48 protein-coding genes and 4 tRNA genes (2 of these 52 cut by a window edge) are annotated in these 57,671 nt (G+C 71.0%); 14 read left to right on the plus strand and 38 right to left on the minus strand.

The window, feature by feature from the left end:
* From ACLJWH_RS12250 to ACLJWH_RS12300, 11 genes are all read right to left on the minus strand, one after another.
* Positions 1–427, minus strand: partial view of a DUF1707 and DUF4190 domain-containing protein gene (locus ACLJWH_RS12250; protein ID WP_411141811.1) — the 5' portion only. The gene continues 50 nt to the left of window position 1, outside the view; 427 of the gene's 477 nt are visible here — the first part of the coding sequence; it begins with the start codon at positions 425–427; its stop codon lies beyond the left edge, outside the window.
* 306 nt (positions 428–733) lie between these two features.
* A complete protein-coding gene (locus ACLJWH_RS12255) occupies positions 734–4,633 on the minus strand; it encodes a DNA-directed RNA polymerase subunit beta' (protein ID WP_411141812.1) in 3,900 nt (1,299 codons plus the stop codon).
* A gap of 122 nt (positions 4,634–4,755) precedes the next feature.
* Complete coding sequence (rpoB, locus tag ACLJWH_RS12260; RefSeq protein ID WP_411141654.1) at positions 4,756–8,241, minus strand: DNA-directed RNA polymerase subunit beta; 3,486 nt, start codon at positions 8,239–8,241, stop codon at positions 4,756–4,758.
* Positions 8,242–8,867: 626 nt separating this feature from the next.
* On the minus strand, positions 8,868–9,251 hold the full coding sequence (rplL, locus tag ACLJWH_RS12265; RefSeq protein ID WP_411141655.1) for a 50S ribosomal protein L7/L12: 384 nt from the start codon (positions 9,249–9,251) through the stop codon (positions 8,868–8,870).
* Between the two features lie 81 nt (positions 9,252–9,332).
* The gene (gene rplJ / locus ACLJWH_RS12270) at positions 9,333–9,884 is read right to left on the minus strand and encodes a 50S ribosomal protein L10 (protein ID WP_411141656.1); all 552 of its coding nucleotides are present in this window, start codon (positions 9,882–9,884) and stop codon (positions 9,333–9,335) included.
* A gap of 293 nt (positions 9,885–10,177) precedes the next feature.
* Positions 10,178–11,032 (minus strand): hypothetical protein, encoded by an 855-nt coding sequence (locus tag ACLJWH_RS12275; RefSeq protein WP_411141657.1) that lies wholly within the window; start codon positions 11,030–11,032, stop codon positions 10,178–10,180.
* Positions 11,033–11,179: 147 nt separating this feature from the next.
* Positions 11,180–11,896 (minus strand): 50S ribosomal protein L1, encoded by a 717-nt coding sequence (gene rplA, locus ACLJWH_RS12280; protein ID WP_131122375.1) that lies wholly within the window; start codon positions 11,894–11,896, stop codon positions 11,180–11,182.
* Between the two features lie 106 nt (positions 11,897–12,002).
* Positions 12,003–12,437 carry a 50S ribosomal protein L11 gene (rplK, locus tag ACLJWH_RS12285; protein ID WP_411141658.1) on the minus strand — a complete coding sequence of 145 codons (435 nt, stop codon included), beginning with the start codon at positions 12,435–12,437 and terminating at the stop codon, positions 12,003–12,005.
* Positions 12,438–12,605: 168 nt separating this feature from the next.
* The gene (nusG, locus tag ACLJWH_RS12290; protein WP_411141659.1) at positions 12,606–13,505 is read right to left on the minus strand and encodes a transcription termination/antitermination protein NusG; all 900 of its coding nucleotides are present in this window, start codon (positions 13,503–13,505) and stop codon (positions 12,606–12,608) included.
* 71 nt (positions 13,506–13,576) lie between these two features.
* Positions 13,577–13,873, minus strand: a complete 297-nt coding sequence (gene secE / locus ACLJWH_RS12295; RefSeq protein WP_052856253.1) for a preprotein translocase subunit SecE — start codon at positions 13,871–13,873, stop codon at positions 13,577–13,579.
* 109 nt (positions 13,874–13,982) lie between these two features.
* Positions 13,983–14,055 (minus strand) — tRNA-Trp (locus ACLJWH_RS12300).
* Between the two features lie 181 nt (positions 14,056–14,236).
* Here ACLJWH_RS12300 and ACLJWH_RS12305 point away from each other — a divergent pair.
* Both ACLJWH_RS12305 and ACLJWH_RS12310 read left to right on the plus strand, forming a co-directional pair.
* Entirely contained in the window at positions 14,237–15,475 is a 1,239-nt protein-coding gene (locus ACLJWH_RS12305; RefSeq protein WP_411141660.1) for a pyridoxal phosphate-dependent aminotransferase, read from the plus strand.
* A gap of 178 nt (positions 15,476–15,653) precedes the next feature.
* The gene (locus tag ACLJWH_RS12310; protein ID WP_411141661.1) at positions 15,654–16,673 is read left to right on the plus strand and encodes an adenosine deaminase; all 1,020 of its coding nucleotides are present in this window, start codon (positions 15,654–15,656) and stop codon (positions 16,671–16,673) included.
* Positions 16,674–16,697: 24 nt separating this feature from the next.
* On the opposite strand, the gene ACLJWH_RS12315 is transcribed toward ACLJWH_RS12310, so the two are convergent.
* The 6 genes from ACLJWH_RS12315 to ACLJWH_RS12340 form a co-directional block, all read right to left on the minus strand.
* The gene (locus tag ACLJWH_RS12315; protein ID WP_411141662.1) at positions 16,698–17,753 is read right to left on the minus strand and encodes a UDP-N-acetylmuramate dehydrogenase; all 1,056 of its coding nucleotides are present in this window, start codon (positions 17,751–17,753) and stop codon (positions 16,698–16,700) included.
* 62 nt (positions 17,754–17,815) lie between these two features.
* Positions 17,816–18,250: a MaoC family dehydratase gene (locus ACLJWH_RS12320; protein WP_411141663.1), complete on the minus strand. Its 435-nt coding sequence runs from the start codon at positions 18,248–18,250 to the stop codon at positions 17,816–17,818.
* Position 18,251: 1 nt separating this feature from the next.
* The gene (locus tag ACLJWH_RS12325; RefSeq protein ID WP_411141664.1) at positions 18,252–18,704 is read right to left on the minus strand and encodes a MaoC family dehydratase N-terminal domain-containing protein; all 453 of its coding nucleotides are present in this window, start codon (positions 18,702–18,704) and stop codon (positions 18,252–18,254) included.
* A gap of 87 nt (positions 18,705–18,791) precedes the next feature.
* Positions 18,792–18,956 carry a 50S ribosomal protein L33 gene (rpmG, locus tag ACLJWH_RS12330; protein WP_006604855.1) on the minus strand — a complete coding sequence of 55 codons (165 nt, stop codon included), beginning with the start codon at positions 18,954–18,956 and terminating at the stop codon, positions 18,792–18,794.
* An 88-nt stretch (positions 18,957–19,044) separates the two neighbouring features.
* A tRNA-Met gene (locus ACLJWH_RS12335) sits at positions 19,045–19,117 on the minus strand.
* A gap of 47 nt (positions 19,118–19,164) precedes the next feature.
* Positions 19,165–19,237, minus strand: a tRNA-Thr gene (locus tag ACLJWH_RS12340).
* Positions 19,238–19,419: 182 nt separating this feature from the next.
* Here ACLJWH_RS12340 and ACLJWH_RS12345 point away from each other — a divergent pair.
* Both ACLJWH_RS12345 and ACLJWH_RS12350 read left to right on the plus strand, forming a co-directional pair.
* A complete protein-coding gene (locus ACLJWH_RS12345; RefSeq protein WP_411141665.1) occupies positions 19,420–20,700 on the plus strand; it encodes an amidohydrolase family protein in 1,281 nt (426 codons plus the stop codon).
* 94 nt (positions 20,701–20,794) lie between these two features.
* A complete protein-coding gene (locus ACLJWH_RS12350; protein WP_411141666.1) occupies positions 20,795–21,457 on the plus strand; it encodes an NAD(P)H-binding protein in 663 nt (220 codons plus the stop codon).
* Between the two features lie 159 nt (positions 21,458–21,616).
* Here the strand turns inward: ACLJWH_RS12350 and ACLJWH_RS12355 are convergent, their stop codons facing one another.
* Together ACLJWH_RS12355 and ACLJWH_RS12360 are read right to left on the minus strand one after the other, a co-directional pair.
* Positions 21,617–24,214 carry a SpoIIE family protein phosphatase gene (locus tag ACLJWH_RS12355; RefSeq protein ID WP_411141667.1) on the minus strand — a complete coding sequence of 866 codons (2,598 nt, stop codon included), beginning with the start codon at positions 24,212–24,214 and terminating at the stop codon, positions 21,617–21,619.
* Positions 24,215–24,655: 441 nt separating this feature from the next.
* Positions 24,656–24,737, minus strand: a tRNA-Tyr gene (locus tag ACLJWH_RS12360).
* A gap of 188 nt (positions 24,738–24,925) precedes the next feature.
* Between ACLJWH_RS12360 and ACLJWH_RS12365 the strand changes: the two genes are divergently transcribed.
* Both ACLJWH_RS12365 and ACLJWH_RS12370 read left to right on the plus strand, forming a co-directional pair.
* Positions 24,926–25,414 (plus strand): YajQ family cyclic di-GMP-binding protein, encoded by a 489-nt coding sequence (locus ACLJWH_RS12365; protein WP_411141668.1) that lies wholly within the window; start codon positions 24,926–24,928, stop codon positions 25,412–25,414.
* 143 nt (positions 25,415–25,557) lie between these two features.
* On the plus strand, positions 25,558–26,304 hold the full coding sequence (locus ACLJWH_RS12370) for an antibiotic biosynthesis monooxygenase (protein WP_411141669.1): 747 nt from the start codon (positions 25,558–25,560) through the stop codon (positions 26,302–26,304).
* A 52-nt stretch (positions 26,305–26,356) separates the two neighbouring features.
* On the opposite strand, the gene ACLJWH_RS12375 is transcribed toward ACLJWH_RS12370, so the two are convergent.
* The 14 genes from ACLJWH_RS12375 to eccD form a co-directional block, all read right to left on the minus strand.
* Positions 26,357–26,749, minus strand: a complete 393-nt coding sequence (locus ACLJWH_RS12375; RefSeq protein ID WP_411141670.1) for a YccF domain-containing protein — start codon at positions 26,747–26,749, stop codon at positions 26,357–26,359.
* Between the two features lie 124 nt (positions 26,750–26,873).
* On the minus strand, positions 26,874–27,737 hold the full coding sequence (gene htpX, locus ACLJWH_RS12380) for a zinc metalloprotease HtpX (protein WP_411141671.1): 864 nt from the start codon (positions 27,735–27,737) through the stop codon (positions 26,874–26,876).
* 189 nt (positions 27,738–27,926) lie between these two features.
* A complete protein-coding gene (locus ACLJWH_RS12385; protein WP_411141672.1) occupies positions 27,927–29,510 on the minus strand; it encodes an NADH-quinone oxidoreductase subunit N in 1,584 nt (527 codons plus the stop codon).
* Positions 29,510–31,144: a complex I subunit 4 family protein gene (locus ACLJWH_RS12390; protein WP_411141673.1), complete on the minus strand. Its 1,635-nt coding sequence runs from the start codon at positions 31,142–31,144 to the stop codon at positions 29,510–29,512. Before ACLJWH_RS12390 ends, ACLJWH_RS12385 begins: the two co-directional genes overlap by 1 nt.
* 99 nt (positions 31,145–31,243) lie before the next feature.
* Complete coding sequence (locus ACLJWH_RS12395) at positions 31,244–33,241, minus strand: NADH-quinone oxidoreductase subunit L (protein ID WP_411141674.1); 1,998 nt, start codon at positions 33,239–33,241, stop codon at positions 31,244–31,246.
* Complete coding sequence (gene nuoK, locus ACLJWH_RS12400) at positions 33,238–33,612, minus strand: NADH-quinone oxidoreductase subunit NuoK (protein WP_411141675.1); 375 nt, start codon at positions 33,610–33,612, stop codon at positions 33,238–33,240. Before nuoK ends, ACLJWH_RS12395 begins: the two co-directional genes overlap by 4 nt.
* Positions 33,612–34,310: an NADH-quinone oxidoreductase subunit J gene (locus ACLJWH_RS12405; RefSeq protein WP_411141676.1), complete on the minus strand. Its 699-nt coding sequence runs from the start codon at positions 34,308–34,310 to the stop codon at positions 33,612–33,614. Before ACLJWH_RS12405 ends, nuoK begins: the two co-directional genes overlap by 1 nt.
* Positions 34,310–34,906: a 4Fe-4S binding protein gene (locus ACLJWH_RS12410; RefSeq protein WP_411141813.1), complete on the minus strand. Its 597-nt coding sequence runs from the start codon at positions 34,904–34,906 to the stop codon at positions 34,310–34,312. Before ACLJWH_RS12410 ends, ACLJWH_RS12405 begins: the two co-directional genes overlap by 1 nt.
* Before the next feature lie 143 nt (positions 34,907–35,049).
* The gene (locus tag ACLJWH_RS12415) at positions 35,050–36,015 is read right to left on the minus strand and encodes a complex I subunit 1/NuoH family protein (protein ID WP_411141677.1); all 966 of its coding nucleotides are present in this window, start codon (positions 36,013–36,015) and stop codon (positions 35,050–35,052) included.
* A complete protein-coding gene (locus tag ACLJWH_RS12420) occupies positions 36,012–37,373 on the minus strand; it encodes an NADH-quinone oxidoreductase subunit C (RefSeq protein WP_411141678.1) in 1,362 nt (453 codons plus the stop codon). The genes ACLJWH_RS12415 and ACLJWH_RS12420 overlap by 4 nt, the downstream gene beginning before the upstream one ends.
* On the minus strand, positions 37,370–38,032 hold the full coding sequence (locus ACLJWH_RS12425) for an NADH-quinone oxidoreductase subunit B (RefSeq protein WP_411141679.1): 663 nt from the start codon (positions 38,030–38,032) through the stop codon (positions 37,370–37,372). Before ACLJWH_RS12425 ends, ACLJWH_RS12420 begins: the two co-directional genes overlap by 4 nt.
* Positions 38,023–38,424: an NADH-quinone oxidoreductase subunit A gene (locus ACLJWH_RS12430; protein ID WP_411141680.1), complete on the minus strand. Its 402-nt coding sequence runs from the start codon at positions 38,422–38,424 to the stop codon at positions 38,023–38,025. The genes ACLJWH_RS12425 and ACLJWH_RS12430 overlap by 10 nt, the downstream gene beginning before the upstream one ends.
* A 149-nt stretch (positions 38,425–38,573) precedes the next feature.
* Positions 38,574–39,773: a hypothetical protein gene (locus ACLJWH_RS12435; RefSeq protein ID WP_411141681.1), complete on the minus strand. Its 1,200-nt coding sequence runs from the start codon at positions 39,771–39,773 to the stop codon at positions 38,574–38,576.
* A gap of 368 nt (positions 39,774–40,141) precedes the next feature.
* A complete protein-coding gene (gene eccD, locus ACLJWH_RS12440; RefSeq protein WP_411141682.1) occupies positions 40,142–41,479 on the minus strand; it encodes a type VII secretion integral membrane protein EccD in 1,338 nt (445 codons plus the stop codon).
* A gap of 248 nt (positions 41,480–41,727) precedes the next feature.
* Here eccD and ACLJWH_RS12445 point away from each other — a divergent pair, with 248 nt between their 5' ends.
* The 6 genes from ACLJWH_RS12445 to rarD all read left to right on the plus strand — a co-directional run bounded on the left by ACLJWH_RS12445 (position 41,728) and on the right by rarD (position 50,294).
* Positions 41,728–42,942 (plus strand): sensor histidine kinase, encoded by a 1,215-nt coding sequence (locus tag ACLJWH_RS12445; RefSeq protein WP_411141683.1) that lies wholly within the window; start codon positions 41,728–41,730, stop codon positions 42,940–42,942.
* A gap of 301 nt (positions 42,943–43,243) precedes the next feature.
* Positions 43,244–44,557 carry a sensor histidine kinase gene (locus ACLJWH_RS12450; protein ID WP_411141684.1) on the plus strand — a complete coding sequence of 438 codons (1,314 nt, stop codon included), beginning with the start codon at positions 43,244–43,246 and terminating at the stop codon, positions 44,555–44,557.
* Positions 44,558–45,000: 443 nt separating this feature from the next.
* Positions 45,001–45,660, plus strand: coding sequence for a LuxR C-terminal-related transcriptional regulator (locus tag ACLJWH_RS12455; protein ID WP_411141814.1), 660 nt, complete (start codon positions 45,001–45,003; stop codon positions 45,658–45,660).
* Between the two features lie 309 nt (positions 45,661–45,969).
* Complete coding sequence (locus tag ACLJWH_RS12460; RefSeq protein ID WP_411141685.1) at positions 45,970–47,922, plus strand: 2-oxoacid:acceptor oxidoreductase subunit alpha; 1,953 nt, start codon at positions 45,970–45,972, stop codon at positions 47,920–47,922.
* Positions 47,915–49,009: a 2-oxoacid:ferredoxin oxidoreductase subunit beta gene (locus ACLJWH_RS12465; protein ID WP_411141686.1), complete on the plus strand. Its 1,095-nt coding sequence runs from the start codon at positions 47,915–47,917 to the stop codon at positions 49,007–49,009. Before ACLJWH_RS12460 ends, ACLJWH_RS12465 begins: the two co-directional genes overlap by 8 nt.
* Positions 49,010–49,247: 238 nt before the next feature.
* Entirely contained in the window at positions 49,248–50,294 is a 1,047-nt protein-coding gene (gene rarD / locus ACLJWH_RS12470; RefSeq protein ID WP_411141687.1) for an EamA family transporter RarD, read from the plus strand.
* Positions 50,295–50,545: 251 nt separating this feature from the next.
* Here rarD and ACLJWH_RS12475 read toward each other — a convergent pair whose 3' ends face one another.
* Positions 50,546–51,010, minus strand: a complete 465-nt coding sequence (locus tag ACLJWH_RS12475) for a hypothetical protein (RefSeq protein ID WP_411141688.1) — start codon at positions 51,008–51,010, stop codon at positions 50,546–50,548.
* Between the two features lie 348 nt (positions 51,011–51,358).
* Here ACLJWH_RS12475 and ACLJWH_RS12480 point away from each other — a divergent pair, with 348 nt between their 5' ends.
* Positions 51,359–51,601, plus strand: coding sequence for a DUF6296 family protein (locus tag ACLJWH_RS12480; RefSeq protein ID WP_052856212.1), 243 nt, complete (start codon positions 51,359–51,361; stop codon positions 51,599–51,601).
* Positions 51,602–51,630: 29 nt separating this feature from the next.
* Here ACLJWH_RS12480 and ACLJWH_RS12485 read toward each other — a convergent pair whose 3' ends face one another.
* From ACLJWH_RS12485 to ACLJWH_RS12500, 4 genes are all read right to left on the minus strand, one after another.
* The gene (locus ACLJWH_RS12485) at positions 51,631–52,497 is read right to left on the minus strand and encodes an ABC transporter permease (protein ID WP_411141689.1); all 867 of its coding nucleotides are present in this window, start codon (positions 52,495–52,497) and stop codon (positions 51,631–51,633) included.
* Positions 52,484–53,542, minus strand: a complete 1,059-nt coding sequence (locus tag ACLJWH_RS12490; RefSeq protein WP_411141690.1) for an ABC transporter ATP-binding protein — start codon at positions 53,540–53,542, stop codon at positions 52,484–52,486. Before ACLJWH_RS12490 ends, ACLJWH_RS12485 begins: the two co-directional genes overlap by 14 nt.
* 237 nt (positions 53,543–53,779) lie before the next feature.
* Complete coding sequence (locus tag ACLJWH_RS12495; protein ID WP_411141691.1) at positions 53,780–55,048, minus strand: LolA family protein; 1,269 nt, start codon at positions 55,046–55,048, stop codon at positions 53,780–53,782.
* Positions 55,049–55,548: 500 nt separating this feature from the next.
* Entirely contained in the window at positions 55,549–56,562 is a 1,014-nt protein-coding gene (locus ACLJWH_RS12500; RefSeq protein WP_411141692.1) for a polyprenyl synthetase family protein, read from the minus strand.
* A 238-nt stretch (positions 56,563–56,800) separates the two neighbouring features.
* On the opposite strand from ACLJWH_RS12500, the gene ACLJWH_RS12505 reads away from it, so the two are divergent.
* A protein-coding gene (locus tag ACLJWH_RS12505; protein ID WP_411141693.1) for a peptide MFS transporter crosses the window boundary here: on the plus strand, positions 56,801–57,671 show its 5' portion. It continues 602 nt past the right edge of the window; 871 of the gene's 1,473 nt are visible here — the first part of the coding sequence; the start codon lies at positions 56,801–56,803; its stop codon lies beyond the right edge, outside the window.

Consider the following 57,671-nt stretch of genomic DNA (forward strand, 5'->3'; position numbering starts at 1 on the left):
AGCCGCCGATGCCCAGCCAGCCCATCACCAGGCCGGCGAGCGCCTGGCCGTCCCCGCGCTCACCGGTCCGGCGGATCTCCGCACGCGCCTTGTGGCCCAGGATCACGGCCGGGATCGAGGTCAGCCCCCAGGTCGGCAGCGAGAGGATCCCGCAGACCAGCGCACCGGTCGCAGTGCTGTTGGTACGCACCGGCGGCGGCATCTGCATCGGCATGAACGTCGCCGGCACCGGCCGCGGCTCGAACTGCGCCTGCGGAGCAGGACCCTGCGGCAGGTCCGAGACCAGCATCTGGAGCTCGGAGTGGGTCTTCGCCTCATAGGCGCGACCGATCCGCTGCTCGTACTCGGCCTGCGGCAGCCGCCCCTCGGCGAAGCCCGCCTTCAGTACATCGACCGCCCGCTCGCGATCGGCGTGCGAGGCACGCATGGCCGGCACCTGATTCGACGGCTGAGCGGGCTGCCCGCCCTGCCAGGGCTGAAACGCCACGCGACCTCCCCCGCTCGATAGTGAGCCCTCATCATGAGCCTTCATCCTCTCATCACAGACGCAGTGGAGGGAGGCCAAGTTCCCTCAGGGCGCGAAACCGCCCGACACCGCGGCGCGGGGCACCGGTACGGACCCGCGGCGCCCCGGCGGAAGCGGGCCGGCGGCGCCCCGCAACGCCGCAGGGCGGCCACCCCCATCGGGGTGACCGCCCTGCGTACCACGCGCAACCGGACGTACCGGCAACGCTTACTGGTTGTACGGACCGTAGTCGTAGTCCTCCAGCGGGACCGCCTGGCCGGAGCCGGTGCCGAAGGGCGAGTAGTCGATGTCGTCGTAACCGACGGCCGAGTACATCGCGGCCTTGGCCTCCTCGGTGGGCTCGACCCGGATGTTGCGGTAACGGGACAGACCCGTACCGGCCGGGATGAGCTTACCGATGATGACGTTCTCCTTGAGGCCGATCAGGGAGTCCGACTTGGCGTTGATCGCCGCGTCGGTCAGCACCCGGGTCGTCTCCTGGAAGGACGCCGCCGACAGCCAGGACTCGGTGGCCAGCGAAGCCTTGGTGATACCCATCAGCTGCGGACGGCCGGAGGCCGGGTGGCCGCCTTCCGCCACCACACGACGGTTCTCGCCCTCGAACTTCGTACGCTCCACCAGCTCGCCCGGCAGCAGCTCCGCGTCGCCGGACTCGATGATCGTCACGCGGCGCAGCATCTGCCGGATGATGATCTCGATGTGCTTGTCGTGGATCGCCACGCCCTGGTTGTTGTAGACCTTCTGGACCTCGCCGACCAGGTGGACCTGGACGGCCCGCTGGCCGAGGATCCGCAGCACGTCGTGCGGGTTGATCGCACCCACGGTCAGCGGCTGGCCGACCTGGACGTGGTCACCCTCGCCCACCAGGAGACGGGCACGCTTGGAGACGCCGTAGGCGGTCTCGTCGCTGCCGTCGTCCGGGGTGACGACGAGCTTCTTGGTCTTCTCGGTCTCCTCGATACGGACGCGGCCGGCCGCCTCCGAGATCGGGGCGACACCCTTGGGCGTACGGGCCTCGAAGAGCTCGACGACACGCGGCAGACCCAGGGTGATGTCGTCACCGGCCACACCACCGGTGTGGAAGGTACGCATCGTCAGCTGGGTGCCGGGCTCACCGATGGACTGGGCGGCGATGATGCCGACCGCCTCACCGATGTCGACCAGCTTGCCGGTGGCCAGCGAACGGCCGTAGCAGAAGGCACAGGTGCCCACCGCGGACTCACAGGTCAGGACCGAACGGGTCTTGACCTCCTCGACACCGTGCGCGACGAGCTGGTCGATGAGGACATCGCCCAGGTCGACGTTGGCGGGGCCGATGACCTTGCCGTCGACGACGACGTCCTCGGCCAGCATCCGCGCGTACACGCTGGACTCGACGTCGTCCGCCTTGCGCAGGACGCCGTCGGCACCCTTCGAGGCGATCCGCAGCTTCAGACCGCGCTCGGTGCCGCAGTCCTCCTCGCGGATGATGACGTCCTGCGAGACGTCCACCAGACGACGGGTGAGGTAACCCGAGTCGGCGGTACGCAGAGCGGTGTCCGCCAGACCCTTACGGGCACCGTGCGTGGAGATGAAGTACTCCAGCACGGACAGACCCTCACGGAACGACGCCTTGATGGGCCGCGGGATGGTCTCGTTCTTGGCGTTGGACACCAGACCACGCATACCCGCGATCTGACGCATCTGCATCATGTTTCCGCGAGCACCGGAGTCCACCATCATGAAGATGGGGTTGGTCTTCGGGAAGTTCTCATTCATCGCCTCGGCAACCTCGTTGGTCGCCTTGGTCCAGATGTTGATGAGCTCCTGCGTGCGCTCGTCCTTGGTGATCAGACCGCGCTCGTACTGCTTCTGAACCTTCTCGTCCTGCGCCTCGTAGCCGCGGACGATGGCCTTCTTGGCCTCCGGGACGACGATGTCCGAGACGGCGACGGTGACGCCGGAACGGGTCGCCCAGTGGAAACCGGCCGCCTTCAGGTTGTCGAGCGTCGCCGCCACGATGACCTTGGGGTAGCGCTCGGCCAGGTCGTTGACGATCGCGGAGAGCTGCTTCTTGCCCACCGAGTAGTCGACGAACGGGTAGTCCTCGGGCAGCAGCTCGTTGAAGAGCGCACGGCCCAGGGTCGTCCGCAGCCGGAAGCTGTCACCCTGCTGCCACTCGGGCTCACCCTCCTCCTGCACCGGCGGAGTCCAGCCACGGGGCGGGACGGTGCCGATCGGGAAGCGGATGTCGACCTTGGCCTGGAGCGAGAGCTCCCGGTTGTCGAAGGCCATGATGGCCTCGGCGACCGAGCCGAAGGACCGGCCCTCACCGATGACCTCGCGCTCCTCTTCATCCGTGGTGAGGAAGAAGAGACCGAGCACCATGTCCTGGGTCGGCATGGTGACCGGACGGCCGTCGGCCGGCTTGAGGATGTTGTTCGAGGACAGCATCAGGATGCGGGCCTCGGCCTGGGCCTCCGCGGACAGCGGGAGGTGGACGGCCATCTGGTCACCGTCGAAGTCCGCGTTGAACGCGGTGCAGACGAGCGGGTGGATCTGGATGGCCTTGCCCTCGACCAGCTGCGGCTCGAACGCCTGGATACCCAGACGGTGCAGGGTCGGCGCACGGTTCAGCAGCACCGGGTGCTCGGCGATGACCTCTTCGAGCACGTCGTAGACGACCGTGCGGCCGCGCTCGACCATGCGCTTGGCCGACTTGATGTTCTGCGCGTGGTTCAGGTCGACCAGGCGCTTCATCACGAACGGCTTGAAGAGCTCCAGCGCCATGGCCTTCGGCAGACCGCACTGGTGCAGCTTGAGCTGCGGGCCGACGACGATGACGGAACGCGCCGAGTAGTCGACTCGCTTACCGAGCAGGTTCTGACGGAAACGGCCCTGCTTGCCCTTGAGCATGTCGCTCAGGGACTTCAGCGGACGGTTACCGGGACCGGTCACCGGGCGACCACGACGACCGTTGTCGAAGAGGGCGTCCACGGCCTCCTGGAGCATGCGCTTCTCGTTGTTCACGATGATCTCGGGCGCACCGAGGTCGAGAAGCCGCTTCAGGCGGTTGTTGCGGTTGATCACGCGGCGGTACAGGTCGTTCAGGTCGGAGGTCGCGAAGCGGCCACCGTCCAGCTGCACCATCGGACGCAGGTCCGGCGGGATCACCGGGATGCAGTCCAGCACCATGCCCTTGGGGCTGTTGCGGGTCTGGAGGAAGGCGGAGACGACCTTGAGACGCTTGAGCGCCCGGGTCTTCTTCTGGCCCTTGCCGGTCCGGATGATCTCGCGGAGGCGCTCGGCCTCCTCCTCCAGGTCGAAGGTCTCCAGACGCTTCTGGAGCGCGGCGGCACCCATGGAGCCGTCGAAGTACGTGCCGAAGCGGTCACGCAGCTCGCGGTAGAGCAGCTCGTCGCCCTCCAGGTCCTGGACCTTGAGGTTCTTGAAGCGGTTCCAGACCTCGTCGAGGCGGTCGATCTCGCGCTGCGCACGGTCACGCAGCTGCTTCATCTCACGCTCGGCACCCTCGCGCACCTTGCGGCGCACATCGGCCTTGGCGCCCTCGGCCTCCAGCTCGGCCAGGTCGGTCTCGAGCTTCTTGGCGCGGGCCTCCAGGTCGGCGTCGCGGCGCTGCTCGATCTGCTGACGCTCGACGGAGACGTGCGCCTCCAGCGAGGGCAGGTCGCGCGTACGGCGCTCCTCGTCCACCCACGTGATCATGTAGGCGGCGAAGTAGATGACCTTTTCGAGGTCCTTGGGCGCGAGGTCCAGCAGGTAGCCCAGCCGGCTCGGCACGCCCTTGAAGTACCAGATGTGGGTAACGGGAGCGGCCAGCTCGATGTGACCCATCCGCTCACGACGCACCTTGGCGCGAGTGACCTCGACGCCGCAGCGCTCGCAGATGATGCCCTTGAAGCGGACGCGCTTGTACTTACCGCAGTAGCACTCCCAGTCCCGGGTCGGACCGAAGATCTTCTCGCAGAAGAGTCCGTCCTTTTCGGGCTTGAGGGTGCGGTAGTTGATGGTCTCCGGCTTCTTGACCTCGCCGTGGGACCACTGACGGATGTCGTCAGCGGTAGCGAGGCCGATCCGCAGCTCGTCGAAGAAGTTGACGTCGAGCACTGTCGTCAATCCCACCTTCGGGGGTTCCCCCGACAATTGTCGCTGCCAGGGTCGAGTCTCAATCATGGTCTGGGGGTCCGGGGTTAGCCGGGGCCTCCGTCAGGAGGCCCCGGCCAGACCCGTCAGACCTCTTCGACGCTGCTCGGCTCGCGCCGGGACAGGTCGATACCGAGCTCCTCCGCAGCGCGGAAGACGTCCTCGTCGGTGTCCCGCATCTCGATGGACATACCGTCCGAGGACAGCACCTCCACGTTGAGGCACAGGGACTGCATCTCCTTGATGAGCACCTTGAAGGATTCGGGAATGCCGGGCTCGGGGATGTTCTCGCCCTTGACGATGGCCTCGTAGACCTTCACGCGGCCGGTCACGTCATCGGACTTGATCGTCAGCAGCTCCTGGAGGGCGTACGCGGCGCCGTAAGCCTCCAGCGCCCACACCTCCATCTCTCCGAAGCGCTGGCCACCGAACTGGGCCTTACCACCCAGCGGCTGCTGGGTGATCATCGAGTACGGACCGGTCGACCGCGCGTGCAGCTTGTCGTCGACCAGGTGGTGCAGCTTGAGGATGTACATGTACCCGATCGAGATCGGGTCCGGGAACGGCTCACCGGAGCGGCCGTCGAACATCCGCGCCTTGCCGGAGCCCTTCACCATGCGCTCGCCGTCACGGTTCGGGATCGTGGACTCGAAGAGTCCGGAGATCTCGTCCTCGCGCGCACCGTCGAACACCGGGGTGGCGACGTTGGAGCCGGGGGCGACCTCGTCGGCGGAGATGGCGTGGAGGCGCTTCTTCCAGTCCTGGTCGTCACCCTCGACCTTCCAGCCCTGGCTGGCGAGCCAGCCGAGGTGGATCTCCAGGACCTGTCCCGGGTTCATTCGGGACGGGACACCCAGCGGGTTGAGGATGATGTCGACCGGGGTGCCGTCCTCCAGGAACGGCATGTCCTCGACCGGCAGGATCTTCGAGATGACGCCCTTGTTGCCGTGCCGGCCGGCGAGCTTGTCGCCGTCGGTGATCTTGCGCTTCTGGGCGACGTAGACGCGGACCAGCTGGTTCACGCCCGGGGGCAGCTCGTCGCCCTCTTCGCGGTCGAAGACGCGGACGCCGATGACCTTGCCGATCTCACCGTGCGGCACCTTCAGCGAGGTGTCGCGCACCTCGCGCGCCTTCTCGCCGAAGATCGCGCGCAGCAGGCGCTCCTCGGGGGTCAGCTCGGTCTCACCCTTGGGCGTGACCTTGCCGACGAGGATGTCGCCGGCCACGACCTCGGCACCGATACGGATGATGCCGCGCTCGTCGAGGTCCGAGAGGACCTCCTCGGAGACGTTCGGGATGTCCCGGGTGATCTCCTCCGGGCCGAGCTTGGTGTCACGGGCGTCGACCTCGTGCTCCTCGATGTGGATCGAGGAGAGGACGTCGTCCTGCACGAGGCGCTGCGACAGGATGATCGCGTCCTCGTAGTTGTGGCCCTCCCACGGCATGAACGCGACGAGCAGGTTCTTGCCGAGCGCCATCTCGCCTTCGTCCGTGGACGGACCGTCGGCGAGGACCTGGCCCTCGATGACCCGCGCGCCCTCGTCCACGACGACCTTCTGGTTGAAGGAGGTGCCCTGGTTGGAGCGGGTGAACTTCGCGACGCGGTACGTGGTGTACGTGCCGTCGTCGTTGGCGACGGTGACGTAGTCCGCGGAGACCTCCTGGACCACACCGTCCTTCTCCGCCTTGATGACGTCACCGGCGTCGACCGCGCAGCGGTACTCCATACCGGTGCCGACCAGCGGGGACTCCGCCTTGATCAGCGGAACCGCCTGGCGCATCATGTTCGATCCCATGAGCGCGCGGTTGGCGTCGTCGTGCTCCAGGAACGGGATCATGGCGGTCGCCGCCGACACCATCTGGCGCGGCGAGACGTCCATGAAGTCGACCTCTTCGGCGGTGACGAGGTCGACCTCGCCGCCACGGCGGCGGACCAGCACACGCTGCTCGGCGAACCGCATGTCCTCGGTCAGCGGCGCGTTGGCCTGCGCGATCAGGAAGCGGTCCTCCTCATCGGCTGTGAGGTAGTCCACCTCCTCGGTGACCTGGCCGTCGACGACCTTGCGGTACGGCGTCTCGATGAAGCCGAAGACGTTGACCCGGCCGTACGAGGCGAGCGAACCGATCAGGCCGATGTTCGGGCCTTCCGGCGTCTCGATCGGGCACATGCGGCCGTAGTGCGAGGGGTGCACGTCACGGACGTCCAGGCCGGCCCGCTCACGCGACAGACCACCCGGGCCGAGCGCCGACAGACGGCGCTTGTGGGTCAGACCCGACAGCGGGTTGGTCTGGTCCATGAACTGGGACAGCTGGCTGGTGCCGAAGAACTCCTTGATGGAGGCGACGACCGGCCGGATGTTGATCAGGGTCTGCGGCGTGATCGCCTCGACGTCCTGGGTGGTCATGCGCTCCCGCACGACGCGCTCCATCCGCGCCAGACCCGTACGGACCTGGTTCTGGATGAGCTCGCCGACGTTGCGCAGACGGCGGTTGCCGAAGTGGTCGATGTCGTCGGTCTCGACGACGATCGTCCGGCCGGACTCGCCGGTCGTCTCGGTCTCACCCGCGTGCAGCTTGACCAGGTACTTGATCGTCGCGATGACGTCGTCCGTGGTCAGCACGCCGGCGTCCAGCGGCTCGTCGCCGCCGAGCTTCTTGTTGACCTTGTAGCGGCCGACCTTCGCGAGGTCGTAGCGCTTCGGGTTGAAGTAGAGGTTCTCCAGCAGCGTCTGCGCGGCCTCACGGGTCGGCGGCTCGCCCGGACGCAGCTTGCGGTAGATGTCCAGCAGCGCGTCGTCCTGGCCCTGGGTGTGGTCCTTCTCCAGGGTGGCGCGCATGGACTCGTACTCGCCGAACTCCTCCAGGATCTGCTCGGTCGTCCAGCCGAGAGCCTTGAGCAGAACGGTGACGGACTGCTTGCGCTTGCGGTCGATGCGGACACCGACCATGTCGCGCTTGTCGATCTCCAGCTCCAGCCAGGCACCACGGGACGGGATGACCTTGGCCGAGAAGATGTCCTTGTCGGACGTCTTGTCGATGGAGCTGTCGAAGTAGACGCCCGGCGAGCGGACCAGCTGCGAGACGACGACACGCTCGGTGCCGTTGATGCAGAAGGTGCCCTTGTTCGTCATGAGCGGGAAGTCGCCCATGAAGACCGTCTGGGACTTGATCTCGCCGGTCTCGTTGTTGGTGAACTCGGCGGTGACGAAGAGCGGAGCCGCGTACGTGAAGTCGCGCTCCTTGCACTCGTCGATGGAGTTCTTCGGGGGCTCGAAGCGGTGGTCGCGGAACGTCAGCGACATCGACCCGGAGAAGTCTTCGATCGGCGAGATCTCTTCAAAGATCTCTTCGAGACCGGACTTGGTGGGGACTTCCTGCCCACTCTCCAGCGCAGCCTCGACGCGACCCTTCCATGCGGCATTGCCGAGCAGCCAGTCGAAGCTTTCGGTCTGCAGCGCAAGGAGGTTCGGAACCCCGAGGGGCTCCTTGATCTTCGCAAAGGAGATGCGCAGCGGGGCGGTGCTGTCGCCGTTGTTCGTATTGGCAGTCGAGGCGTTGCGCGAGGCGGCCAAGAGGGGGTCCTTCCGAGGGCTCGGACTCACTACGCGCGTACCGGTCCCGAATCGAGCGATCTAGGGAAGGCCCAGGTCAGGGCGGATCTTCCGACAGTGCTCGGGCTCGGGCATGCCCCTGGTGACGGGCAGGGAGCAGCTAACAGGCAGCGCAAAGGGTCAGTGTAGCCACTTGGCACACTGATGTCCAGAGCGAGATTCCGGAGACCGGTTCAGCACCGTGATACCGATCTTCTCCCTCCGGGAGGTAACACCCTCCGATCCGGAGGAGTCCCTCGTTGTTCTTCTCTTCGCCCAATGCCCTGCGCCTGCCGAAAGCCCTGCGCCAGTGGCGCACACCGATGCTTCCCTCTTCGTCGGCGATCCATGCCTCGGACCCTGGATCGCTTCTGCGCCGCGTCCCGAGAATTGCGCGCCACGACCGGTTCGTCAAGGCCCCTCGCCTCCGGAGAGATCGTCACATGGGGCGCGTCCGGGCAACGAAGATCACCATACTCGCACTCCGGCCCGAGGCAACGCAGCCGTGGCGAGCACGCCGAAGGGCGACCACCCGCATGGGTGATCGCCCTTCGCTGTGTCCCGGTGCGCCTGAGGCGCTCAGAACGTGAGTCGGAGACTCAGTGAGGTCACTTGACCTCGACGGACGCGCCGGCGGCCTTGAGGGACTCGGCGGCCTTGTCCGCGGCGGCCTTGTCGACCTTCTCCAGGACGGGCTTCGGGGTGCCGTCGACGAGGTCCTTGGCCTCCTTCAGGCCCAGGGAGGTCAGCTCACGCACGACCTTGATGACCTGGATCTTCTTGTCGCCGGCGCCGGTGAGGACGACGTCGAACTCGTCCTGCTCCTCGGCCTCGGCGGCGGCCGGGGCACCCGGGACGCCCGCGGCGACGGCGACCGGAGCGGCAGCCTCGACGTCGAACTTCTCCTCGAACTTCTTCACGAACTCGGAGAGCTCGATGAGGGTCATTTCCTCGAACTGCGCGAGCAGGTCTTCCTGGCTGAGCTTCGCCATGGTGGCGGTCCTTCCACTAATTCGGCTGGTGCCGGATGTACATGTCGGCGGGCGTACGGGCCCGCTGGACCACGGAGTGGGTTACTCCGCGGCCTCGGCGGGAGCCGGCGTACCGGCACCGCCCTGCTCGACCTTGCCGCGAAGCGCGTCCGCGGTGCGGACGAACTTCGTGAGCGGGGCCTGGAAAGTCGCCGCGGCCTTGGCCATGGACGCCTTCATGCCACCCGCCAGCTTGGCGAGCAGAACCTCGCGGGACTCGAGGTCCGCAAGCTTCTTGATCTCGTCGGCGGTCAGCGCCTTGCCATCAAGGACACCGCCCTTGATGACGAGATTCGGGTTCTCCTTGGCGAAGTCACGAAGACCCTTCGCCGCCGTGACCGGGTCACCGGTGACGAAGGCGACAGCGGTCGAGCCCTTGAAGTGCTCGTCCAGCTGAATCCCGGCCTCATTGGCCGCAATCTTGGTCAGCGTGTTCTTCACCACACGGTACTGAGCGTTCTCACCGAGCGAACGACGCAGCTCCTTGAGCTGCGCAACGGTAAGACCGGTGTACGCGGTCACTACAGCAGCGTTGGAGTTGCGGAACTTGTCCGTGATGTCCTCGACGGCTGTGACCTTGTCGGGCCTCGCCATGAGCCTCGGCCTCCTTCCGGGTGATGAGGACCGCGCAGAAGGGGCTGGGCAAAACAAACGCCCCGGCGCAGGCGCACGGGGCGTGACTCGACCAGACATACGTCCAGGAGTTCATCCACACATACCTGCGCAGGCCGTCCGCAGCTAGCGGATCCTTCGGCCACCGTACGCCCGAGATCAGGCGCACAGAGACAACCAGCGGTCTTTGGCTTCTCGCACACGGTACGGGAGCGGCCCGCGCTCAGGCAAATCGGCCGAGAGGGGGCGCCGGCGACGACGCCCCCGGTGCGCGGCTAGCCGGCCACCTTGTCGAAGTCCACGGTCTCGCTCGCCGGCGGCTCGGTCACCGTGACCTTGGTGCCGTAGTCCGAGTAGAACACCGTCGAGTCGAAGGCGCTCTTCATGCTGTCGCTCCGCTCGCGCTTCTTGACCAGCAGGTTCTCCGAGTTGATCCAGAGATCGATGGTCTCGCTCTCCGTGCCGGTCTGCTGCATCTGCTGCTGGAGCGCCTTGCGGTCCGCCTCGCTGAAGGACTTGGACTGCATACGGGTCAGCTCGGACACCGAGAGCGTGCCGGTGTAGCGGGTCGCCTGGACACCGCGCACGTCCTCCTTGCCGGCTTCCTTGACCTTGCCCGAGGCGATCAGCAGCTCGACCGCGCGGGTCGGGTTGTTGTTCTGCATCTGGTCCTTGAGAAGCGCACCGGCCGGGCCCAGCTTCTGCGCCAGGGCGTCGTAGTCGTACTTCACCCAGGACTTGCCGCCCAGCGGCAGACCGGCCGCGCCCATGTTCATGAACATCGCCTGCGGCGTGTAGAGCGCCTTGACGGGCTTCCCGGCCACCGGGGACTGCCCGCCGGTCTGGGTGATGTCGACGTCCATCCGCATGCCCTGGGACCAGTCCAGCGCGCCCTTCATGGACTGCGTCGACGCGCCGTTCTTGACCGTGCCCTCGACCTTCGCGGACTTCTTGCCGTCCGTCTGCTGCGAGGCCGTCCGCAGCGAGGCCAGCGCGAGCTCTAGCGGGGACTTCTTCTCCACCGCCTTGTCCGACGCCGCTTCGCCCCCGCCCTTGCCACCGCCACAGGCCGTCAGGCCCGCCATCACCACGACGCCCGCCACAGCGGCGACCATTCGCTTGTTACGCATGTGAGGCTCCCCCTTTACATCTCTTTTATGGACCTCGGGGGTGACTGTAGCCGAGGGCACCGACACCGAACGCGTCAGACCCCGCCCCCCTGACGGGGGCGGGGTCTGACGGCAATGTCACGCGCTACGAGGCGCCGATCGGCGAGATCAGACGGCTTCGTCCTCGACGAGGAGGTTGCGGGTGCGGTTGGCGTCCAGCGGGATGCCGGGGCCCATCGTGGTGGTGATGGTGGCCTTCTTGATGTAGCGGCCCTTGGCGGCCGACGGCTTCAGACGGAGGATCTCGTCCAGCGCCGCGGCGTAGTTCTCCACCAGCTTGGTCTCGTCGAAGGAGACCTTGCCGATGATGAAGTGGAGGTTCGCGTGCTTGTCCACGCGGAACTCGATCTTGCCGCCCTTGATGTCGTTGACGGCCTTGACGACATCCGGGGTGACGGTGCCGGTCTTCGGGTTCGGCATCAGACCACGCGGGCCGAGCACGCGGCCGAGGCGGCCGACCTTGCCCATGAGCTCCGGGGTGGCGACGACGGCGTCGAAGTCCAGGCGGCCCTTGGCAACCTCGTCGATCAGTTCGTCCGAGCCGACGATGTCGGCGCCGGCGGCCTCCGCGGCCGCAGCACGGTCACCGGTCGCGAAGACCAGGACCCGGGCGGTCTTACCGGTGCCGTGCGGGAGGTTCACGGTGCCACGGACCATCTGGTCGGCCTTGCGCGGGTCGACGCCCAGACGCATGGCAACCTCGACGGTCGCGTCGAACTTGACGGACGAGGTGTCCTTGGCGATACGGACGGCTTCGAGCGGGGCGTACAGACGCTCCGAGTCGATCTTCGCGTCCGCGTTGCGAAGAGTCTTGCTGCGCTTCACTGCTGCTCCTGAACAGTTGCGTCCACCCGGCTGCCGCCGGATGGCGGATGGAGTCGTGGTGCGGGCCAGCGCCTGGCCCTGCCACGGGGTGCCTACGAGGTGGCGGTCAGCCCTCGACCGTGACGCCCATGGAACGGGCGGTGCCGGCGATGATCTTCACCGCGGCGTCCAGGTCGTTGGCGTTCAGGTCGGGCATCTTGGTCGTGGCGATCTCGCGCACCTGGGCGCCGGTGATCTTGGCGACCTTCTTGGTGTGCGGCTCGCCGGAGCCCTTCTCCACACCCGCGGCCTTCAGGATCAGCTTCGCGGCCGGCGGAGTCTTCGTGACGAAGGTGAAGGAGCGGTCTTCGTAGACCGTGATCTCCACCGGCACGACCATGCCACGCTGCGACTCGGTCGCGGCGTTGTAGGCCTTGCAGAACTCCATGATGTTGACGCCGTGCTGGCCCAGCGCGGGGCCGACCGGCGGAGCCGGGTTCGCGGCACCGGCCTGGATCTGGAGCTTGATGAGCCCCGTGACCTTCTTCTTCTTGGGAGGCATGCTCTCTCCGGGTCCTAGTGAGAGTTGTTTCGCCTCATCATCCGGTCATCCGGATGGAGGCATACCGCACAACGATAACGGGTATGGTCCTGCGGCCAAAAACCGAGCAGGTCAGAAGGGCTCCGAGAGCCCGTCTGACCTGTGCGGTGGCTGTTGGTCCGGAAGAACCTAGTTCTTCTGGATCTGGTCGAAGCTGAGCTCGACCGGGGTCTCGCGGCCGAAGATCTCGACGAGGCCCTTGACCTTCTTCGAGTCGGCGTTGATCTCGTTGATGGTCGCCTGGAGCGTCGCGAACGGGCCGTCGGTGACGGTGACGGAGTCGCCCACCTCGAAGTCCAGCACCTGGACCTCGACCTTGCGGGACGGCGCCGGCCTGCCCTCGGCCGCGGCGGCCTCCTTGGCGGCCTTCTCCTCGGCCTCCGGGGCGAGCATCTTGACGATCTCGTCCAGCGTCAGCGGGTACGGGTCGTAGGCGTTGCCGACGAAGCCGGTGACACCCGGCGTGTTGCGGACGACACCCCAGGACTCGTTCGTCAGGTCCATGCGCACCAGCACATAGCCCGGGAGCTTGTTCTGGCGGACCGTACGGCGGTCACCGTTCTTGATCTGGACGACCTCTTCCTGCGGCACCTCGGCCTGGAAGATGTAGTCCTCGACGTTCAGCGAGACGGCGCGCTGTTCGAGGTTGGTCTTCACGCGGTTCTCGTAACCCGCGTAAGTGTGGATGACGTACCACTCACCGGGGAGGGTGCGCAGCTCGTCACGGAGGGCGGCCACCGGGTCGACCGGCTCCGGCTCCTCCTCCACGGGCTCCTCGGCCTCGTCCTCGGCTGCCTCGCCGGCGGCCTCGTCCTCGTCCGCCGCCTCGTCCTCGACGTGCATCGCGGCTTCCTCGGCGGGCTCGCCGGCAGCAGCTTCCTCGGCGTCGAGCTCGTCGGCACCGTCGGCGTTCTCGACGATCTCCAGAGCGGTGTCGTCGCCCTCGACCTCGGCCGAGACGGCCGCGTCAACGTCGGCCTCTACAGCCGCGACGGGCTCGGCGGCGTCGTTCAGGTTCGGGTCAGACACGTGGCTGCTTCTTCCTTGCTTCAAGGGGTTGAACATGCGAAAAGGCGCCCGCTGAGACGCCCTCCGCGGGGTCAGCCGAAGACGTACCCGACGACTCGGTTGATTCCCAAGTCAATCACGGTTACGAGACCGATGATGATGACGACGAAGACGATCACCACGGAGGTGTACGTCGTCAGCTGGTTGCGGGTGGGCCAGACAACCTTGCGGAGCTCCGCCACGACCTGGCGGTAGAAAAGCGCAAGGCGCGCGAAGGGGCCCTTTTTGCCACGCTTGCCGCCACGACGGGGCTTCTTCTCGGACTCCGCGGCTTCGTCCTCGGAACGACCGCGCTCAGGCATGTCGATGGAGCCCAGGGCGTCCGTCACTCGTCCTCACCTGAATCCGGGTCGTGGCCGTGCCGCGCCCGGTAGAGCCGCACGGCGGTGCATTTCAGTACGTACGCGTGCACGCACCTTGGTGAAGAAGTGCGTGTAGCAGGGCCGGAGGGACTTGAACCCCCAACCGCTGGTTTTGGAGACCAGTGCTCTACCAATTGAGCTACGACCCTTTGCAGTCCCCCAACCTACCGCATACGGCCGACCGCACTGGGTGCGTGAGCCGCGGCGACCTGATGGGAGCCAACGGTCAGCGAGTGTACGTGCTTCGGGGCCGGGCGTCGAACAGGAGGCTCCCGGGGCCGGTCCACAACCCATGTGCCGGGCCCTCCGGCGTTCTGGGACGATGCCTGTATGAGCGCTGCCACTCCTCCCGCACCGTCCCCCGCCGACCGACGGGTTTCGGCCCGCATCGGGGCGATCTCCGAGTCCGCGACCCTCGCCGTCGACGCCAAGGCGAAGGCCCTCAAGGCCGCCGGTCGCCCGGTGATCGGCTTCGGCGCCGGTGAGCCCGATTTCCCCACGCCCGACTACATCGTCGAGGCGGCCGTCGAAGCCTGCCGCAACCCGAAGTACCACCGCTACACCCCGGCCGGCGGCCTCCCCGAGCTGCGGTCCGCGATCGCCGCCAAGACGCTGCGTGACTCCGGCTACGCGGTCGAGGCCGCGAACGTCCTGGTCACCAACGGCGGCAAGCAGGCCATCTACGAGGCGTTCGCGGCGATCCTCGACCCGGGCGACGAGGTCATCGTCCCGGCGCCGTACTGGACCACCTACCCCGAGTCGATCCGCCTCGCGGGCGGCGTACCGGTGGAGGTCGTGGCGGACGAGACGACCGGCTACCGCGTGTCGGTGGAGCAGCTGGAGGCCGCCCGCACGGAGCGCACGAAGGTGCTGCTGTTCGTGTCGCCGTCCAACCCGACCGGCGCGGTGTACACCCGTGACCAGGTGGAGGCCGTCGGCCGCTGGGCCGCCGAGCACGGTCTGTGGGTGCTGACCGACGAGATCTACGAGCACCTGGTCTACGGCGACGCCGAGTTCTCGTCGCTGCCGGTGGTCGTCCCCGAGCTGCGCGACAAGTGCATCGTCGTCAACGGTGTGGCGAAGACCTACGCGATGACCGGCTGGCGCGTCGGGTGGGCGATCGGCCCCAAGGACGTCATCAAGGCCGCCGCGAACCTCCAGTCGCACGCCACCTCCAACGTCTCCAACGTCGCGCAGATCGCGGCTCTCGCGGCGGTCACCGGCGATCTCACGGCCGTCGAGGAGATGAAGGTCGCCTTCGACCGGCGGCGGCGCACGATCGTGCGGATGCTCAACGAGATCGACGGTGTGCTGTGCCCGGAGCCGGAGGGCGCGTTCTACGCCTACCCGTCCGTGAAGGGCGTGCTGGGCAAGGAGATCCGCGGCAAGCGCCCGCAGTCCAGCGTCGAGCTGGCGGAGCTCATCCTGGAGGAGGCGGAGGTCGCGGTCGTCCCGGGCGAAGCCTTCGGCACCCCCGGCTACCTGCGGCTCTCGTACGCGCTCGGCGACGAGGACCTGGTCGAGGGCGTTTCACGGATCCAGAAGCTGCTGGCCGAGGCCGCGGCGTGAGCCGGTCTCCCGCGGCGGCCGTCCGGCGCCACGGGAGCTGACCGTCGCGAGCGGGCGCCCGGAGCATGCCGGGCGCCCGTTTCTCGTGCCCCGGCGGACGCCCGCTCGCGTGTTCTGCCGGGCATCCCTTTGGAAAAGGCCCTACCGGCGCGGCGGGTGCGTGCGGCAAGATCTCCGGATGGAGAGCGTTCGTGATGTGCGTCGATTGCCGAAAGCCCACCTGCACCTGCATTTCACGGGTTCGATGCGGGCCACGACCCTGCTGGAGCTCGCCGACAAGTACGGCGTCCATCTGCCGGAGGCGCTCCGCAGCGGTGAGCCGCCCAAGCTGCGCGCCACGGACGAGCGGGGCTGGTTCCGCTTCCAGCGGCTGTACGACATCGCACGGTCGTGTCTGCGCTCGCCCGAGGACATCCAGCGGCTGGTGCGCGAGGCCGCCGAGGAGGACGTCCGCGACGGCTCGGGGTGGCTGGAGATCCAGGTCGATCCGACCTCGTACGCACCGCGGCTCGGCGGGCTGATCCCGGCGCTGGAGATCATCCTGGACGCGGTCCGCAGCGCCTCCGAGGCCACCGGTCTGGGCATCCGCGTAGTGGTCGCCGCGAACCGTATGAAGCACCCGCTGGACGCCCGGACCCTGGCCCGGCTGGCGGTGCGCTACGCCGACGACGGCGTCGTCGGCTTCGGCCTCTCCAACGACGAACGGCGGGGCTTCGCCCGGGACTTCGACCGCGCCTTCGCCATCGCCCGGGACGGCGGTCTGCTGGCCGCGCCGCACGGTGGCGAGCTGGCGGGCCCGGCGAGCGTGCGGGACTGCCTGGACGATCTGCACGCCGGCCGGATCGGGCACGGCGTCCGGGCCGTGGAGGACCCCGTACTGCTGAGCCGGCTGGCGTCGCGGGGGGTGACCTGCGAGGTGTGCCCGGCGTCGAATGTGGCGCTGGGGGTGTACGAGAAGCCGGAGGACGTACCGCTGCGGACGCTCTTCGACGCCGGGGTGCCGATGGCGCTGGGCGCGGACGACCCGCTGCTGTTCGGCGCCCGGCTGGCCGCGCAGTACGAGATCGCCCGCCGCACACACGGCTTCACCGACGCCGAGCTGGCCGAGCTGGCCCGGCAGTCCGTCCGCGGCTCCCGGGCCCCGCAGGACGAGCGGCAGCGCCTGCTGGCCGGTATCGACGCCTGGCTGGCGGCCTGACCCGGCCGGGCCGCCGCCGTTCTCCTACAGGCTGACGCCCACCGTCACCGGTTCGTTGACCAGCAGGACGCCGAAGGCCGCGTGCACGCCGTCGCGGACCTCGCGGGCCAGTGCGAGGAGGTCCTCGGTGGTGGCCGCGCCGCGGTTGGTGAGCGCGAGAGTGTGCTTGGTGGAGATCCGGGCCGGGCCGCTGCCGTAGCCCTTGGTGAAGCCGGCGCGGTCGATCAGCCAGGCCGCGGAGGTCTTCACCCGGGAGTCGCCGTCCGGGAAGGCGGGCGGGGTGACGTCCGGGCCGAGGCGGTCCTGGACGCGGCGGACGAAGGCGGCGTGCTCGGCCTCGGTGAGGATCGGGTTGGTGAAGAAGGAACCTGCCGACCAGGTGTCGTGGTCCGCGGCGTCCAGCACCATGCCCTTGCCAGCCCGCAGCGCGAGGACGGTCTCCCGGGCCTTGGCGGCCGGGACGCGGTCGCCCGCCCCGACGCCGAGGGCGCGGGCCGTCTCGGGGTACTTCAGGGGCGCGGAGAGGCCGCCGGCGTCCTCCAGGGCGAAGCGCACGCGCAGCACGACGAACCGGTGGGGGTCCTGCTTGAAGCGGCTGTGGCGGTAGGAGAAGCCGCAGTCCGCGTTGCGGAGCGTGACGGTCTCCTCGGCGCGCCGGTCGTAGGCGACGACCTCGCTGATGGTGGCGGACACCTCCTGGCCGTACGCCCCGACGTTCTGGATCGGGGTGGCCCCCGCGGAGCCCGGGATACCGGCCAGGCACTCGACGCCGGCCAGTCCGGCGGCGACCGTACGGGCCACGGCGTCGGACCAGTTCTCGCCGGCCGCCAGCGTCAGGGTCGTCCCGTCGAGCGCGAACCCGCGGGTGGCGATGCGCAGTGCGGTGCCCTCGAAGCCCTTGTCGCCGATGACGAGGTTGCTGCCGCCGCCGATGATCAGCAGCGGGGTGCCGGTGTAGTCGGCTTCGCGGACGGCGGCGATGACCTCGTCGTCGGTGGTGGCCGTGACCAGGCGCCGCGCCGGGCCGCCGAGGCGGAAGGTGGTCAGCGGGGCGAGGGGGGCGTCGTGGAGTTCCTGCACGCGCACAAGAGTACGGGGGCGGTCCGGCCGTCCCCGGCCGGACCGCCCCCGGCGGCAACGGTTCAGGCGAGGCGGACGACGGCGCGGGACATGCCCAGCACCTTCTGGCCCGCGCTGGTCGCGGTGAGGTCGACGCGGACCGTCCGGGCGTCGTCGTCCAGCTTGGCCGCGACCTTGGCGCTGACCTCGATCAGCGCGCCGGTCTCGTCGTTGGGGACGATGACGGGCTTGGTGAACCGCACGCCGTACTCGGCGACGGCGCCCGGGTCACCGGCCCAGTCGGTGACGACCCGGATCGCCTCGGCCATCGTGAACATGCCGTGCGCGATGACGTCCGGCAGCCCGACCTCCTTGGCGAACTTCTCGTTCCAGTGGATCGGGTTGAAGTCGCCGGAGGCGCCCGCGTACCTGACGAGTGTGGCGCGGCTCACCGGAAAGGACTGAGCGGGAAGTTCGGTGCCGACCTCGACAGCGTCGTAGGAGATCTTCGCGGTCATCTCAGGCCCCCTCGGCGGCGCGGGCCACCAGCTTGGTGAAGGCGGTCACGACGTGTTCGCCCGCCTCGTCGTGCACCTCACCCCGGATATCGAGAATGTCGTTGCCCGCCATGGACTTGACCGCCTCGATGGTGGAGGTGACGGTCAGCCGGTCGCCGCCGCGCACCGGGCGGGTGTAGGCGAACTTCTGGTCGCCGTGCACCACCCGGTTGTAGTCGAGCCCGAGCTGCGGGTCCTCGATGACCTGTCCCGCGGCCTTGAAAGTGATCGCGAACACAAAGGTCGGCGGTGCGATCACCTCGGGGTGACCGAGCGCCTTGGCCGCTTCCGTGTCGGTATAAGCGGGGTTGGTGTCGCCGATCGCCTCGGCGAATTCGCGGATCTTCTCCCGACCGACCTCGTACGGCTCGGTGGGCGGGTACGTGCGACCTACAAATGACTGGTCGAGAGCCACGGGCTCGCAACCTCCCTGTGATGATGCGGTGATAACGCCGTGAGGCCGCCCCCAATAGATGGGGACGGCCTCACGGACGAGCCTGTGTTATCGCGTCTCGCGGTGCGCGGTGTGCGAGTTGCAACGAGGGCAGTGCTTCTTCATCTCAAGACGGTCCGGGTCGTTGCGCCGGTTCTTCTTGGTGATGTAGTTCCGCTCCTTGCACTCCACGCAGGCCAGCGTGATCTTCGGGCGGACGTCGGTGGCAGCCACGTGAGTGCTCCTTGACGGACAAATGGACGGATGAACGCATAAAAGAGTAGCCGATCGGAGGACCGACCCCACAATCGGCTACTGTAAGTAGCGGTGACCGGACTTGAACCGGTGACACAGCGATTATGAGCCGCTTGCTCTACCGACTGAGCTACACCGCTGTGATGCGAGAGTCCCCCGCCCGAAGGCGGGATACCTCACACATCAGAGCCCCAATACGGAATCGAACCGTAGACCTTCTCCTTACCATGGAGACGCTCTGCCGACTGAGCTATTGGGGCGAGCGATGAAGACATTACACGGCCCGCAGCCAAAGGTGAAATCCGTATCCGGGCCCTGCCCCAGCCGCCCCGCGCACCACACCGGTACGACTATTCCGCGCCTGCCCGAAGCTCTCCCGGCCGCCCCATAGGCTCGGACGAACGCTGCGTGATCTTGCACGCCCGTGCCTTCGAGGAGCGCGATGTCCGACAGCAGTTCACCGCAGCCCCAGCCGGGCCGGCCGGACCAGCCGGGCGGCCCCGCCGGCGCCGCCCGGCACACCAGGCCGGACGCGGGCGCGCTGGTCCTGTGCGGCGCCCGGCTCGCCGACGGGCGCACGGTGGACGTACGGCTCGGCGGCGGGTGCATCGAGGCCGTCGGGACGACCGGCAGCCTCGGCCCGTACGGCGCCCGCATCGACCTCGCCGGCTATCTCCTGCTCCCCGCCCCCGCCGAACCGCACGCGCACTGCGACACCGCGCTGACGGCGGACTGCGACGGCCCCGCCGCCGACTCCCCCGAGGACGTCCAGCGGCGTACGACGGAGGCCGCGCTGTTGCAGCTCGGGCACGGCGCGACCGCCTGCCGCAGCCACGTCCGGATCGGCGATGTACAGGGCCTGCGCTCGCTGGAGGCGGTGCTCCAGGCGCGCCGGTCGCTGCGCGGGCTGGCCGATCTGGCGGCGGTGGCGGTGCCCCGGGTGCTGACCGGGATGGCCGGCGCGGACGGGCTGGCGATGCTGCGGGACGCGGTGAAGATGGGCGCCTCGGTCATCGGCGGCTGCCCGGACCTGGACCCCGATCCGGCCGGGTACGCCGAGGTGGTCCTGGAGCTGGCCGGCGAGCACGGCTGCCCGGTGGACCTGCACACCGACGGTGACGACCCGGCGCGGCTGGCGCGCTTCGCGGCGATGGCCGGCGGACTGCGGCCGGGGGTGGCGATCGGGCCGTGCGCGGGCATGGCGCGGATGCCCCGGAGCGTGGCGACCCGGGCCGCCGAACAGCTGGCCGCCGCCGGTGTCGCCGTGATCTGCCTGCCGCAGGGCGACTGCACGGGCCTGGAGCTGCACGGCTCCCGGGTCTCCCGGCCGGCCCCGGTCCGGCTGCTGCGGGCGGCCGGGGTGCGGGTCGCGGCGGGCAGCGGGGCGCTGCGCGACGTGGCCAATCCGGTGGGCCGCGGCGATCCGCTGGAGGCCGCGTATCTGCTGGCGTCGCTGGGTGAGGCGACGCCCGAGGCCGCGTACGAGACGGTGAGCACGGCAGCACGGGCGACGCTGGGCCTGCCGGAGGTCCGCGTCGAGGCGGGCTTCCCCGCCGAGCTGCTGGCCGTCCGCGGTGAGCGGATCGCCGGGGCGCTCTCCCTCGCCTACAGCCGGATCGTGGTGCACCGCGGGCGGGTGGTGGCGCGCACCAGCGCGGTGCGCGAGTACTGCGACTCGGCGGCCGAGGTGGCGCTGGAGCTGCCCCGGCAGTCACAGCGCTGAGGCCGGGGCCGGCCCGGTCGTCCGTCACTCCGGAGTGGCCGACGCCGCCCCGTCCCGACGGTGCGGCGCGCGGGTTGCGCGTACGGTCAACATCATGCGCATTGTCATCGCAGGTGGACATGGTCAGATCGCGCTTCGGCTGGAGCGGTTGCTCGCCGGGCGCGGGGACGAGGTCGCGGGCATCGTCCGGCGGCCCGAACAGGCCGGGGACGTGCTGGCCGCCGGGGCCGAACCGGTGGTCTGCGACCTGGAGTCGGCGACGGTGGCGGACGTCGCGCGCCATCTGGAGGGCGCGGACGCGGCCGTCTTCGCGGCGGGCGCGGGCCCCGGCAGCGGCGCGGCCCGCAAGGACAGCGTGGACCGCGGCGCCGCGGTCCTCTTCGCGGACGCGGCCGAGGCGGCCGGGGTACGGCGCTTCGTCGTGGTCTCGTCGATGGGCGCGGACCGCGAACCCCCGGCCGGCACCGACCCGGTCTTCGCGGCCTACCTGCGCGCGAAGGGCGCCGCGGACGCGGACGTACGCTCCCGCGCCGGACTCGACTGGACGATCCTGCGCCCCGGCCGGCTGACGGACGACGCCGGAACGGGCCTGGTGACGCTGGCCGACGCGACCGGCCGCGGCGCGGTGACCCGCGACGACGTGGCAGCCGTGCTGGCCGCTCTGGTCGCCGAACCGGCCACTTCCGGACGGTCCTTGGAACTGGTCAACGGCGATGTCCCGCTGGCCGACGCGGTACGGGCGGTGGCGGCGCACTGAGGCGACGGCCCGCAGCCGGCGCGCCAGCGGGTGCGGGTCCGCGCCGGCGGGTGGCCGGCCGCGGCACAAGCAGCCGACGGCCGTCGGTGCGGCGCGCCGTACGGCCCGGCCGGTGCGCGCTCTCGGCCGGGCCGTACGGCGGCGGTTCGGCGCGCGCTCTCAGAAGAGCGGCTGTTCGGCCCAGATGACCTTGCCTTCCGAGGTGTACCGGGTGCCCCACCGTTCGGCGAGCTGGGCGACGAGGAACAGGCCGCGGCCGCCCTCGTCCTCCGCGGCCGCGTAGCGCAGATGCGGTGAGGTGCTGCTGGTGTCGGAGACCTCGCAGATCAGGTTGCGGTCGTGCAACAGGCGTACGTGGACCGGGCCGGAGGCGTGCCGGATGGCGTTGGTGATCAGCTCGCTGAGGATGAGTTCGGTGGTGAACACCGAATCGTCCAGGCCCCACTGCGTCAGCTGCCGGCTGACATCGGCGCGGGCGCCGGCCACGGCCGCGGGGTCGGTGGGCAGCTCCCAGTCGGCGACCTGACCGGCCGCCAGGACGTGGGTGCGGGCGACGAGCAGGGCGATGTCGTCACTCTGCTCGGCGGGCGGCAGCACGTCGAGCACCGCCTCGCAGATCTCCTGCGGCGACCGGCCGGGGGCCGCCAGCGTGCGGCTGAGGATCTCCAGCCCGGCGTCGATGTCCCGCCTGCGGTCCTCGATCAGTCCGTCGGTGAACAGGACCAGGCTGCTGCCCTCGGGCAGCCGCAGTTCCGCGGCCTCGAAGGGCATACCGCCCAGGCCGAGCGGCGGTCCGGCGGGGAGTTCGGGGAACCGCACGGTGCCGTCGGGATGGACGAGGGCCGGCAGATGGTGGCCCGCGCGGGCCAGGGTGCAGACTCCGGAGGCCGGGTCGTAGATCGCGTACAGGCAGGTGGCGCCCGCGATCACGGGCTCCCCCTCCGCGGCGGACGCTTCCTGGTCGATACGGCCGACCAACTCGTCGAGGTGTCCGAGGAGTTCGTCCGGCGGCAGGTCGAGGGAGGAGAAGTTCTGCACCGCCGTGCGCAGCCGGCCCATCGTGGCGGCGGCGTGCAGACCGTGGCCGACCACGTCACCGACGACCAGGGCGACGCGGGCGCCCGGCAGCGGGATGACGTCGAACCAGTCGCCGCCCACCCCCGACTGGGCGGGCAGGTAGCGGTAGGCGACGTCGAGGGCGTTCTGCTCGGGCAGGCCACGCGGCAGCAGACTGTGCTGCAACGTCACGGCCAGGGCGTGCTCGCGCGTGAAACGGCGCGCGTTGTCGATGCACACCGCGGCGCGCGCCGCCAGCTCCTCGGCCAGGGACAGATCGTCCGCCTCGTAGGGGCCGCTCTCCTGGGTACGCCAGAAGTTGACGATCCCCATCAGGACGCCCCGGGCCTTCAACGGGACGGTGATGAGCGAGTGGAACCCGTAGTCCAGGACCCGCTCGGCGTGCGCGGTCCCCTGCGTGCGCCAGTCGACGGCGGTCCGCAGGTCGGGGACGAGCACCGGATGCCCGCTGATGAACCCCGTGGCCTGCGGGGTGGGCGCGGCGTACGTCACCGGCTCGCCCACCGGGTACAGGGGGTGGTCGTCCCGGGCGCCGCGGACCGCCACCCGGCGCACCTCCGCCACCGCGCCGCGCACCGCCACCCGCGGCTCCTCGCCCCGCAGGACGGCCGGGGCGAGGTCGACGCTGACGTAGTCGGCGAACCGGGGGGTGGCGACCTCGGTGAGCTCCTCGGCGGTACGCGCCACGTCGAGCGTCGTCCCGATGGCGACGCTCGCGTCGTACAGCAGCCGCAGCCGGCCGCGCGCGACCTCGGCCTTCCCCGCGAGCGCGCGCAGCTCGGTGGTGTCCCGCAAAGTGGCCACGCTGCCGGGCGGGCCGCCCCGGCGGTCCGTGGGCCGGTGGTTCACCGCCAGCAGCCGGTCCCCGACGGGGAGCACCTCGTCGGTGGCGACGCGCCGGGAGGCCAGCAGTCCGGCCGTGCGGCCGTCGAGACCGAGGTCGGTGACGCGGCGCCCCTCCACGTCCGGGGGCAGGTCCAGGAGGCGGCGCGCCTCGTCGTTGGCGAGCAGGACCCGGCCGTCGCCGCCGATGATCACCACGCCCTCGCGCACCGCGTGCAGTACCGCGTCCTGGTGCTCGTACATCCGGGTCATCTCGGCGGGGCCGAGCCCATGGGTCTGCCGCCGCAGCCGCCGGCTCACCAGCGCCGCGCCACCGGTCGCCAGGACGAGCGCGGCGGCGCCGGCCCCGAGGAGGACCGGCAGCTGACGGTCGATCGCGCTGCTCACCCGGCTGACCTTGATGCCGGACGCCACCAGGCCGACGACCGTGCCGTGCGCGTCGGTGACCGGGACCACCGTCTGCTCCTCGTCGCCCAGTGGGCCGTGCACGCTCTCGGTGGTGGTGCGGCCGGCCAGCGACGGTCCGATGGTGCCGACGAACTTCTTCCCGATCTCGGCCGGCAGCGGGTGGGTGTAGCGGATGCCCTGCCGGTTCAGCACGGCGATGAAGTCCACCTGGCCCTTTTTGCGGGCCGCTTCGGTCAGCGGCTGGAGCACCGCGGTCGGGTCGGGGCCGCGCAGCGCGTCCACCAGTCCGGGCCCGTGGGCGAACGCCTCGGCCGCGGCCAGCGTGCGGTCGCGGGCCGCCCGGAACCTGTCGCTCCGCGCCTGGAGCAGCAGCGTGGCCACCGCGGCCACCACGAGCAGCAGCACGATCAGCAGTTGCAGCACGAACATCTGCCCGGCGACGCTGCGGACGCCCGCCACCGACTTCGGACGCCGCGCCGACGGCGCCCGCGAATCCGGGCACCGCTCTCGCCGCTCGCGCCGGTGCCCCGGGAGCCAACTGGCGAGCCATCGGCCCGTGAGCCCCCAGGAACGGCTCCGGATTCGGGCCATACCCCCATATCTACCCCGCCCCATCCCCCACCGCGAGCGGTACGCACCGGCACGGCCCACGGGAACGACCGGCGCGGTGAACCGGTCACCCGCCACACCGCCGCCACGAAGCCGCCGGAAGCCCGCCGGAAGCCCGCCGCTGAAGGAAAAGCGCGCGGCGAAGAGCGAAGAGGGCACGCGGGAAGCACGAGGCGAGCATGCGGAAAGCGCAAGGAAAGCCGCACAGCAAAATGGCCCCTGAACTGCGTTAACGCAGTTCAGGGGCCATTTTTCCACCTGTGGCGGCGCCAGGATTCGAACCTGGGAAGGCGAAGCCGGCAGATTTACAGTCTGCTCCCTTTGGCCGCTCGGGCACACCGCCAGGGTTTGCTGCCTGGAGACCCGCCGTTGGGCGGTTTTCCGGGGCAACGACGTAAACCATACCCGATGGCTGGGGGTGGTTCGCCACTCGATTCCGCACTGCTGGATCACGGGTGGGTGGCTAGGCTTGCGGGGCGGTCCGGACGGGCCGTACCCCTGACGGATCTACGTACGAGGAGCCAACTCAATATGGCCGACTCCAGTTTCGACATCGTCTCGAAGGTCGAGCGGCAGGAGGTCGACAACGCCCTCAACCAGGCCGCCAAGGAGATCTCGCAGCGCTACGACTTCAAGGGCGTGGGCGCGTCGATCGAGTGGTCGGGCGAGAAGATCGAGATGCGGGCCAACGCCGAGGAGCGGGTCAAGGCCGTGCTCGACATCTTCCAGTCCAAGCTCATCAAGCGCGGGATCTCGCTGAAGTCGCTGGACGCGGGCGAGCCGCAGCCCTCGGGCAAGGAGTACAAGATCTTCGCCTCGATCGAGGAGGGGATCTCGCAGGAGAACGCGAAGAAGGTCGCCAAGATCATCCGCGACGAGGGCCCGAAGGGCGTCAAGGCGCAGGTGCAGGGCGAAGAACTCCGGGTCACCTCGAAGAGCCGGGACGACCTCCAGGCGGTGCAGCAGCTGCTCAAGGGGAAGGACCTGGACTTCGCGATCCAGTTCGTGAACTACCGGTAGGCACCCCCGGCCGGCGGCGGACCGCCGGCGGCGGAGAGGTGGCCGGGTGGGGCGGTGTGCCGTGGGCGCGCCGCCCCGCCGGTATGTCGGGGCGGCACCCGGGGGCTTGACCTCAGCTTTGGTTCAGGTTGCACGGTGGTGGCATGAGTTCACTTCATGACGAGGGCACCGGCCATGACGAGCGCCCCGGATACGACGAGCACCCCGGATTTCTTGTCGACGCGTTTCCCACGACCCGGCGTCCGGATGCCGGGACCGTGCTGATCAGTGAGTGGGACACGGGCGACCCCGAGGGGCAGCGGGCCGTGCTGGGCGGTGTCGCGCGGGCCTGGGCGCAGACGCCGCTGCCCGCGGGCCTTCTGTCGCGGGTGCTGCTCGCCGGGACGGACGGCCGCAGCGTGCTCAACTACGCGCAGTGGACCAGCGATGCGGCGCACCAGGAGTTCGTACGGACCGAGCGCACGGGGCTGCGGGAGCGGGTCGCGGCGGCGCTGGACGGGGCCGGGGTGGCCGACGGTCCCGGTCCCACGCGCTTCCGGCTGTACGGCAGCCTCCTGCGGGACGAGTCGCCGGCGCCGGGCTGCGTGGTACGCGTCGCCTTCCGGACGACGGGGCACGACGCCGCCCGGCAGCTCGTCGACGGTCTGCTGGACATGTTCGGCGGCCGGCAGGGCGGCGACGGCTCGATCGCCTCGCACTTCCACATCAGCGAGGACGGCGGACAGGTCGTCAACTACAGCGAGTGGACGGACGCGGAGTCGCACGAGCGGATCGTCGGCACCGCATTGCGCGACGGCGGGCGGGTGATGGACTTCATCGCGAGTGTGCCGGGCGTCGAGCCGCAAGGGTTCCGGCGCTATACGGCCCCTCGTGGGCTCGTACGGGCGTGAGGCCCGTACGGGGCCGAGGGGCCGGCGCGGGGCGGCCGGTGGGCGGGGACGGTCAGCGGGTGGCGAACGGCTGGTCGGTGGGGACGATGTCGCGGCCCAGCGGCATCAGGGAGACGGGGATCAGCTTGAAGTTGGCGATGCCGAAGGGGATCCCGATGATCGTCACGCACAGGGCGATGCCGGTGACGATGTGCCCCAGGGCCAGCCACCAGCCCGCGAAGATGATCCAGATGACATTGCCGATCGCCGAGCCGACCCCCGCGTCATGGCGGAGGACGGTGGTGCGGCCGAAGGGCCACAGGGCGTAGCCGGCGATCCGGAAGGACGCGATGCCGAAGGGGATCGTGATGATCAGGATGCAGCAGATGATTCCGGCGACGACATAGCCGATCGCCATCCAGAATCCGCTGAGGACCAGCCAGAGAACGTTGAGGATGAGCTTCATGATCGGCAGCCTTCCATGGGCACGGCAGGGAATGTGTCTGCCGTGCCAGACGCACCGGCCATGGTGAATCGTTGCAGTGGAAGGGCGATATCAGACCTGAGGGGGACACCGGCGGGCGCGTGCCCTAGGGGCGGTGGCCCGCCATCTGTTCGAGGCGGGTGATGCGCTCGCGCATCGGGGGGTGGGTGGAGAAGAGCTTGGACATGCCCTCGCCCGCCCGGAAGGGGTTGGCGATCATCATGTGACTGGCGGTCTCGATGCGCGGTTCGGGGGGCAGCGGGAGCTGCTGGGTGCCGGCCTCCAGCTTGCGCAGGGCGGAGGCGAGCGCCAGCGGGTCGCCGGTGAGCTGAGCGCCCGAGGCGTCCGCCTGGTACTCGCGGGAGCGGCTGACGGCGAGCTGGATCAGCGAGGCGGCGATCGGGCCGAGCAGCATGATCAGCAGCATGCCCACGATGCCGGGGCCCTCGTCGTCGTCGGAACGGCCGACGGGAATCAGCCAGGCGAAGTTCACCAGGAACATCACCACGGAGGCGAGGGCTCCCGCGACGGAGGAGATGAGGATGTCGCGGTTGTAGACATGACTCAGCTCATGGCCGATGACGCCGCGCAGCTCGCGTTCGTCGAGCAGTTGGAGGATGCCGTCGGTGCAGCAGACGGCGGCGTTGCGTGGATTGCGGCCGGTGGCGAAGGCGTTGGGGGCCTGGGTCGGGGAGATGTAGAGGCGCGGCATGGGCCGGCGGGCGGCTGTGGAGAGCTCGCGGACCATGCGGTAGAGCCGGGGGGCCTCGAACTCGCTGACGGGACGGGCGCGCATGGCCTTGAGGGCCAGTTTGTCGCTGTTCCAGTACGCGTAGGCGTTGGTGCCCACGGCGACGACCACGGCGATGATCAGGCCCGTACGGCCGAAGAGGCTGCCGATGACGATGATGAGTGCGGACAGTCCCCCGAGGAGTACGGCGGTCCTGAGCCCGTTGTGCCGGCGGTGCACGGTACGCCCTCCAAGCGGTGCGGCAGGGGAACCCTTTGCTTCGTTTCTCCACTCTCCAGTGGACCCTTACTCACTGGTCAACGCGAGATGTGGAGAGCTAGTTCCCTTGTGCACGCGGGGCGGGGGTGCGGGGCCGGGGCGGTGTACGGCCGTCCAGGTGGCCGCGGGCCCGGCGCGGCCCCGCAGCGGCTAGAGGAGGGCGCCCGAGGCGAAGCGGAGGACAAGCTGCGGGGCGCCGGAGAGGGCGATGCCGAGGACGGCGGCGAGGGCGATGGCGGCGGTCAGGGGGGCCGGGACCGCGGCACGGAGCGGCGCCGCGGCGGCGGCTTCCGCAGGCTCTCCCGCCGGCCGTTCGGCACCGGCCTCGGCTCCCCGGAAGAGGACCGCGGTCCACTGGAGGTAGTAGTAGAGCGCGATCGCGACGTTGACGGCCATGACGACGGCGAGCCAGCCCAGCCCCGCGTCGACGGCCGCGGAGAAGACCGTGACCTTGGCGAAGAGGCCGATGACACCCGGCGGCAGACCGGCGAGGCAGAGCAGGAAGAAGCCGAGGGCGAGGGCGGCGAGCGGGTGCCGGGCGTACAGGCCCCGGTAGTCGGCGATGCGGTTGGCGGGGCGCGTACGGGCCACCAGGGCGGCGACGGCGAAGGCGCCGAGGTTCACCGCCGCGTACATCAGGGCGTAGGCGACGGTGGCGCCGATGGCGCGCGCCGGATCGCCGGTGTAACCGGCCGCCGCGATCGGGACCAGGAGGTAGCCCGCCTGGCCGACCGAGGACCAGGCGAGCAGCCGGACGGCGCCGTGCCGGCGGTCCGGGTCCTGGCGGAGGGCGGCGACGTTGCCCGCGGTCATGGTGAGCGCGGCGAGGACGGCCATGGCCGGGCCCCAGACGTGCGCGTACGAGGGGAAGCCCTGGACGGTGACGAGGATCAGCCCGGAGAAGCCGACGGCCTTGCCGACGACGGAGAGGTACGCGGCGATGGGGAGCGGCGCGCCGACGTAGGTGTCCGGCACCCAGAAGTGGAACGGGACGGCCGCGGTCTTGAAGGCGAAGCCGACGAGGGTGAGCGCGACGCCGGCGGCCGCCAGGGTGGCCAGCCGGGGGTCCGGCAGGGCGGTGAGGGTGTGCGCCACCCGGGAGAGGTGGAGGCTCCCGGTGGCCGCGTACAGGAAGCTCACGCCGAGCAGCGTCACGGCGGTGGCGACGACCGAGGACAGGAAGAACTTGAGGGCGGCCTCCGAGGAGAGCCGGTCGCAGCGCCGCAGTCCGACCAGTGCGAAGGCGGGCAGTGAGGCGACTTCGAGGGCGATGACGAGGGTGGCGAGGTCCCGGGAGGCGGGCAGCAGGGCCGCCCCGGCCGCCGAGGAGAGCAGCAGGAACCAGTACTCGCCGGCCGGCAGGCGGTGTTCCTTGACGGTGTCGACGGAGAGCAGGGCGGTCAGCAGCGCGCCGGCCAGCACCAGGAACTGGATGACCAGGGCGAACGGGTCGGCCACATAGCTGCACACGTCCGCCGCGAGCGCGGGATGCCCGCCGGCCGGGGCGGTGGCGGGCGACGGCTGGGCGAGGCAGAAGGTGGCGCGGTGGCCGCCCAGGAGGGGCAGCAGGGAGAGTGCGGCGAGGGCGAGCCCGCCGGCCGCGATCCAGCCCAGCAGCGGCTTCCTGGCCGTGGGGAGGAAGAGGTCGGTGACGAGCACCACCAGGGCGACGGCCGCGGTGAGGGTGGGCGGCGCGATGGCGAGCCAGTCGACGGACTGGACCAGGGAAGTCATCACTTACCGCCTCCGAGGAGCTGCTGGACGGCCGGGTCGGTGAGGCCGAGGAGGGCCGCGGGCCAGAGTCCGGCGAGGACGGTGAGGACGGCCAGGGGGGCCCAGGCCGCGTATTCGTAGCGCGCGATGTCGGGAACGGCGGCGCTGTCGGGGGCGGGTGCGGGAACGGGGGCGCTGCCGGGGGCCGGGGCGGTTCCTGGGGCCGCCGGTGCCGCGGCCGGGGTACCGCCCATGCAGACGCGGCGGACGACGAGCAGCAGGTAGGCGGCGGTCAGCAGGGTGCCCAGGCCGGCCAGCACCATGAAGGTGAGGAAGGCGGGGCGGCTGAGGCCGGCAGCCGGCCGGAAGGCACCGAACATGGCGAGCATCTCGCCCCAGAAGCCGGCCAGGCCGGGGATGCCCAGGGAGGCGACGGCGGCGAAGGCGAGCAGTCCTCCGAAGCGCGGTGCCCTGCCGTACAGGGCCGCTCCGGTCCGGCCCGCGAGCCGGTCGAGGTCGGTGCTGCCGCAGCGGTCCTTGAGAGCGCCGACCAGGAAGAAGAGCAGACCGGTGATCAGGCCGTGCGCGATGTTGGCGAACAGCGCGCCGTTGACGCCGGTGGGGGTCATGGTGGCGATACCGAGCAGGACGAAGCCCATGTGGCCGACGGAGCTGTACGCGATCAGCCGCTTGAGATCGCCCTTGGCGCCCTTGCGGACCAGGGCGAGACAGGCGAGCGATCCGTAGACGATGCCGACGGCGGCGAACGCGCCGAGGTACGGCGCGAAGGTGTGCATCCCGTCGGGTGTGATGGGCAGCGCGATGCGGACGAACCCGTACGTACCCATCTTCAGCAGGACACCGGCCAGCAGCACCGAGCCGACGGTGGGGGCGGCGGTGTGCGCGTCCGGCAGCCAGCTGTGCAGCGGCCACATCGGGGTCTTCACGGCCAGTCCGATGCCGACGGCGAGCACCGCGACGAGCTGAACCGTGTGGCTGAGCTGGGCTTTCGGGCCGTTGTCAGTGGCGAGTGCCACCATGTCGAAAGTGCCGGACTTCACGCCGATGAGGAGGAGGCCGAGCAGCATCACGACGGAGCCGAGCACCGTGTAGAGGATGAACTTCCAGGCGGCCGCCTGCCGTTGCGCACCGCCCCAGCGGGCGATGAGGAAGTACATCGGGATGAGGACCGTCTCGAAGGCGAGGAAGAACAGCACGAGATCGAGGACGGCGAAGGTGGCGAGGGTACCGGCCTCCAGAAGGAGCAGCAGGGCCACGAATGCCTTGGGTGACGGGCCCGTCGGCATACGGAAGTAGCTGTAGAGCGCGCAGAGGAAGGTCAGCAGCGCGGTCAGGACGACAAGGGGGAGCGAGATGCCGTCGACGCCGAGGTGGATGCGGATGCCGAGTGCCGGGATCCAGCTGATGTCCGTGGTGGCCTGCATACGGTCCGGATGGCCGTGGTCGAAGCCGGCGGCCAGCGCGATCGCGACAGCGAGGACGGCACCGGTGACGGTCACGCCGTGGCGCAGTACGGCCTGGTCGGGGCCGCGGCCCTTCAGACCGGGCGGGGCCGGCAGCAGGGCGCCGACCGCGCCCAGCAGGGGGAGCACGACGAGTGCCGCGAGGAGGAGTTGCAGAGCGGTGGGGTTCACGGGTCAGGCGCTCCTCAGGGGTTCGGCTCCGGCGAGCCCGGCCGCGAGGGGGGTCGGCTGGGGGTGCGGGGTGCGTGCCCCGGGAGTGTGCGGCATCGGTCAGGCTCCCGTGCCCGTGGCGACGAGGACGGCGGCGACGGCCAGGACGAGCGAGCCCGCGAGCAGCGCGCCGAGATAGCTCTGCACGTTGCCGGTCTGGGCGTGGCGGACGGCGGCGCCCAGCCAGCCGGGGGCGGTGCCCGCGCCGCGCACATAGGTGCCGATGACCTCGCGGTCGAGGAAGCGGACGAGCGTGGCGGCGGCGCGGACGGGCCGGACGAACACGGCGGTGTAGACGGCGTCGAGGTGGAAGCCGGCGGCCGCGTGGCGGCGCAGCGGGCCGAGCAGGAGGCGGCTCGGGTCGGCCGGATCCTGGGCGCCCGCGATGTCCCCGTAGGGCGGGGTGTGGGTGGCGATGGCCAGCTCCTCGGAGACCCCGGGGGACGCGTCCGGGGCGGCGACGGCCACGTCGATGGGTGTCCGGGCGGCCAGCGCGATGGAGTGCCGCCAGGCCGCGTAGGTGACCAGGCCGCCGATGAGAGCGGCGCCGGTGGCCAGGACGGAGGTGGTCAGGGTCGGTGTGAGCGAGCGCCCGTCGAACCAGTCGGGCAGGAAGGGGGCACCCAGTCCGAGCGCGGCGGTGGGGATGAACAGCACCCACAGCACGGCGTTCATGGCGAGCGGCTGCCTGCCGTGGTCGGGGGCCTCGGCGCCGCTGCCCTTGAAGGCGAGCAGCCACAGGCGGGTGGCGTAGGCCGCGGTGAGGAGGGCGGTGACCAGACCGGAGATCAGTACGGTCCAGCCGGCGGCGCCGGGGATACCGAGCACCGCACCGGTGGTGGCGTGCTCGGCGGCGCCCAGGACGGCTTCCTTGGAGAAGAAACCGGCGAACGGCGGGATCGCGGCGAGCGCGAGCAGTGCGACGGTGCCCGTCCAGAAGGCGTCCGGGATGCGCCGGGCCAGGCCGCTCATCCGGGACATGGCGGCCAGCGAGTTGGTGCCCGCGGCGTGGATGATCACGCCCGCGCCAAGGAAGAGGAGGGCCTTGAAGGCACCGTGCGACAGGAGGTGGAAGACGGCGGCGCCGCGGTCGCCGACGGCCAGCGCGCCGATCATGTAGCCGAGCTGGCCGACGGTCGAATAGGCCAGCACGCGTTTGATGTCGTCCTGGGCGAGGGCCGCCAGACCGGAGCCGACCATGGTGATCGCGGCCAGGACGGCGAGCACGATGAGCGCGGCCGCGGAGGCGGCGAAGACGGGGAGGAGCCGGGCCACGAAATAGACACCGGCCGCCACCATCGTCGCGGCGTGGATGAGCGCCGAGACGGGGGTCGGACCGGCCATCGCGTCCGGGAGCCAGGTGTGCAGCGGGAACTGCGCCGACTTGCCCGCGACACCCGCCAGCAGGAGGAGCGCGATCAGGGTGGGGTGGTCCAGGCCGTCCCGGGCGACGTGGCTGAGGATCCCGGTGATGCGGAAGGTGCCCGTGTCGGCGGCGAGCGCGAAGATGCCGAAGAGGAAGGGGACATCGCCGAGCTTGGTGACGAGGAATGCCTTGAGGGAGGCGGCGCGGGCGGCCTCGGTCTCCCAGTAGTGGCCGACGAGGAAGTACGAGCAGATGCCCATGACTTCCCAGCCGACCAGCAGCACCATCAGATCGCCCGTGTAGACGACGAGCAGCATCGCGGAGGTGAAGAGGGAGACCAGCGCGGCGTAGGAGGGGTAGCGCGGGTCGTCGCGCAGATAGCCGGTGGAGTAGATCTGCACGCAGCTCGCGACCACGCCGACGAGTACGCCGATGAGTGCGGCGAAGCCGTCGATGTGCAGGGCCAGGTCGATGGGGACCGAGCCGGTCGGGGTGAGCCGGGTCGCGACGTCGGTGGCCGTGCCACCGCCCTGCCCGAAGGCGACGGCGATGGCGAGCAGGGCAGCGGCGAGCGTCGGCAGCACGGCCAGCGGCCGGACGAAACCGGGGCGCCGGCGCCCCAGCAGGAAGCCCGCGACGGCCCCGAGGAAGGGCAGCAGGGGGACGAGGACGGCGGTGGTCGTGAGCGTCACGCGGTGGCCTCCGCCTTGATGTCCGGCTGCTGCGGGTCCCGGTCCACCGCGTCCATGTCGTCCGCCCGTTCGGCGAGGTCCCGGAGCCGGTCGAGGTCGGAGCTGCCGCGGTTGCGGTAGACGAGCAGCACGATCGCCAGGCCGATGCCGATCTCGGCGGCGGCGAGCGCGATCGTGAAGAGGGTGAGCGCCTGGCCGGCGTGCAGGGTGTCGCGCAGCCAGACGTCGAAGGCGACGAGGTTGAGGTTGACGGCGTTGAGCATCAGCTCGACGGACATCAGCACCAGGATCACATTGCGGCGCGCGAGCACGCCGTACAGACCGGTGCAGAAGAGGAGGACGGCGAGGACGGCCGGATAGGCGAGATGCATCAGCGGTCCTCTCGCGGAGCGGGGCCGGCGGGGTCCGCGGCATCCACGGGGGCGCCGGTGCCACCGACGGGCGCGGCGGACGTGCCGGATGCGGCGGATGTCGCCGGCGGTGCGGAGATGACCGACGGAGCGGACGTGGCCGATGCCACCGATGCGGCGGGCGGTTCGCCCTTCTTACGGGAGAGCACGATCGCGCCGACGAGCGCGGCGAGCAGCAGCACGGACAGCGCCTCGAAGGGCAGCACCCAGTACTGGAAGAGGCTGCGCCCGGAGACCTCGGTGGAACCCTGGACGATGTCGAGGCGGATCCAGGTGGCCCGGAACGCGTCCACGACGACCCAGACCAGCGCGACGGCCGAGGCGATGGCCACCGTGAGGGCGGCCCAGCGGTTGCCCGAATCGGCGTCCGGGGAGCGGCCGATGGGCGCCTTGGTGAGCATCAGGCCGAACAACAGGAGGACGACGACGGAACCGACGTAGATCAGGACCTGCACCCAGGCGATGAACTCGGCCGTGAGCAGGAGGTACTCGACGGCGATCCCGCCGAGGGCGACGACCAGCCACAGGGCGGCGTGCACCAGTTGCCTGGTGGTGACGGTGACCACGGCCGCGCCGAAGGTGACGATGCCGACGAGGAGGAAGGCGATCTCGACGCCGGTGGGCGAGAGGAAGCCGGGGCTTGCGGCGGCGGCGAGCATCACGATTCCTCCCCGGGCACGTCCCGCTGCCCCGGCTGGTCCGGCCCGGCCTGCCGTTCCGGCCCGTCCTGTTGCTGTTCCCGTTCCGCTTGTCGTTCCCGTTCCGCCTGCTGTTCCCGTTCCGCTTCCTGCTGAGCGGCGAGTTTGTCCGCGGCCTTGCGGGCGGCGGCGGCCTCCTTGGGCTCCTCGGCCGCCGGGTCGAGCGCGGGCGGCTCGGGCACCGTCCACATCCACTCGCGCAGCCGGTCGCGCTCATGGGTCAGCTCAAGGATGTCCGTCTCGGCGTACTCGAACTCCGGGGACCAGAAAAGCGCGTCGAAGGGACAGACCTCGACACAGATACCGCAGTACATGCACAGCGCGAAGTCGATCGCGAAACGGTCCAGCACATTGCGGCTGCGCTCGCGCCCGCCGGGGGCGGTGGGCGGCACCGTCTCCTTGTGGGAGTCGATGTAGATGCACCAGTCGGGGCATTCGCGGGCGCACAGCATGCAGACCGTGCAGTTCTCCTCGAACAGCGCGATGACGCCGCGGGTGCGCGGCGCGAGGTCGGGCTGGGCGTCCGGGTACTGCTGGGTGACCGACCGCTTCGTCATCGTCCGGAGCGTGACGGCCAGGCCCTTGGCGAGCCCGGACCCGGGAAAGCCGCCCTTCTTGCCCGGCTTTCCGGCCGGCCGCACGTCCGGTGCGGCGTCCGGCTGCTTGCCCGGCGCGTCGGCCGGATCGTGGTACGTGGCCATCAGGAGATCAGCACCTTGACGACGCCGGTGAAGGCGATCTGGGCGAGAGCGAGCGGGATCAGGACCGTCCAGGCGAGCTTTTGCAGCTGGTCCTCGCGGAGGCGGGGGTAGGTGACCCGCAGCCAGATGACACCGAACGCGAGGACCGCGGTCTTCAGCAGCGTCCACAGCCAGCCGAGACCGTCCGCGCCGAACGGGCCGTGCCAGCCGCCGAGGAAGAGCACCGAGGTCAGCGCGGCGAGCACGACGATTCCGGCGTACTCGGCGAGCAGGAAGAGCGCGAACCGCAGTCCGGTGTACTCCGTGTACGCGCCGAAGATGATCTCCGAGTCCGCGACCGGCATATCGAACGGCGGGCGTTGCAGCTCGGCGAGCCCCGCCGTGAAGAAGACCAGGCCGCCGACGATCTGCCACGGCACCCACCACCAGTGGAAGGCGTCGAGGATGCCGGGGAGCGAGAGCGTGCCGGCCGCCATCGCGACGGACGCGGCGGCGAGCAGCATCGGCAGCTCGTACGCGAGCAGCTGCGCGGCCGTCCGCAACCCGCCGAGCAGTGAGAACTTGTTCGCGGAGGCCCAGCCCGCCATGAGTGAACCGAGCACGCCGACGCCCATCACGGCGAGGACGAAGAACAGGCCCGCGTCGAGGGCCTGTCCGACGGCGTTGTGCGGGCCGACCGGGATGGCGACGAGGACCAGGAGGTACGGCAGCAGGGCGACGGCGGGCGCGAGCTGGAAGACCCGCCGGTCGGCGCCGGCCGGGACGATGTCCTCCTTCTGCGCGAACTTCACACCGTCGGCGACAAGCTGCGCCCAGCCGTGGAAGCCACCCGCGTACATGGGCCCGAGCCGGCCCTGCATATGGGCCATCACCTTGTGCTCGGTCTGCCCGATGACCAGCGGAAGGACGAGAAAGACGGCGAAGACGGCGAGGAGGCGCAGCACGATGGCGAGGGTGTCGCTCATGGGGTGTCGCCTCCTGCCGGGTCATGGGGGGTGGGGTGGCCGCCGGGGCCCTCCTGCTGCTTCTGCTGCTGCTCCGGCTCCGGCTGGTCCTGTGCCGGCTGGTCCGACTGCCGCTCCGGCTGCTCCGGCTCCGGCTTTTCCGTCGCCGGCTCCGGCTTTCCCGGTTCCGGCTTTCCCGGTTCCGGCTTTCCCGGTTCCGGCTTCGCCGTCGGCTCGGTGAACGCCGGGCGCGCGTGGTGCCAGGGGGCGTCGGAAGCGGGCGGGGTGGCCGCCGGGGCGCCCTCCTCGGCCGCCGCGCCCTTGCCCGGGGCGGCTCCCTCGGCCGGCGTACCCTCCGCCGGTGCCGTCTGCTGCTGGCTGGCCGAACCCTCGCTCGCGGAACGCGTACGGCGTGCGGGACGGTCCGTACGCGCCGGGCGTGCGGGACGTTCGGGACGCGCGGGACGTTCGGTCGCACCCGAGTCACCGGCCGCCGCCTGAGTCTCCGGGGCCGCCTGGGACTCCGGGGCCGCCTGGGACTCCGGGGCCGCTGCGGCCTCGGCGCTCGCGCCCGGCCCCGTACCGGCCCCCGGCCCCGCCTCCCGCTGGCCGGCCGATCCCCCGCCGGCCGTCCGCGTACGCCGGACCGGACGCTCGCCCGCGGCGGCGCCGGCCGCTCGCGCACCCCGCGCCTGCCGTGCGGGCGCGGGCGGCAGCTGGCCCTTCTGCGGGCCCCATTCGTTCGGGTCCGGGACACCGGGCGGCAGCATCTGGCGGCGCTTGGGCCCGCCGTGCTCGGACTCACCCGGCTCCTTCGCGCCCGGCCACGCCTTGGCGACCCGCGCCGCCAGCACGAAGTCCTTGCGCAGCGGGTGGCCCTCGAACGTGTCGGGGAGCAGCAGCGGTACCAGGTGCGGATGTCCGGTGAAGTCCACGCCGAACATCTCGTAGGTCTCCCGCTCGTGCCAGCCCGCACCCGCGAACACCCCCACGGCGGTGGGCAGCACCGCGGCGTCGTGCGGGACGGTCGTCCGGACGAGCAGGCGGCGGACGGTGCCGGGGCGGGCCACGTCCGCGAGGTGGGCGCAGATCCGGAAGCCGGTGCCCGGCTCGTCGACGGCGCTCAGCCAGTCGAAGTAGGTGCAGCCGAGGTCGTCGCGGGCGGCCGTCAGCGCCGTGAGCCAGCCGTCGGCCGGGACATCGACCGTCAGCAGGTCGTAGGCCAGCTCCGCCGTGGACCCCGTGCCGAAGATCTCGCTCGCGGGCCGCGGCAGCCAGCCGACGACCGGTTCGGCGGCAACGGGCTCGGCATCGGACGTTGCGGCGGGCTCGGCGACGGGCTCGGCCGGCTCCTCCGGCTCGGGCCGCTGCTCGCTCATCGGGGCTCCTCCCCCGCCGTCGTGCCACCGGCCGGCTTCGGCGCCGGCGGCGCCACCAGCCCGCTGCGCAGCGCCGCCGCCGAAGGCCGCGCGGCATCGCTCCCGGGCCCGTACCGCTCCCCCAGCGACTCGCGCGCGATCTTCTCCTGGAGCTTGAGGATGCCCTGGAGCAGCGCCTCCGGCCGCGGCGGGCAGCCCGGTACGTACACGTCCACCGGAATGATCTGGTCGACGCCCTTGGTGACGGAGTACGAGTCCCAGTAGGGGCCGCCGCAGTTGGAGCAGGCCCCGAAGGAGATGACGTACTTCGGCTCGGGCATCTGCTCGTAGAGGCGCTTGATAGCGGGCGCCATCTTGTCGGTGACCGTGCCGGAGACGATCATCAGATCGGCCTGGCGCGGACCGGGCGCGAACGGGATCACGCCGAGCCGGATGAAGTCGTGGCGGGCCATGGACGCCGCGATGAACTCGATGGCGCAGCAGGCCAGACCGAAGTTGAAGACCCACAGGCTGTAGCGGCGGCCCCAGTTGAGGACCACCTTCATCGGCTCGGGGGCCAGCCGGGCGAGTGTGCCCAGGCGCCGCGGCTCCGGCAGGTACACGGGGACGGCGCACTCGGCGTCGTCTGCGGAGCCGTCGGAGGCGGGGGTCACGTCCATTCCAGGACGCCCTTCTTCCATGCGTAGAGCAGGCCGACGGTGAGGAAGCCGAGGAAGATGAACATCTCCACGAGCGTCGTGCCGCCGAAGCCGGGGGCGGCGAAGACCGTCGCCCAGGGAAAGAGGAAGATCGAGTCGACGGCGAAGATGACGTAGAGAAAGGCGTAGACGTAGTAGCGGACCTGGGTGTGTGCCCAGCCCTCGCCGACGGGGTCCACGCCGCATTCGTACGTGAGCAGCTTCTCGGGCGTCGGCACCACAGGCCGCAGCAGCCGCCCGGCCCCGAAGGCCACGGCGACGAAGAGCACGCCGATCACGGCCATGAGCCCGACGACCGAATAACCCTGGAAATAGTCCGCGGCGACGGTGGTGCGTACGGTCGCGTCCGGCACGTCCGCCCCTCGCTCCCTGACTGCGCTTGTTCAACGACTTCGACGATCTGTACGCACGGGAGTCTAGGCCCTGCACCGCCCACCCTGACCAGCCGCATCACGCCGATGGCGGGAAGTCCCCGCTTCTTCCGGCCCGGCCGCGCGCACGTTCAGCGAGGCGGGCCGGGGGCGGGCAGGCCGGGACCCGAGGGGCTTCCGTAGGCCGTGGAGGCCGCCGGGGACGGCAGGACCGGCGGGGCCGACGGGACCGGCGGGGCCGACGGGACCGGCGGGGCTGCCGGAGCCGGCCGGGCGGTCGGGGGCATCGGGCCGGGGGGAGGCGTCGGGACGCCGGGGGTCATAGAGGTGCCAGGGCTCGTGGGGGCGCCGGACGACGTGGGGGCGGGTGTGCCGGGGACGGCGGCCGGTGCGCCCGCTCCGGTACGGCGTCGGCCCGGCGCGCGCGAGACCGCGCGGTTCATCACCTCGGCCGCGATCCGCGCCGCCGCCTGGAGCGTCCGCTCCCCGAGCAGATCGGTACGGATCGCGCCGCCCGCCGCGAGATGGCGGTCGTACGGCAGCGGCAGCACGACCGCGCCACCGCCGCCCAGATGCTCGGCGGCCCTGCGCAGGTCAAGTCCCGTATCGGGCGCGGCATGGCTGACCACCACGACCGTCGTCGGCAGGATGCCGGGGTGCACACCGCCCACCCAGTCCAGGACGGCGCGGGTGGCCACCACGCCCTCCGGGGTCGCCGGGGAGACCAGCACCCGCGCCTGCGTCGTCACCAGCGCGGTGCGCGCCACCTCGGCGGGCAGTGTCTCGCAGTCCACGACGGTGGTCGCGAAGTACCGGCGCAGCGAGGTCATCACCACCCGGTACGTCTCGATGTCCAGCCGGGTGCCGATGGCGCCCTGGCTGCCGGGCAGCAGCCAGCCGCCGCCCGGGAACGGCAGCAGATACCCCGTCAGATCCGTGATCAGCATGGCCGGATCGACGATCTGCGCCAGGTCGCTGCCCGACCAGCGCACCTCCCGCGCGCCCAGCCGGTGCGGCAGCGTTCCGAGCGCCGGGTCCGCCTCGACGGCGAGCACCGGATCGGAGCGGTAGTGCGCGTAGGTGAGGGCCAGCAGGGCGGCGACGGTGGACTTGCCCGCGCCGCCACGGATGCTGGACACGGATATCTGCCGCCCGGTGGTCACCGGCTGCTGAATGGCGTACGCGGCCTCCGTCACGGCGGCCGCCTCGGCCGCCGGTGACGACGCGATGGCCCGCCGCACCACCCGCCCCGCCCGCTGGACGACGTTCTCCCCGTGCCGTGGCTTGCCCCGCAACGCCTCCGCCTCGGGCGGCAGCAACGGTACGGACACGGGGGTCGGAGCGGCGCCCGGTCCGCGGGCCGGGGAAGGCGAAAGGGAAGACGAAAGGGAAGGGGAAGGGGAAGGGGCGTGGGTGGGTGCGGGGGCCTGCGCCGGTACCGGTCGCCCCACAGGGCCGCCCGGTCCGCCTCGTCCTTCCGCCCCGCGCGGCCCGTACGGCCCATCCGGCCCATGCGGCTCGCGCGACCCGTCCAGGCCGTACGAACCGTCCGGTCCGTCCGTACCGCGTGGCACGTACGTCCCGTCCGGCCCGTACGGCCCCTGCGATCCGTTCCATCTGTCTGCTGACATGACCCCTCTGCCCCTGCCTGCCGCTGCCGCTGACCCCGCCGCTCTTCCGGACTTCCGGCTCAGATCGCTCAGAACATGTGCGGCAGCCGGCTGTAGACCCCGAACGCCCCGAGCGCGACCGGGATCAGCGCCACCACCCCGGCCGACTCGACGAGGTTCGTCAGCCGGCGCAGCCGGACCCGGACATGCTCCGGTACGCGCACCATGAGCGCCACCAGGGGCAGCACCGCCAGCACGCACAGCACGGCCAGCGCCCCCGCCGGATGGTCCGCGTCCGCCGCCCATCGCACCACCAGGCACACCGCCACCGCCGTACCGGCCGCCAGCAGCGCGATGACCTCAACCGCCAGCGGATACGCGCGGGAACGCGAGCACAGCACCACGCACAGCAGCACCGCGGCCGCCACCGACCAGCCGTCGTCCGACCCCGCGGCGAGGATGCCCGCCGTACCTGCCGAGACCGCCATGGTGACCGTGGCGAGCGCGAGTCCGCGGTGGGTCGCGCCCAGGGCGGTGGCCACCCGGTGCCTGCTGACCGGTGTGCCGCCGGAACGCCGGTCGTCCAGCCGGGTCAGTCCGGCCCCCCTCAGTGCCAGCCGGGGCAGCCAGCCCAGCACCAGCACCGAGACCAGGCCGAGCGCGACTCCCGTACGCGGCACGCTCGTCAGCGCCAGCCCCGCTTCCCAGGCGCCCACCCCGAGCGCGACCGCCGCCGCCCCGATGAGGCCGCCGCGCCCCCGTTCCGTACCGAGTCCCAGCAGGGCGAGCGCGGCGGCGACGGTCAGTCCGACGGCCGCCAGCCGCACCGTGCCGTCCGTGGTGGCCTGCCATGAGGCGAGCACCCCGAGCGTGCCGCCCCAGAGCAGCAGCGCGGCGCCCGGTGCCCGACGGCCGCGCCGCCCACCGGCCACGCCGGCCGCCGCGGCGCACACCGCGACGGCGCCGAGCCAGCCGGCGGCGCGGCCCGGCCCGTACCAACTCCCCGCGGACACCCCGGCGATCAGCGCCAGCAGCACGCTCGCCGCACCGGCCGTCCAGGTCCGGCTGCGGTCGCCCCACCGCCAGCCGCGCACCTCGAAATCTTCGGCGGCCTCGTCGGCGGGGTCGGGTGCGCCCGGCGCCGCCGGTCCCTCGGGCTCCCGTACGAGCCGCAGCACGGCGCCGTCGGGCACCTCCGCCGACGCCAGCGAATCGTCCGGCGAGAGCACCGCGCCCGCCGCGGTGACCAGCCGCCGCGACGGTGTCCCCGGGCCCGGCCGGTCACCGAGCAGCCGCGCGATGCCGGGCAGCAGCACGCCGATGGGTTCCCGCGCGGGCAGCGCGAGATCGACCCGCCGCCGCTCACCGACCAGGGTCACCCGGCTGCGCGGGGCCCCCTGTTCCGCCCCCGTACGCACGCTCACCATGCGGTCGCCCCTCCCCCGCTTCCCTGCCGCACACCCTACGGTCCGCCGTCCCCTCCCCCTACAGCCGCTCTCCGGCCAACCGGTCTTGAGCGCACGCATCGGTTCAGTGGTCCGGCGATACGGCGGGTTCGGCGGGAGCGACCGGTCCGAGGGGCGCGGGACGGCGGGGGCGACGGTAGGGGAAACCCCACCCCCGTCACCCCACGTACCCCATGGCATGCCGGGCCGCGGGCAGGCAGGCTGGGGGTATGACAGACAGTTCCCGGACCAGTACCGCCGATGACGCCTCCGACGGCACCGTCCTGCCGCCGCCCAGGGCGCCTCTCGGTTCCTCCACCTGGCGGGAAATGGCCTACCTCCTGTCCAACTTCCCGGTGGGTGTGGCCGCCTTCTGCGTGCTGGTGGTGTGGCTGGTGGCGGGCGTCGGGCTGTCCGTCACGGTGATCGGGCTGCCGCTGCTGGCCTCGGGGCTGATGGCGTGCCGGTGGTTCGGGAGGCTGGAGCGGGCGCGGGCCCGTGCGCTGCTCGGGGTGCAGGTGGCGGAGCCGAGCCCGGTGCGGCCGCGGCACCCGGGGTTCTTCCCGTGGCTGTGGACGTGCCTGAAGGACCCGGTCGGCTGGCGGCATGCCCTGTACTCGTTCGTCCGGCTGCCATGGGCCATCCTCACGTTCGCCCTCACGTTCGTCCTGTTCTTCGTGGGGTGGCCGGCGCTGCCGTGGGTGGCACGCTGGCTGTCGAACGTGGACCGGGCGATGGTGCGCGGGCTGCTCTCGCCGTCCGACGAACTGGAGCGGCGGATCGCCGAGCTGGAGTCGGACCGGGTGACGGTCACCGACACCGCGGCGGCCGATCTGCGGCGCATCGAGCGTGATCTGCACGACGGCGCGCAGGCCCGGCTCGTCGCCCTCGCCATGGGGCTCGGCCTGGCGAAGGAGAAGCTGCTGGAGGACCCGGACGCGGCGGCGGCGATGGTGGACGAGGCGCACGGCGAGGTGAAGCTGGCGCTCCAGGAGCTGCGCGATCTGGCCCGGGGCATCCATCCGGCGATCCTGACCGACCGGGGGCTGGGTCCCGCGCTGACCTCGCTGGCCGGCCGCTGCACGGTACCGGTCACGGCCGCCGTGGACCTGGCCGAGCGGCCCGCCCCCGCCATCGAGGGCATCGCCTATTTCACCGTCTCCGAGCTGTTGCAGAACATCTCGAAGCACAGCGCGGCACGGCAGGCGACGGTCGAGGTGTGGCGGGCCGAGGACCGGCTGATGATCCAGGTGCGGGACGACGGACGGGGCGGGGCGCGGCTGGACGGCGGCACCGGGATGGCCGGGCTCGCCGAGCGGCTGGGGTCGGTGGACGGACTGTTCGTACTCGATTCCCCGGTCGGCGGACCTACGCTGGTGACAGCCGAATTGCCGTGGCGGGCCCGGACGGTGAACGAGGCGACGAGCCGGGCGGCGCGGGGCTGAACGACCGAGCGGCTGAGCGGCGGGCCGGGCGGACGGGCCGGACGGGTACTGACCCGGCGCCGGCCCTTCGGCCTGTCCCCGTACGTCGCCGATATCCCCCGGACCTGGGTAAATGCGCTCAACCCCCAGACCGGGGGTGGGGAAAACCCCAGGTGAAGACTGCGAAGACCCTCATGGTGCGGACGGCGCCCGTCGCGGATTCTGGACGTAGTGGCGAAAGAGCCGGCACGACGGTCGTGCGGGAACTGCGACATCAACAGCAGGCAGTGGCGCCGGAGACGGCAGAACGGACGAACTGACGATGGATACCGGATACGCACCACAGTCCCGCGCCTCCCGCGTGCCGGTGGGGCTGCGCGCCCCCTTCTCCGGGCGCACCTGGCGGGAGTTCCTCCACCTCATCCTCAATCTCCCGCTGTCCGTCGTGATGTTCGTGTACGCGATAACGGTGATGGCGCTCGGCGCCGGCCTCCTGATCACGTTCCTGGGCATCCCGGTGCTGGCGGCCGGGCTGTCCGGCAGCCGGGCCCTGGGCGCCCTGGAGCGCCGGCGCGCTCGGGCACTCCTCGATCTGGACGTGGCCGACCCGGAGCCGGTCCGCCCCACCAAGCCGGGCCTGATGGGGTGGGTCGGAGCCGTGCTGAAGAGCGGTGTCTCCTGGCGGCACCTCCTCTACGGCCTGCTGCACTTCCCGTGGGCGCTGTTCTCCTTCGTCTTCTCGGTGGTCTTCTGGGTCGTGGGATGGGCGCTGCTGGTCTACCCGCTGTGGCAGTGGACCTTCCCCACCTACCTCGGCCAGCCGGGCATCCAGCTGTGGGGCGACGGCCTCGGCAGCGGCGTCTACATCGACAATTCGACGGGGATGGCGTTCGTCAGCGGCTTCGGGCTGCTGCTCACGCTGGCCGGACCGTGGGTGATCCGCGGGCTGACGACGGTGGACCGGCTCATGATCCACGGGCTGCTGGGCCCCTCCTCCCTCGCCACCCGGGTCTCGGAGCTGGAATCGGACCGCGGAGTGGTGGTCGACACCGCGGCGGCCGATCTGCGCCGGATCGAGCGTGATCTGCACGACGGCGCACAGGCCCGGCTCGTCGCCCTCGCCATGGACCTGGGCCTGGCCAAGGAGAAGCTGACGGAGGACCCCACGGCCGCCGCGAAGATGGTGGACGAGGCGCACGGCGAGGTGAAGGTCGCGCTCCAGGAGCTGCGCGACCTGGCCCGCGGTATCCACCCGGCGATCCTGACCGACCGGGGGCTCGGCCCGGCGCTGTCGGCGCTCTCCGCGCGGTGCACGGTGCCCGTGAAGGTGACCGTGGACCTGGGCCACCGGCCGGCCGCGGCGATCGAGGGCATCGCCTACTTCACCGTCTCCGAGCTGCTACAGAACGTGTCGAAGCACGCCCAGGCCACCAGCGCGACGGTGGACGTCTGGCACACCGCGGACCGGATCATGGTGCTGGTGACGGACGACGGCCGGGGCGGCGCGAGCACGGCGACGGGCAGCGGTCTGGCCGGCCTCGCCGAGCGGCTCGACTCGGTCGACGGCCTGCTGGTCGTGGACTCCCCGGTCGGCGGCCCGACCGCGATATCCGCCGAGCTGCCCTGGCGCGGCTAAGGGCTGTCCCGTCATACCTGGTGGATCAGCGCGCGGCGTCAGATGCGGTGCATCGCACGGCGGAGGAGCCTCCGCATACTGGGTGTATGTGGACGTTCCGACAACGCGGCGAGGTGCCGTAGCCGTCGTCGCGCGCCCGCCAGGTATGACGGGAAAGCCCTTAGGCACACTCGGCCGGAAACTCAGGCCGGGACTCCCCAGAGGGTCCGCGGCCCCGGGCCCGCCGCCGGCGCTGCGCCGGGGGCTCGCGGCCCCGGGCCCGGCCGCTCCCGCCCCGCCTCGTCTCGCCCCCTGCCCCCACCACGCGCCTCCGCCCCCACCGGAACCGCGTCCGCCCACTCCGGATCCCGTCAGCCCGCAGCATCCCTGTCCAGATGCTGGGATGCTGGGGGTGACAGGGTGGGATCGACAAAGCGTGGGGATTTCGAATCGTGGAGGACAAAGTGCGGGTGGTCATCGCCGAGGACTCGGTGCTTCTCCGGGAGGGCCTGACCCGGTTGCTGACCGACCGGGGGCACGATGTCGTGGCGGGTGTGGGCGACGCCGAAGCGCTGATCAAGGTGATCGGGGAGCTGGCGGACGAGGGCGCGCTGCCGGACGTGGTGGTGGCCGACGTGCGGATGCCGCCGACCCACACCGACGAAGGGGTGCGGGCCGCGATCCGGCTGCGCCGGGACCACCCGGGTCTGGGTGTGCTGGTGCTCTCGCAGTACGTCGAGGAGCAGTACGCGACGGAGCTGCTGGCCAATTCGAGCCGGGGCATCGGCTACCTCCTCAAGGACCGGGTGGCCGAGGTCCGGGAGTTCGTGGACGCCGTGGTCCGGGTCGCCGAGGGCGGCACCGCGCTGGACCCCGAGGTCGTGGCGCAGCTGCTCGGCCGCAGCCGGAAGCAGGATGTGCTGGCCAATCTCACGCCCCGGGAGCGGGAGGTGCTGGGACTGATGGCCGAGGGCCGGACGAACTCCGCGGTCGCCCGGCAGCTGGTGGTCAGCGATGGTGCGGTCGAGAAGCACGTCAGCAACATCTTCCTGAAACTGGGCCTGTCGCAGAGTGACGGGGATCACCGGCGGGTGCTCGCGGTGCTCACCTATCTCAACTCCTGACCGCTCTGCCCCTGACCGGCTGACAGCCGGTCAGGCATGCGGACCGGGGCCGCATCCGCCGAGGACCCAGGGCTTTGGTCGTAGAACCAATGGCGGAGGCCGGAGCGCCACGAGGACGAGCCGACGGGGGAGCAGATTTCGTGACAAACCGGTCCAGACCAATATCTCAAGCCGCCGTCCACCATATGGCCGCCCCAGGGAAGGCCCCCCTTACCCACGTACGATGGATCGGGGACAACCGGTCGGTGCGACACGTCCCGAGCCCTGCCTCCGTAGGGCCGCCGCACGCCTCTAGGGAGGTCTGAAGCAGTGACCAGCCAGGTCAGTAGCCCAGCCGAGCAGGCCGACGCAGCGCTCGTCGGAGAACAGCGCCATACCGGTGACGGCGGCCAAGGCAAAGAAGTCCGGCGCCTGGACCGGGTCATCATCCGGTTCGCGGGTGACTCCGGTGACGGTATGCAGCTCACGGGCGACCGGTTCACCTCCGAGACCGCGTCGTTCGGCAATGACCTGTCGACGCTGCCGAACTTCCCCGCCGAGATCCGCGCCCCCGCGGGCACCCTCCCGGGCGTCTCCAGCTTCCAGCTGCACTTCGCCGACCACGACATCCTCACGCCCGGCGACGCACCCAACGTCCTGGTGGCGATGAACCCGGCCGCGCTCAAGGCGAACCTGGCCGATGTGCCGCGCGGCGCGGAGATCATCATCAACACCGATGAGTTCACCAAGCGCCCGATGGCGAAGGTCGGCTACGCGACCAGCCCGCTGGAGGACGGCTCGCTGGAGGCGTACAACGTCCACCCGGTGCCGCTGACGACGCTGACGATCGAGGCGCTCAAGGGGTTCGGGCTGTCCCGAAAGGAGGCCGAGCGCAGCAAGAACATGTTCGCGCTGGGCCTGCTGTCGTGGATGTACCACCGGCCGACCGAGGGCACCGAGAAGTTCCTGCGGTCGAAGTTCGCGAAGAAGCCGGAGATCGCGGAGGCGAACGTCACGGCCTTCCGGGCCGGCTGGAACTTCGGCGAGACCACGGAGGACTTCGCGGTCTCCTACGAGGTCGCCCCCGCGACGAAGGCATTCCCGACCGGGACGTACCGGAACATCTCGGGCAATCTGGCGCTGTCTTACGGACTGGTCGCCGCCGGGCGGCAGGCGGAGCTGCCGGTCTACCTGGGCTCGTACCCGATCACCCCGGCCTCCGACATCCTGCACGAGCTGTCCAAGCACAAGAACTTCGGCGTGCGCACGTTCCAGGCGGAGGACGAGATCGCCGGAATCGGGGCGGCGCTGGGCGCGGCGTTCGGCGGCGCGCTGGCCGTGACGACCACGTCCGGTCCCGGCGTGGCGCTGAAGTCGGAGACGATCGGACTCGCGGTCAGCCTGGAACTGCCGCTGCTGATCGTGGACATCCAGCGTGGCGGTCCCTCGACGGGCCTGCCGACCAAGACCGAGCAGGCCGATCTGCTCCAGGCGATGTACGGGCGCAACGGCGAGGCGCCGGTGCCGATCGTGGCGCCGCGGACCCCGGCCGACTGCTTCGACGCGGCGCTGGAAGCGACCCGTATCGCACTGACCTACCGCACCCCCGTCTTCCTGCTGTCCGACGGCTATCTGGCCAACGGCTCCGAGCCGTGGCGGATTCCCGACGTCGCCGAACTCCCCGATCTGCGCGTCCAGTTCGCCACCGCCCCGAACCACCAGCTGGCGGACGGCACCGAGGCGTTCTGGCCCTACAAGCGCGATGAGCAGACCCTGGCCCGCCCCTGGGCCGTGCCGGGCACACCGGGCCTCGAACACCGCATCGGCGGCATCGAGAAGCAGGACGGCACCGGCAACATCTCCTACGACCCCGCCAACCACGACTTCATGGTGCGCACCCGCCAGGCGAAGATCGACGGCATCGACGTCCCGGACATCGAGGTCGACGACCCCGCCGACGGGTCCGGCGTGGGTGCCGACACCCTTGTCCTGGGCTGGGGTTCGACATACGGGCCGATCACCGCCGCGGTCCGCCGGGTCCGGGGGTCGGGCGAGCGGATCGCCCAGGCGCATCTGCGCCACCTCAACCCCTTCCCGCGGAATCTCGGCGCCGTCCTGAAGCGTTACGACAAGGTGATCGTGCCGGAGATGAACCTCGGACAGCTCGCCACTCTGCTGCGTGCCAAGTACCTGGTGGACGCGCGCTCGCACACCCAGGTCAGCGGAATGCCGTTCAAGGCCGAGCAGCTCGCGGAGGTCTTTAAGGAGGCCATCAATGACTGAGACGATCTCGGAGCGGCCCTCGCAGATCGAGGCGCTCTCCCTGGTGCCCAAGGCCGAGGCCAAGCAGTCCATGAAGGACTTCAAGTCCGATCAGGAAGTGCGCTGGTGTCCCGGCTGCGGTGACTACGCCGTCCTCGCCGCCGTACAGGGCTTCATGCCCGAGCTCGGCCTGGCGAAGGAGAACGTCGTCTTCGTCTCCGGTATCGGCTGCTCCTCCCGCTTCCCGTACTACATGAACACCTACGGGATGCACTCCATCCACGGCCGCGCCCCGGCCATCGCCACCGGTCTGGCCACCTCCCGGCGCGACCTGTCCGTCTGGGTCGTCACCGGCGACGGCGACGCGCTCTCCATCGGCGGCAACCACCTCATCCACGCCCTGCGCCGCAACGTCAACCTCAAGATCCTGCTCTTCAACAACCGGATCTACGGCCTGACCAAGGGCCAGTACAGCCCCACCTCCGAGGTCGGCAAGATCACCAAGTCGACGCCGATGGGCTCGCTGGACGCACCGTTCAACCCCGTTTCGCTGGCCATCGGCGCCGAGGCGTCGTTCGTGGCCCGTACGGTCGACTCCGACCGCAAGCACCTCACCTCGGTGCTGCGCGAGGCCGCCGCCCACCCCGGCACGGCGCTGGTGGAGATCTACCAGAACTGCAACATCTTCAACGACGGCGCCTTCGAGGTCCTCAAGGACAAGGAGAAGGCCGAGGAAGCCGTCATCCGCCTGGAGCACGGCAAGCCCATCCGCTTCGGCACCCCGGCCGAGGACGGCCTCGGCTCCAAGGGTGTGGTCCGCGACCCGGCCACCGGCGACCTCAAGGTCATCGACATCCGGGAGGAGGGCGCCGGCGGTGTGCTGGTGCACGACGCGCACAGCCCCTCGCCGACCACGGCCTTCGCGCTCTCCCGCCTCGCCGACGCCGACACCCTCCACCACACCCCCATCGGTGTGCTCCGCAACGTCGAACGGCCGGTCTACGACACCCTGATGGCCGACCAGCTCGACGCCGCCGTCGAGCAGAAGGGCAAGGGCGACCTCGCCGACCTGCTGGCCGGCAACGACACCTGGACCGTCGTGGGCTGACAGCCTCCGGGCCGGTGGACCCCGGTGCGGGTCCGTACGCGGGTGTCCGTACGCGAGCGTCGTCCGACGCGGCGTACGGGCACCCGCGGTCGTTTTTCGAGGGGCGCCGGGGCGAAAAGGCGTGGGGCGCGTTCCGGCCCCGCGTCGCTGTCATGACCGTACATCGATACGGACATGACAGCGGAGCCGTACGGCGTTACCTTCGCAGAGTCGGCACAGCACCATCTGGAGGGTCCCCTTGCAGCCTCGAAGCGACCAGCGCGCAGGTCTCGCCTACGGCTTCGCCGCTTACACCATGTGGGGCCTGCTGCCGCTCTACTGGCACCTGCTGGACGCCGCCTCGCCGTCCGAGATCCTGGCCCACCGCATGGCCTGGTCGCTGCCGGTCGCCGTCGTCATCCTGGCCGCGCTGCGCCGCTGGAGCTGGATAGGCCCGCTGCTGCGGCAGCCACGCAGGCTCGGGATGATCCTGGTGTGCGCCGTCGTCATCTCGGCGAACTGGTTCCTCTACATCTGGGCGGTCAACTCCGGGCACGTCCTGGAAGCCTCGCTCGGCTACTTCATCAACCCGCTGGTCAGCATCGCCTTCGGCGTGCTGGTGCTGCGCGAGCGGCTGCGGCCCATGCAGTGGACGGCGGTGGGCGTCGGCACCCTCGCCGTGGTCGTGATGACCCTCGCCTACGGCAAGGTGCCCTGGATCTCGCTCGGGCTGGCCCTCTCGTTCGCGACGTACGGACTGGTCAAGAAGGGCATCAAGCTCGACGGTATCGAGGGCTTCAGCGCCGAGACGGCACTCCAGGTGCTGCCCGCGCTGGGCTTCCTGATCTTCCTCGGCACCCGCGGCGAGTCCGCCTTCACCTCCGGCGGGACCGGCCAGGCGCTGCTGCTCGCGGGCTGCGGCATCGCCACCGCGCTGCCGCTGATCTGCTTCGGCGCCTCGGCCGTACGGCTGCCGCTGACGACGATCGGGATGATGCAGTATCTGGCGCCGACCTTCCAGTTCGTCCTGGGCCTGACGGTCTTCCACGAGGAGATGCCGGCCGAGCGCTGGGCCGGCTTCGCGCTGGTGTGGCTCGCGCTGGTGGTGCTGACCTGGGACGTGCTGCGGACCGCCCGGCGCGGACGGGCGGCGCTCGCCGATGCCGGGGCGCGGGCGGGCGCGGCGGTCGCCTCGGGTGCCCGAGCCGCGGCGGCCGAGGCGGCGACGGCGGAGGCGACCACGGCGACCGGCCCCGAGTCGGCGGCCGGGAAGTCGCCGGCTCCGGAGACGACGCTCGAACGCTGACCGGGGCCCGGCGTACCGCCGCCTCGTGGGGTCGCCCTCAGGGGCCCGGACCGCGGCCTCGTAGAGCCCGGAACCCGTGCGGCGGACGTCCGGACACCCGTACGCCCCGGCCCCTCCGCAAGGGCCCCGGACTTCCGGACTGCTGAACCCCGGTACGGGAATGCCCCGGTACGGGAAAGCCCCGGTCCACTGCCGGTGGGCGGCGGGCCGGGGCGTGTCCTGCGGGCCGGTGCGTGGCGGCCCCGGGGACGTCAGGAGTGGTAGTGCTCGACGATGGCGGTGGCGATGCTGTCTTTGACGGTGACGCGGACCTCTATGGCGTTCATCCTGGCGGCCTTCTCCAGCTGCGCGTGGGTGCACGGCGAGGTGCCGTAGCCCTGGTCGTCCACGGTGATGTTGCCGTTGGCGGCACAGATCCCGGCCGCGCCGAGAACCTTGGTCCGCGGGCCGACGTAGAACGCCTGGGGCAGGCCGCTCTTCGGGGCGACGATCAGCTTCTCCGGCGACAGGTACTCCAGGGTGCCCAGCCAGGTGCCGCTGACGCCCTGCTGCGCTGCGGGGGCCTGGTGGGCCGTGGCGGCGGCCGGGGTGTGACCGGTGACGGGCGCGGCGTTGCCGGCGGTCGCGGTGAGACCGAGAGCCGCGACGGCGACGACGGAGGCAGCGACGACGCGGCGGGCCTGGCGACGGTGGAACAGCGCGGTGGTGCGGGACATGGGGCGTTCTCCCTGGAACGTGTGGTGCGAGCGGGCGGCCAGAACACGTGGTCAGCACGTTCGGACCGAGTGGCCGGACCCGGTGACCAGGTCCTCGGTGACACCGCCCCAGCCTCCTGCGCACCGCTGTCGCCTCGCTAACGACCGGCTAACGGCGGCGCCGGCCGGGCCCGCCGACGACAGGCGCGCCGGCCGGGCCTGGGCGACGATGGAAGGAGCAGATGCGGGCGGCGTACCAGCGGCGCGCGGCGCCGGAGGGCGGCGCGGACCGGCACGGCGCGCTCCCGGTCCGGAGCGGAGCGGCGCCGCAGGCCCAGGCCCCTGCCGAGCCATGTCAGGAGGCCCCTGATGGATTACCCGGAAAGCTATGAGCTGGTGTTTCAGGCAGCCGCCGTGGAGGACGATGTGGTGATCGTGCGGCGTACCGACCGGGCCGGCGCGGGCGGCTATCCGATCTACGAGGACGAGTCGGGGATCGTCCGCGCGGAGATCAGCGACCGGGCGGAGGTGCGCATGCTGGCCAGCGGCGGCCATCAGGTGCTCCTCGCACCGACGATGGCCAGGCCGCTCAGCGGGCCGGGCGCGCGCTGAGCCCCGCCCGGCCGCCCGTCCCGCCGCGCTTATGCCGTGATGTCGCGGGTGGTGAAGCGGGCCCAGGCCGCCGAGCCGAAGACGACGGTGTACAGGGCCTGAAGACCGAGGTTCTTCTGTAGCTGGTCCCAGTAGACGGGGTCGCGGAGCAGGTCCGCGAAGGAGAGCCAGTAGTGCGGGAAGAGATACGGCTGGATGGTGTGCAGCTGCGGGATGGTGTCCAGGATCTGCACGGTGATCAGCAGGCCGACCGTGGTCGCCATCGCCGCGATGCCGCTGGTGGTGAGCGTCGAGACGAACAGGCCGAGGGCGGCCACCCCGGTGAGCGAGAGCGCCACCACACCCGCGATGGCGAGCGCGCGCAGCAGCCCCTCGCCGAAGGACACGGTCGTACCGGAGAGCAGCGTGACCTCGCCCAGCGGGAAGAGCAGGGCGCCGACCGCCAGCGCCGACAGGGCCACGACCACGGTGCCGACCAGGCAGAACAGCATCGTCGTGGCGTATTTGACCAGCAGCAGACGGGTGCGTCCCGCGGGGGCGACGAGGAGGTAGCGGAGCGTCCCGGCATGGGCCTCACCGGCGATGGCGTCGCCCGCGAGCACGCCGATGGACATCGGCAGGAAGAACGGCAGCGTCACGGCGAGGGAGGTGAAGACCAGGAAGAGGCCGTTGTTGGTGACCTGGGAGATGAACGCCGGGCCGCCCCCGCCGTCCGCCGGACCGGCGCCGCCGGTCTCGATCCTCACGGCGACGCCGACCAGGACCGGTACGCCCGCGAGCACCGCCAGCAGCGCGAGGGTGCGCCAGCGGCGGAACGTCGTACCGATCTCGTTGCGCAGCAGGCCCAGTGACCACAGGGGCCGGGGCCGGCGCGGCGCCGTGTCAGCCCGCGACATCGAAGCCCTCCCCGGTCAGTCGTACGAAGGCGTCCTCCAGTGAGGCGCGCTGGGTGCCGAAGGCGCGGACCCGGACGCCGGCGTGGACGAGCGCGGCGTTCAGCTCCGCCAGGTCCGGCCCGCCGGGCCCGTCCGACGGGCCCGGTGCACCCGGTGTGCCCGCTCTGTCCGGTGGTCCGCCGGCGGGCGGCAGGTCGCCGGTCACCAGGTCGCCGACGCTCTGGAGGTCGGTCACACCGTGCTCCTTCAGCACCCGGACCGCGTCCGCCGGGTCGGGGGTCGTCACCGTCAGCCTGCCGCGGCCGGACGAACCGAGCACGGCGGCGGAGAGAGCGGCGACCGTGCCCTGGGTGATCAGACGGCCGCGGGCCATCACCGCGGCGTGCGTACAGACCTGCTCGATCTCGTCGAGGAGGTGGGAGGAGAGGAAGACGGTGGTGCCGTCCGCCGCCAGCTCCCGGACCAGGGTGCGGATCTCCCGCATGCCCTGCGGATCGAGGCCGTTGGTCGGCTCGTCCAGGACCAGCAGCTCACGGGGCTGGAGCAGGGCCGCGGCCAGTCCCAGGCGCTGCTTCATACCGAGGGAGTAGGCGCGCGCCTTCTTGCCGGCCACGGCGGCCAGGCCCACCCGCTCCAGCGCGCGGCCGACCCGCTCGGCCCGGGTGCGGGGATCGGCGGTCGGGTCGGCGGCGTCCAGGCGCAGCAGATTGCCGCGGCCGGTGAGGTAGCCGTAGAGGGCCGGGCCCTCGATCAGGGCGCCGACCCGGGGCAGCACCCGGCGGCCCGCGCCGGGCATCGGCAGACCGAGCACCCGCGCACTGCCCGCGGACGGTTCGATCAGGCCCATCAGCATGCGGATGGTGGTCGTCTTGCCGGAGCCGTTGGGGCCCAGGAAGCCGAAGACGCTGCCGCGCGGTACGACGAGGTCCAGGCCGTCGACGGCGAGCTGACCGCCGCGGTACGCCTTGGTCAGCCCGCGGATCTCGATCGCCGCGTCCCCGGCGGCCATGGGCGCCCCGGGGTGCGCGGCGGACGGCTGTGGCATCGGCTCCCCCAAACGTCGTGCGTCGGTGCGACGCCGTGTGTCCCTGCACGCCGCGTGTCGGTGCGGCGTCCGGTGCCGGTGGGGACGTCGCGTGTCGGAGCGACGGCGCACGCCGGTACGACGTCGCGTACGCGGTGTGCCGTCGGATCTGCGTGACGTCACGCGGCACCGCGGTCCGGCGCCGCCGCCCCGGGGCCGACCGGGGCGGCGGCCTCGGCCGCTTTCTCCGCGGCCTCGTTACTTCGCGGCGTTGGCCGCGTCGACCAGTGCCTGCTTGTCGACGGCGCCGACGTAGACCGTGCCGCCATCCGTCATCAGAGCATTGACCAGGCGGGTGCTGAAGACGCGGCCGGAGCCGAAGGAGCCGGTCACCTTGTCGCCGAGGCTGTCCAGGAACTTGCCGGCGTCGCCGGCCGCGCCCTTGGCATCGGCGCCCTTGTCACCGGCGGAGGGCAGACCGGAACCGGAACCCTTGATCGTGGCGATGGACGTCCAGCCCTTGCCGCTGACGGTCAGACCGCCCAGGCCCTTGAAGTCCTTCAGGTCCTGGCCCGGCTTGACCTCCTTGGGCGCCTTGGCCCGCTCCTTGTCGCCGTCGACGACCTGCGCGCCCTTGGGCGGCGTGAAGGCGAACGTGTGCGCGTCGGGCTTGGCGAAGTCGACGGTGGTGAAGCCCGCGTCGATCGCGGCCGCGCCGCCGCTCTTGGGCGTGAGGGTGAACTTCAGCGGGACGCCGTTGGCGGCGTCCACCGAGATCCGGATCGAGCCGACCGTCGAGGCGGTCTGCTTCGGCTTGATGACCAGCTGGTAGGCATCCCGGCCGGCGATCTTCGCGGTGCCGTCGACGGTGACCGACGTGGTGTCGCCCGCCGCCTTCAGGGCCTCCTTGGCGAGATCCTGCGGGGTGGCCTGCGCCAGGCCCTTGGGCAGGCCCTGCGGCGCGCCGCCCTGGTGGGCCCGCTCGCCCTGGGGCGCCTTGCTGTGCAGGGCGGTGTTGCTGCCGCTGTCGTACGCCCAGACCTCGTCGCCGTTGTGGACGACGCTGTACTCGGCGGCCTTGTCGACGATCGACAGCCGCTGCTTGTCGGGGCCGTCGACGGCGACGCGCAGCGTGTGCGCACCGGACGCCAGCTCCATCAGCTTGCTCTGCGGGGACGCGGACGCGCCGTCCTTGCCCTTCTCACCGCCGCCCTTGCCCTGCTCGCCGCCGAACCCGCCCGCGCCGATACCGCCCGGCAGCGACGGCAGGCCCAGGTCCGTACTGATCCGTACCGTGCCGGACAGCTGCTGGGTGTCCGACTTGGCGATCTTGGCTATCAGCTCCTCCGCGGAGATCTTCGGCAGATCGGGGGAACCGGAGCCGGCGAACGCCGGGACCAGCCCGATCGTCGCCGCCGCAACCCCCGCCACCGCGACCGGTACGGCGTACCGCACCGCTTTACGGCGCTTCGAGGAGCGCCCCCCGCCCCCGTCGCCGATGACCTCTGCCGGTTCGTTCCGTGACATGTGCCCTACCTCCGTCGTGAATCGGCGGTTCTGCTTCGCACTCGTCCACCCTGCGGGCTCATTGTCACCCGACCGCCGTGCTGTGGTGGTTTCCATCCCACCAAATCGGCGGACGTCCGGCGTCAACCCGGGGGAGCAACTCGTTCTACTGCTGAGGGATGAGTTCGGGTCACCGCACGGTGGAGTCCGTACGGCGGGAGGTTGACCGCTCCCCTGAGAAACACCCGCGCCGCGCCCCCTAAGGGACGAAGAAATACCGGCTCGCCGAAGTGTCGGGCCGCCGGTGTCCCGGACCGCAGAAATGTCAGGCTGCCGAAGTGTCAGGCCGTCGAAGTGCCGGACCGTCAGCCCGAAGAGACGCACCGGCCGGGCCACCGGCACCCGAAGAGACACCGACCAGGCCCCTGCCGCCAGGCCGTCCCCCGAAGAGGCCCCGGCAGACCCGCCCGTACCGCCCAGCGGCCCCGGCAGACCCGCCCGTACCGCCCGGCGGGCCCGCGTCACCCCGCCCGGTGGACCACCGCGTCGCAGAGGCTCTCCAGGGCCGACTTGGCGAGGCAGGACGGCAGCGGCGCCAGCGTGGCGCGGGCCTCCTCGGCGTAGCGCACGGTGTCCCGGCGGGCCTGTTCGAGCGCCGGGTGGGCGCGCAGCAGGGCCAGCGCCTCGGCGTGCCGGGCGTCGTCGGTGAGGTCGCCGGCCAGCAGCTCGCACAGCGCGCGGTCCTCGGCCGTACCGGCCTCGCTCTCGGCGTGCGCGCGCAGATGCAGCACCGGCAGCGTCGCGACGCCCTCCTTGAGGTCCGTGCCCGGCGTCTTGCCGGATTCGTGCGAGTCGCTGGCGATGTCCAGGACGTCGTCGGCCAGCTGGAACGCCGTGCCCAGCCGTTCGCCGTACTGGGTGAGGATGTTGACGGTCGCCTCCCCGGCGCCCGACATCATCGCGCCCAGCCGGCACGCGACGGCGACCAGAGAGCCGGTCTTGCCCGCGAGGACGTCCAGATAGTGGTCGATGGGGTCGCGGCCGTCGTCCGGTCCCGCGGTCTCCAGGATCTGGCCGGTCACCAGGCGCTCGAACGCCTCCGCCTGGATCCGGACCGCCTCCGGCCCGAGGTCGGCGAGCGTGTGCGAGGCGCGGGCGAAGAGGAAATCGCCGGTCAGGACGGCGACGGAGTTGTTCCAGCGGACGTTGGCACTGGGCACACCGCGGCGCACATCGGCCTCGTCCATGACGTCGTCGTGGTAGAGCGTCGCCAGATGCGTCAGCTCCACGACGACACCCGAGGGCACCACCCCGGGGCTGTGCGGATCACCGAATTGAGCGGCCAGCATCACCAGCAGCGGACGGAACCGCTTACCGCCCGCGCGCACGAGATGCTGCGCGGATTCGGTGATGAACGGCACGTCGCTTTTGGTGGCCTCCAGCAGGCCCTCCTCCACAGCCGCCAACCCGGCCTGGACATCGGCCTCAAGAGCCTGGTCCCGCACGCTCAGCCCGAAGGGCCCGACGACGGTCACGAGGGGTACTCCTGTCTGCTGACGATCAAACGGAATGTCGATCTGTCGCTGTCTCCACCATTGGTCAGGGTATCCGGTCGCACTTGGATCACCGTGAGCGCCTGTCCCCCGAGCCACCCCGTCGGTACGCCGACCGTTCGGCCGGTATGTTCTGCATCACCTCTTGGTGGTGGTTTGCGCTGCGGAAGACGGGAGAGCAGAAGCAAGCCCATCCCCAAGAGCACCTGGAGCAACACCTGTGACCGAAGTCCCGACCCCCCGTGCGGGCCACGCCTTCTTCGGCCACCCCCGCGGGCTGCTCACCCTCTTCGGTCTGGAGATGTGGGAGCGGTTCTCGTTCCTCGGCATGCAGGCCATTCTGGTCCTCTACTTCTCCGACCAGGTCGCGAGCGGCGGCCTGGGGATGGCCCAGAACACCGCCGCCTCGGTGACCGCCGCCTACGGCACCCTCGTCTACCTCGTCTCCGTCGCCGGCGGCTGGCTCGCCGACCGCATACTCGGCAGCTACCGCGCGGTGCTGTGGGGCGGCGCCCTCATCGCGCTCGGCCACTATGCGATGGCGGTGCCCGCCGCCGCCATGACCTGGGTCGGCCTCGGCCTGATCATCGCCGGTACGGGGCTGCTCAAACCGAACGTGTCGACGATGGTCGGCAAGCTCTACGCGACCGATGACGAGCGCCGCGACGCCGGCTTCGCGCTCTACTACATGGGCATCAACATCGGCGCCTTCCTCGGCCCGCTGATCACCGGCTGGCTGGGCCAGAAACAGGGCTGGCACCTGGGCTTCTCGGCCGCCGCGGTCGGTATGACGCTCGGCCTGGTCCAGTACGTCCTGGGCAGGCGCCGGCTGGCCGGCCGCCGGGACGGCGCCGAATTCGCGCTGCTGCCCAGCACCATGCGGCGCGCGGTGTGGCTGATCGTCTGCGGCACGCTGCTGGTCGCGGCCCTCGCCACCGCCCTCGCGCTGACCGGTCTGCTCACCCTGCCCCGTACCGTCGACGCGCTCACCGTCCTCTCGGTGCTCGCGCCGGTCGGCTACTTCGCCATGATGTTCAAGAGCCCGCAGGTCACCGCCGCGGAGCGCGGCCGGCTGCGCCCGTACATCGTGC

Source organism: Streptomyces sp. x-80, from assembly GCF_046549095.1.
In the GTDB taxonomy this organism is placed as follows: domain Bacteria; phylum Actinomycetota; class Actinomycetes; order Streptomycetales; family Streptomycetaceae; genus Streptomyces; species Streptomyces celluloflavus.

Bases quoted from the DNA above. Each gene is read 5' to 3' on its own strand.
- rplL (WP_411141655.1), bottom strand. From the start codon at position 9,251: ATGGCGAAGCTCAGCCAGGAAGACCTGCTCGCGCAGTTCGAGGAAATG.
- rplJ (WP_411141656.1), bottom strand. From the start codon at position 9,884: ATGGCGAGGCCCGACAAGGTCACAGCCGTCGAGGACATCACGGACAAG.
- ACLJWH_RS12275 (WP_411141657.1), bottom strand. From the start codon at position 11,032: ATGCGTAACAAGCGAATGGTCGCCGCTGTGGCGGGCGTCGTGGTGATG.
- rplK (WP_411141658.1), bottom strand. From the start codon at position 12,437: ATGCCTCCCAAGAAGAAGAAGGTCACGGGGCTCATCAAGCTCCAGATC.
- ACLJWH_RS12305 (WP_411141660.1), top strand. From the start codon at position 14,237: ATGAGCGCTGCCACTCCTCCCGCACCGTCCCCCGCCGACCGACGGGTT.
- ACLJWH_RS12310 (WP_411141661.1), top strand. From the start codon at position 15,654: ATGGAGAGCGTTCGTGATGTGCGTCGATTGCCGAAAGCCCACCTGCAC.
- ACLJWH_RS12320 (WP_411141663.1), bottom strand. From the start codon at position 18,250: ATGACCGCGAAGATCTCCTACGACGCTGTCGAGGTCGGCACCGAACTT.
- ACLJWH_RS12345 (WP_411141665.1), top strand. From the start codon at position 19,420: ATGTCCGACAGCAGTTCACCGCAGCCCCAGCCGGGCCGGCCGGACCAG.
- ACLJWH_RS12350 (WP_411141666.1), top strand. From the start codon at position 20,795: ATGCGCATTGTCATCGCAGGTGGACATGGTCAGATCGCGCTTCGGCTG.
- ACLJWH_RS12355 (WP_411141667.1), bottom strand. From the start codon at position 24,214: ATGTTCGTGCTGCAACTGCTGATCGTGCTGCTGCTCGTGGTGGCCGCG.
- ACLJWH_RS12365 (WP_411141668.1), top strand. From the start codon at position 24,926: ATGGCCGACTCCAGTTTCGACATCGTCTCGAAGGTCGAGCGGCAGGAG.
- ACLJWH_RS12370 (WP_411141669.1), top strand. From the start codon at position 25,558: ATGAGTTCACTTCATGACGAGGGCACCGGCCATGACGAGCGCCCCGGA.
- ACLJWH_RS12375 (WP_411141670.1), bottom strand. From the start codon at position 26,749: ATGAAGCTCATCCTCAACGTTCTCTGGCTGGTCCTCAGCGGATTCTGG.
- ACLJWH_RS12385 (WP_411141672.1), bottom strand. From the start codon at position 29,510: ATGACTTCCCTGGTCCAGTCCGTCGACTGGCTCGCCATCGCGCCGCCC.
- nuoK (WP_411141675.1), bottom strand. From the start codon at position 33,612: ATGCATCTCGCCTATCCGGCCGTCCTCGCCGTCCTCCTCTTCTGCACC.
- ACLJWH_RS12405 (WP_411141676.1), bottom strand. From the start codon at position 34,310: ATGCTCGCCGCCGCCGCAAGCCCCGGCTTCCTCTCGCCCACCGGCGTC.
- ACLJWH_RS12410 (WP_411141813.1), bottom strand. From the start codon at position 34,906: ATGACGAAGCGGTCGGTCACCCAGCAGTACCCGGACGCCCAGCCCGAC.
- ACLJWH_RS12415 (WP_411141677.1), bottom strand. From the start codon at position 36,015: ATGAGCGACACCCTCGCCATCGTGCTGCGCCTCCTCGCCGTCTTCGCC.
- ACLJWH_RS12420 (WP_411141678.1), bottom strand. From the start codon at position 37,373: ATGAGCGAGCAGCGGCCCGAGCCGGAGGAGCCGGCCGAGCCCGTCGCC.
- ACLJWH_RS12425 (WP_411141679.1), bottom strand. From the start codon at position 38,032: ATGGACGTGACCCCCGCCTCCGACGGCTCCGCAGACGACGCCGAGTGC.
- eccD (WP_411141682.1), bottom strand. From the start codon at position 41,479: ATGGTGAGCGTGCGTACGGGGGCGGAACAGGGGGCCCCGCGCAGCCGG.
- ACLJWH_RS12445 (WP_411141683.1), top strand. From the start codon at position 41,728: ATGACAGACAGTTCCCGGACCAGTACCGCCGATGACGCCTCCGACGGC.
- ACLJWH_RS12450 (WP_411141684.1), top strand. From the start codon at position 43,244: ATGGATACCGGATACGCACCACAGTCCCGCGCCTCCCGCGTGCCGGTG.
- ACLJWH_RS12465 (WP_411141686.1), top strand. From the start codon at position 47,915: ATGACTGAGACGATCTCGGAGCGGCCCTCGCAGATCGAGGCGCTCTCC.
- ACLJWH_RS12475 (WP_411141688.1), bottom strand. From the start codon at position 51,010: ATGTCCCGCACCACCGCGCTGTTCCACCGTCGCCAGGCCCGCCGCGTC.
- ACLJWH_RS12480 (WP_052856212.1), top strand. From the start codon at position 51,359: ATGGATTACCCGGAAAGCTATGAGCTGGTGTTTCAGGCAGCCGCCGTG.
- ACLJWH_RS12485 (WP_411141689.1), bottom strand. From the start codon at position 52,497: ATGTCGCGGGCTGACACGGCGCCGCGCCGGCCCCGGCCCCTGTGGTCA.
- ACLJWH_RS12490 (WP_411141690.1), bottom strand. From the start codon at position 53,542: ATGCCACAGCCGTCCGCCGCGCACCCCGGGGCGCCCATGGCCGCCGGG.
- ACLJWH_RS12495 (WP_411141691.1), bottom strand. From the start codon at position 55,048: ATGTCACGGAACGAACCGGCAGAGGTCATCGGCGACGGGGGCGGGGGG.